This window comes from Faecalibacterium sp. OM04-11BH, from assembly GCF_003482185.1.
Classification (GTDB): Bacteria; Bacillota; Clostridia; order Oscillospirales; family Ruminococcaceae; genus Faecalibacterium; species Faecalibacterium tardum.
This window is the reverse complement of the sequence record NZ_QULS01000014.1, coordinates 1-55137: the sequence shown is the minus strand read 5'-3', so window position 1 is coordinate 55137 and position 55137 is coordinate 1. Positions and strand designations below refer to the sequence as shown.

Below are 55137 nucleotides of genomic sequence, written 5' to 3'. Positions count from 1 at the left end.
TGGACATAAAGGCGCTCTGCTCGGGGTCGGTGAACTCGGCATCCTTCACATACTTGTTCAGCACAGCTGCGGTGCGTACGGGGTCGGCAATGGTACCGGCACCGCCGATGCAGCCGCCGGGGCAGCCCATGCCTTCCAGCAGGTAGCCGTTGTACTTGCCGGCCTTGGCCAGCATCAGCAGCTTCTTGCAGTCGGCCAGACCCTGTGCGGAGGCAATCTTCACCTCCATGTCGGGACGCCATTCCTTGATCTTGTCGGCAACGGCCTTGGCAACGCCGCCGGACTGTGCAAAGCCGCGGCCTGCAGCAGAAGCGTAGCACAGATCCATCTCGGCGGGATCCACTTCCAAACTGTCCAGATCCAGATCCTTTGCCTCGATGATGCCGGCCAGCTCCTCAAAGGTCAGCACGAAGTCAACGTCAGAGCGGACAGTGCGGCGGGAGGCCTCCAGCTTCTTGGCGGCGCACGGTCCGATGAAGCACATACGGGCCTCGGGGTCGGCCTGCTTCATCATGCGGGCGGTGAACACCATGGGGGTCATGGTCATGGAGATGTTCTTGGCGAGGCCGGGGAAGGCAGTCTTTGCCATCATGCTCCATGCCGGGCAGCAGGAGGTAGCCATAAAGTCCAGCTTCTCGGGTACTTCCTCAAGGAAGTCGTGTGCCTCGTCCACGGTGCACAGGTCGGCACCGATGGCAACTTCCACCACATCGCAGAAGCCGATGGCCTTCAAGGCAGCCTTCAGCTTGCCGGTGGAAGCCAGAGAGGGGAACTGGTTGATAAAGGCGGGAGCGACCAGCGCATAGATGCGGTCGCCGCGGTTGAAGCCCTGGATCAGCTGATAGATCTGGCCCTTGTCGGCAATGGCGCCGAAGGGGCAGTTCACCAGACACTGACCGCAGGATACGCACTTGCTGTAATCGATCTCGGCACGGCCCAGCTCGTCAGAGTGGATAGCGCCCATGCCGCAGGCAGCGGCGCAGGGGCGCTCGGTCTTGACGATGGCATTGTAGGGGCAGACGGTGACGCAGCGGCCGCACTTGATGCACTTGTCCTGATCGATGGTGGAGCGGCCGCTCTCCCAAGTGATGGCCTTCTTGGGGCACACTTCCATACAGGGGTGTGCAAGGCAGCCCTGACACAGGTCAGACACCTTGACCAGTTTTTCGGGGCAGCGGTTGCAGGCAAACTTGATCACGTTGACCAGCGGGGGATCATAGTACTTATCGGCGATGGAAGCATCCTCCAGACCGGAGACCACGCTGTTGTGCTCGTCCATGCGGCGGGTGGGCAGACCCATAGCCAGACGCACGCGCTCCTCGACGATGGCGCGCTCCAGGAAGATATCCTTGCGCAGCTTGCCCTCCTCACCGGGGATGATGGTATAGGGGATCTTGCGCATCAGGTGGTTGGCCTGCTCGCCCTTGACGTTGGTGTAAGCCATGCGGGCGACCTCGGTAAACACCTGACGGCGGATCTGGATGACCGTAGTATTGATTCCTCTGAAACTCATTCCAATCTCTCCTTGCTCAGAAACAGCCAAAAAACGGAGCCGTCTGCCCTGCGTGCAGAACATAAAAACGGCGCTATACGGGCGCGGATGGTACCGTGCTGGTTGCTTACAGCACGCCGGACCCGATAAATCCATCTTCATTTTAACATAAAGACGTGCGTATGAAAAGGGCAAAACACAAAATTTGTTAAAAATTTATTGTATTCATTCGGATGCACAGAATGTATAAGTAAAATGAAAAAATTTCAGCAAAGTGCTGCACGCACCCGCTCGCCGTCGTAGCGGCCAAGTTTTACCCGCACGATCTGCCCGCTCTCGCACCCGGGGGCAGAGACCACCACCGGGATGTACAGCCGGGTGTAGCCGGTAAACAGCGTGCCGGACAGGGGAGTCTCCAGCAGCACCTCGTCCTCGGTGCCCTCAAAGGCGGCCAGCGTCTCGCAGCGCACCTGCTCGGCTGCGGCGTTCATGCGGCGGCTGCGCTCCTGCTTTTCCCGCTCGTGGATCTGATCCGGGAAATCATAAGCCGGGGTGCCGCTGCGGCGGGAGTAGGGGAACACATGCACTTTGAGGAAACCGATCTTTTTCAGAAATTCGCAGCTTTCCTCAAAGTCGTCTGCCGTCTCGCCGGGGAAGCCGCAGATGCAGTCGGTGGTAAAGCTGACCGGGCGGCTGCCGTAGGCGGCGCGGATCTGCTCCACCACCTGTGCGTACTCCTGCGCGGTGTACACCCGGCGCATCCGGCGCAAGGTGGCGGTGCAGCCGCTCTGCAAACTCAGGTGGAACTGGGGGCAAAGCTTGTCCACCGCTGCCAAGCGAGAGATGAACGCCGGGGTGAGCATATCGGGGTCAAGACTGCCCAGACGGATGCGCTCGATGCCCGGCACCTGTGCGCACTTTTCCACCAGCTCCACAAGGTTCGTGCCAGTGTCCAGCCCGTAGCTGGGCAGGGAGATGGCGCTGAGCACCACCTCGCGGTAGCCTGCAGCGGCCAGCTGGTGCAGCTCGGCCAGAATGCTCTCCTCGGCACGGCTGCGCACCGGCCCGCGGGCGCGGGGGATGACGCAGTAGGCGCACTGCCGGTTGCAGCCGTCCTCTACCTTGATAAAGGCGCGGGTGTGGGTCTCGAACCGCTCCACCGGCAGCTCCTCGAACTGCTCGCCGCGCTGGTGCGGGGCGATGGCCACAATGCGCTCGTGGCCGTCCAGCAGTTTTTGTACGTTCTCCAGAATGGCCTTGCGGTCGCCGTTGCCGCACACAAGGTCGGCTTCCATGAACTGTGCGGCCTCCTCCGGGAAAGCCTGCGGGTAGCAGCCGGTCAGCACCGTCACCGCACCCGGATTCTCGCGCTTTTTGCGGCGCAGCCACTTGCGGCTTTTCTGGTCGCCGAAGTTGGTCACGGTGCAGCTGTTCACAATGAACACGTCCGCTGCTTCGCCTTCCTGCGCAATGGTAAAGCCGTGGGCGCGGAACAGCTGTTCCAGCGCGCCGGTCTCGTTCAGGTTGACCTTGCAGCCCAAGGTATAAAAACAAACTCGCATGAGAGGGGTTCCTTTCCACAAAATGGGATAAAATAGGGTCTACTCTTCATTATATAACAAAACAACGGCAGCACGCAAGACCGGAATTGCACCGCCCGGCGGCAGCGGGTGGAAAAACGGCAGCAAAAAAGGGATGGACAAATGTCCATCCCCGGGAAAACCAGAATATCAGCCCTTGAGGGCAAGCAGCGCAATGGTAACCTTGCCATTTACGACGGTCAGGTTGTCGGTATAAGCCTTATCAATCTCAAGCTTAACTTGATTGTACGGCGGGTAGTTCAGCTTACTGTTGGCCAGCTCCAGTGCATCCTCTTCGGGAATCTTCGTCACGCCCTTGGGGAACTTCTGCTTGCCGGAGCTGACGCTCTTGCCGTTAACCAATACTTCGTAATCGACCTCGACCATGGCAAGCTTGACCGCGATGATCAGACTCTCCTTGCCGGTCTTTTCGTCTTTAATAAAGGTGAGAGAGTTCGGGTAGCTGCTGTCAACAGACACATCGGCACCGCGGTACTCCTCGGGACCATGTTTCTTGACCAGATCCAGAGCCAGATTGATGTTGCCCTTTACAAAGTTGACTGCAATGCGAGGCAGAGTCTCGTGGAAAACCTCGTTATAGGTTTTGCCATCATCAACGCTGCCCATGATCACCAGCTCAATATTATCAAACCAGGAGCAGCCAGTCAGCATAGAAGCACCGGCGGTGGCAACCGCAGTAGCGCCAGCCAGTTTCAGGAAAGAACGGCGAGAAATCGTGCTCATAAAAATCCCTCCAAAATAAAATCAATACATCCAAAGCACAGGAGATCTCCTGTTAAGCATAGCATACAGCAAAATAAAGTGTTTTGCAACGGACGTGTTCACACTTTGTATATAAACACAGAATTCATGCGCCAAAACTGAACAAAATGCCCAGCAGCATACCGGCGCGGGCGGCGGCATACACTGCAAAAAGAGAGTTTGCGCGGGGAGGTATGCGGAATGGAACGGAGAAATCTGGCGCTGTTGTGCGCGGGGGTGGTCTGCTTCTGGTTGTTTGCACTGGCTTTCGGCACGGCGCAGGGCAAGGGACTGCGCATCCAACCGGCGGTGCAAACGCAGGCGGAACCGGCAGTGCAGACCCTGACAGTCACCCCGCCGCAGCTTACCCTGCCTTGCCGCGCGGCGATCCTCATCGACCAGACCAGCGGCACGGTGCTTTACGAGATGAACGCCGACCAGACCATGCCCATCGCCTCCATTACCAAGGTGATGACCCTGCTGCTCACCTTTGAGGCGGTGCACGCCGGGCGGCTGACTATGGACACCGCCGTGCCGGTCAGCGAGCACGCCTACCACATGGGCGGCAGCCAAATCTGGCTGGAGCCCGGGGAGCAGTTCACGCTGGACGAGATGCTCAAGGCCATCTGTGTGTCCTCGGCCAATGACGCAGCGGTGGCGGTGGCCGAGCTGGTGGGCGGCAGCGAGCCCGCCTTTGTGCAGCAGATGAACGCCCGCGCCGCAGAGCTGGGCATGGAGCACACCACTTTCCGCAATGCCTGCGGGCTGGACACCGAGGGACATCTTTCCACCGCACGGGATGTGGCCATCATGAGCCGCACCATCCTGAACACCTGCCCGGAGGTGCTGCACTACACCGGCATCTGGACGGACACCCTGCGGGGCGGGCAGACCCAGCTGGTGAACACCAATAAGCTGCTGCGGCGTTACAACGGCATCACCGGGCTCAAGACCGGCACCACCGGCGGAGCGGGCGTGTGCATTACCGCCAGCGCCACCCGGGACGGGCTGAATCTCATCGCCGTGGTGCTGGGTGCACCTTCCAGTAAGGAACGGTTCGAAGCCGCCACCACCCTGCTGGACTACGGCTTTGCGGCTTACCGCGCCGCACCGGTGCCCCTGCCGGAGGAGCGTCCACTGCAATTAAAGGTAAAGGGCAGCACGGAGGAAACTGTTCCGCTGGATTACGCTGCTCTGCCCGCCACCGCTCTGCTGCCCGCCGAGAGCGCTGGACAGCTGACCGTGCAGCTGGAATTGCCCGACACGCTGGAAGCCCCGGTGACCCGGGGGCAGACGGTGGGCAAGGCACAGCTGCTGTGCGGCGAAGCAGTACAGGGGGAGTACCCGGTGTGCGCCGCCGCCGATGCGCCGTGCATGGATTTTGGCACCGCGTTGCAGCTGCTGTGGGACAGTCTGCGGGGAACAGCAGCCTGACCCTGTGCCGAAAAAGGCGCTTCAGCGCACAAAAGTGCGCCGGACGCCCGGCGGGGCTGTTGGATACCTGAACAAATCTGGATGAAGAAACAAAAAAACACTATTAAAATTGTATGAAATCTAAGGAATTTGACCTTGACTTTACCCGGAGGGAACGGTACACTTATACCAAGATATTTCCTCGCAGGGCAAAGGCCCGGCAGATCGTTTGGAGGTTTTAATAAAATGAGTGTCGCACTGAACACGAAACACCTCTCCAGCTTCATCAGCGAAGAGGAATATGCAGCCATCTACCCGCAGGTAGAAGCCGCCCACAAGCAGCTGGAAGCCAAGAACGGCCCCGGCAGCGATTTTCTGGGCTGGATGACCCTGCCCCGGGATTACGACAAGGAAGAGTTCGCCCGCATCAAGGCAGCTGCTGCCAAGATCCGCGAGGACTCCGATGTTCTGGTCGTGGCCGGTATCGGCGGCAGCTATCTGGGCGCACGCGCTGTTGTGGAGGCCGTTAAGGGCATGTACCACAATGAGCTGGAGGATGGTCTGAAGATCTACTTCTGCGGCAACAGCATCAGCCCCACCTACCTGAACAACATCATCAGCCTGTGCAAGGGCAAGCGCTTCTCCATCAACGTCATCTCCAAGTCCGGCACCACCACCGAGACCTCTCTGGCCTTCCGTGTGCTGCGCGAGCTGCTGGAAAAGGAGATGGGCGTGGAGGAAGCCAACAAGCGCATCTACGCCACTACCGACCGTGCCAAGGGCACCCTGAAGCAGCTGGCTGACGCACAGGGCTGGCCTACCTTTGTAGTTCCCGATGACGTGGGCGGTCGCTACTCCGTGCTGAGCGCCGTGGGTCTGCTGCCCATCGCCGCTGCCGGCATCGACATCGACGCTCTGATGCAGGGCGCTGCCGACGCTATGGAGCGCTTCTCCGTGCTGAGCCCCGACAATGACGCCTACAAGTACGCCGCTATCCGCAACATCCTGTACCGCAAGGGCAAGGCTGTGGAGATCCTGGAGTGCTACGAGCCGGACTTCACCCTGATGAACGAGTGGTACAAGCAGCTGTTCGGCGAGAGCGAGGGCAAGGACAACAAGGGTCTGTTCCCCGCAAGCTGCATCTTCTCTACCGACCTGCACTCCATGGGTCAGTTCATTCAGGAAGGTGCCCGCATCATGTTCGAGACCATCGTGGACGTGAAGAAGCCCGCACAGGATCTGTTCATCGACCCGCTGGAGGGCAATTTTGACGGCCTGAACTTCCTTGCAAACCAGAACATGAGCGTGGTCAACCGTAAGGCTATGGAAGGCACCATTCTGGCACACACCGACGGCGGCGTGCCCGAGGTGCTGATTGAGGTGGACGACCTGTCTGCTTATAATGTGGGCTACCTGATCTACTTCTTCTGGCGTGCCTGTGCCTGCAGCGGCTATCTGCTGAGCGTGAACCCCTTCAACCAGCCCGGTGTGGAAAGCTACAAGAAGAACATGTTCGCCCTGCTGGGCAAGCCCGGCTACGAGGGCCTGACCGCAGAGCTGGAAGCAAAGCTGAAGTAAAAGCTGAACGTAAAAAATGATCTCCCGCCGCAAGGCGTGGAAAATACAGGAGGACTGAACTATGATTAAACTGATTGTTGGTACCAAGGGCTCCGGCAAGACCAAGGCTATGATCGACCAGATCAACGACGCGGTCAAGACCTCCAAAGGCAACGTGGTCGTCGTGGAAAAGGGCATGAAGCTCACCTACGACATCGCTCCTGCAGCACGTCTGATCGATCTGGACGAGTACAAGATCTCCGGCGGCGAAATGCTGTACGGCTTTGTGGCCGGCCTGATGGCAAGCAACTACGACATCACCGACCTGTACATTGACGGCATCCTGAAGGTGCTGGATCACGATATCAACCGTCTGGGCGTTGTGCTGGACGAGATGGCAGCCATTGCCGGCGACAGCGTCAAGGTCACCGTGACCGTCAGCGCAGACGAGGCCGCACTGCCCCATGATGTGAAGAAGTACCTGTAATTTGATAAAAGAACAGGGCTAAAGGCTTTTCCAACAGGCAGAAGACCGGAGAAAAATAAATTTTTTCGGTTTTCTGCCTGTTTTGGTGTTGACAAAGGGTTGCTTTGGCGCTATACTAACAAAGCAGCCTTTTCAGAGGTGTACTATGCAATTTGACCTGAGAAAGTTTATCGCGACCGGTGTAAAACCGTACCATGCAGAGTTTCAGTGTGATTTATCTGCGTACGATTATGCCGGTGCAAGGATCCCGCAGCCGGTCACAGCCGTCTTTGACGCGCAGACCGATGGCGACGAGGTCCAGATAACGTTGCGGGCAAAGGCATCGGTGCACGGAGAGTGCGCCCGCTGTCTGGACCCGGTTACCCGGGAAGAGACAGTCGATACGGAGTGGATCGTCAAGGAGCGGGATCTGGATGACCCGGATTTCGATCTTCCGCTGGATGAAAAAGGACATTTGGACGTGGACGAATGGCTCAATCAGGAGTTTATGTTCCAGATCCCCACGGTGCTGCTTTGCAGCCCCGACTGCACAGGGCTTTGCCCGCAGTGCGGTAAGAAAAAGGCGGAATGCACCTGCCCACCGGCAGAGCAGACTGATGCCCCCGTAGACACTAGGCTCGCGATCCTTAAATCACTGCTGAACAGATAAACCCATCAAGGAGGTGCAAAAATATGGCAGTACCTAAGAGACATCTTTCCAAGGCCCGCCGCGACAAGCGTCGCAGCAATGTTTGGAAGCTGGAGGCCCCCGCACTGGTGAAGTGCAGCAACTGCGGCTCTCTGAAGCTCCCCCACCAGGCATGTGGCAACTGCGGTTACTACAAGGGCGAGGAAGTCATCAAGAAGGCCTAATTTGCGCGTAATTGGTGGCATAATGGTGTTATGTACAGAAGGGGAGGGCGCAAAGCCTTCCCCTTCTTGTGCTTTCAAGGAGGTGGATGCAGATGGCGATTCGGATCGAGCAGGTGGATGCCGGCAGCGAGGCCGAGGCTCTTGGCCTTGCCCCCGGTGACGAGCTGCTGAGCGTGGACGACAACGAGCTGAACGACACGCTGGATTACGATTTTTATACCGACAGCAGCAGCTTCCACCTGAAAGCCCGGGTAGCGGACGGCATCCGGGAGTGGGAGGTGCAGCGACCGCAGCGCGGCCCCTTTGGCTGCGGGTTCAAGACCTATCTGGGCGATGCGAAGCATTCCTGCTCCAACCACTGCATGTTCTGCTTCATCGACCAGCTGCCCCCGGGTATGCGCGAGAGCCTGTATTTTAAGGATGATGACGAACGGCTGAGCTTTTTGTTCGGCAACTACATCACCATGACCAATATGCAGGATCACGAGATCGACCGCATCATCAAGATGCACATCTCGCCGATCAACATCTCGGTGCACACCACCAACCCTCAGCTGCGGGTGCGGATGCTGGCCAATAAGCGCGGCGGCGAGGTGCTCAAGTACCTGCCCCGTCTGGTGGAGGGCGGCATTGCCGTCAACTGCCAGCTGGTGCTCTGCCGCGGCGTGAACGACGGCAACGAGCTGCGCCGCACCCTTGCCGACCTGCTGGAGCTGACCCCCATGGTGCAAAGCATTGCAGCCGTGCCCTGCGGCATTACGGATTACCGCAAAAATCTGTACCCGCAGGTGCCCTACGATGCAAAGACCAGTGCCGAGGTCATCGACATTATGGAAGAATTTGGCGATGAATGCAAGCGCCGCCACGGCAAGCGCATCATCTACCCCAGCGATGAATGGTACCTCAAGGCAGGCCGCCCCATCCCCGCAGCGGAGTTCTACGAGGACTACGACCAGCTGGAAAACGGCGTGGGTATGCTGCGCCTGTTCGAGGAAGAATTTCTGGCCGAGCTGGACAAGCCCCACCGCATCTATGGCACCAAGGAACTGGACGTGGTCACCGGCACCATGGCAGCGCCCCTTATTACCCGCATGATGGAGGAGCTGCACCGGCAGTACCCTATGATCACTGTGCACGTCCACATCATCCAGAACCGCTTTTTCGGCGGCAATGTGGGGGTGACCGGCCTGATCACTGCTACCGACATCATCGCCCAGTGCGCTGGCAAGCTTGCTACAAAAACGCTGGGCATCCCGGCTGTGATGCTGCGGGAGGAAAAGGATACCTTCCTTGACGATATCACGGTAGAGCAGCTGGGGGAGCGGCTGGGCGTAAAAGTGGAGGTGCTGCCCACGGCAGGCGGGGACGAAGCCCGCGCCTTGCTGCGCAGCGGCCTGCACATTGCCCGCAGAAGAAAGAGCGGCAGCTGATAGCGCCATTTTTATTGTATTTTACCCCTTTTAAGAAAGGAGGAGACCCCATGAGCAAACCGATCGTAGCAGTGGTGGGACGCCCCAACGTGGGCAAATCCACCCTGTTCAATAAGCTGTGCGGCCAGCGCCTTGCCATTGTGGAGGATACCCCGGGCATTACCCGCGACCGCATTTTTGCCAACTGCGAGTGGAACGGCCACGAGTTTTTGCTGGTGGATACCGGCGGCATTGAGCCCAAGGCCACCGAGGGCATTCTGGCTCACATGCGCGAGCAGGCGCAGATCGCTATTGACACCGCCGACTGCATCATCATGGTCACGGACGTGCGCAACGGCCTGACCGCAGCGGACGAGGACGTGGCACACATGCTGCGCCGCAGCCACAAGCCCATCATTCTGGCCGTGAACAAGTGCGACAAGGTGGGCGAGGCTCCCATGGAGCTGTACGAGTTCTACAACCTCGGCTTTGACGAGGTGATGCCCATTTCTTCCGTGCACGGTCACGGCACAGGCGACCTGCTGGATGCCGTGTGCGCCCATCTGGACTTCAGCGAGACCGTGGTGGAGGAGGATCGTATCCCTGTTGCCATCATCGGTCGCCCCAACGTGGGCAAGTCCAGCCTGACCAACCGCATTCTGGGCGAGAACCGCATGATCGTTGCCAACGAGGCCGGCACCACCCGTGATGCCATCGACACCCCGGTGGACAACGCCTACGGCAAGTTCATCTTTACCGATACCGCCGGTCTGCGCAAGCGCAGCAACATCAGCGATGGTCTGGAGCGCTACATGGTGGTGCGTGCACTGGCCGCTGTGGAGCGCAGCCGCGTGGCACTGATCCTTGTGGATGCCACCGTCGGCTTTACCGAGCAGGACAGCAAGGTGGCTGGCTACGCCCACGAGCAGGGCAAAGCCTGCATTATTGTGGTGAACAAGTGGGATGCCGTGGAAGGCAAGGAGACCAACACCATGGAGCTGCAGCGCCGCGGCTATGCCGAGTGCTTCAGCTTTATGGGCTACGCACCCATCATCTTCATCTCTGCCCAGACCGGCTACAACGTGAACAAACTGATGCAGCTGATCCGGGATGTGGACGCCGAGAACGGCGCCCGCGTGCCCACCGGCGTGCTGAACGAGATGCTGGCCCGCGCGACCGCCCGGATGCAGCCCCCCAGCGACAAGGGCCGCCGCCTGAAGATCTACTACTTGACGCAGGCCTCTACCCGTCCCCCCACGTTCGTGGCCTTCGTCAACGCAAAGCACCTGTTCCACTTCAGCTATCAGCGGTATCTCATCAACCAGATCCGCGAAAACTTTGGTCTGGAGCATACGCCCATCCGTCTGGTCGTGCGGGAGCGCGGCTCCGGCGAGGTGGGTGCCAAGGACGTATAACACGTCAGGAGGGCTCAGATGATGGAATCTGTTCTCATCGCTGCGGTGTCCGCCGTGCAGGCATACCTGCTGGGCAGCATCGACACCGGTATCCTCGTCAGCAAGTTTTTGTACCACGATGACGTGCGCAAGTACGGCAGCGGCGCTGCGGGCATGACCAATATGCTGCGCACCTTCGGCAAAAAGGCGGCAGCGCTTACCGCTTTCGGTGATGTGCTCAAGGGCGTGCTGGCGGTGTGCATCGGCCGCTGGCTGTTCACCCTGATGCCGGAGAGCACTACGCTCTCGCCTTATCTGGCAGTGTACCTTGCCGCTATCTTTGCCATTATCGGCCATTTGAAGCCCCTGTATTTCGGCTTCAAGGGCGGCAAGGGCGTGCTGGTGGCGGGCGGCACCATTCTGGCCATCCAGCCGGTGCTGATCCCCTTTCTGGCGGTCATCTTTCTGGCCTGCCTGCTGCCCACCGGCATGGTATCGCTGGGCAGCGTGACCATGGCAGCACTCTATCCGGTGCTCACCATCCTGTACGGCGTGTTCCGGGGCTACTCTGCCGCCGACCTTACCGTGTGCACCATCGGCTCGGTGATCATGGCCGCGATGGTCATTTACATGCACCGCTCCAACATCCAGCGCATCCGCGAGGGCAAGGAGTACCGTTTCGGTCGTCACGGCAAAAAACAGGATAAATAACACAAAAATAAAAACCACCCCGCAGCAGCCGTTTACCGGCCACTGCGGGGTGGTTTTTTTGTGTATGATTATTCCTTTGTCTCGGTCTCTTCCTCAGGCTTTGCTTCGGAATGCCGCCGACGGAACCAGTCGGCGGGAATGCCGCTCTGGGCGGGGGTAAGATCCGGCGCAGGATGACCGTCCGGCAGGTGCGCGCCAAAGGCCGGGACAAAGAAGAACTTGCGCACGATGAAGATCAGCGCGATGGCGCCCACGCTGAGCAGGTTCTCCACGGCGGAATCGTGTCCCACCACCAGATGGCGGGCAATGGCGTAAAGCAGCACCTCAAGGCTGCTGCCGGGGCTGTGCTTGGCCAGCATCTTGATGAACTCAATGCCGATCACAATGTCCAAGCTGCGCTCCAGAAAGGTGCGGATCTCTGCCTCGTTGCCATCGAACAGCAGGCCGGGCATCCAGCGGATCAGAGGCACAACGCTGAGCAGCAGACCAATCAGCACCAGCCCGGATAACAGCACTTCCAGTAGACTGGAAGCCTGAATAATGCGGTTGCGCAGGGAGGTACGCCAGTGGCTTTCTACCGGGTGAGAGGGATGTTCCATAGTAAGACCTTCCTTTCGGCATTCTGCTAAACAGGATTCGACAAACTTCTGGTTAGATTGTAGCAGAATGCGGGCGGGCTGTCAATTTCAATCCACGATGGTGACGGTGGTCTGCGGGCCGACGGCCACATAGCCGGACTTTTTGATGCAGTCCTGCCCGTCGGCGGTGTCCAGCCAGTCGTACAGGCGGCGCTCCGGGCTGTCGGCAGCGGCATCCGGGTGGATGACGGCGTAAAAATCGTTGCACAGGGGATAGCTGCCGTCGGCAAGGGTGTCGTTGCTGGGGGTCACACCGTCCACCGCCAGCAGCCGCAGCCCGGGCTTGGAATACATCTGGTCGATGTAGTAATATACGGAAAAACCGATGGCGTTGGCGCTATTGTTATAATCAGCAATGCTGTCCACCAGCTCACCCATGGCGGCAGGGGCCAGCTCAGAGGGCGGGGTCATCAGTTCGCCGCCCTGAATGAGCAGTTTTTTGAACAGGGTCTGACTGCCGGAGTCCTCGCCGCGCTGGAAGGCAACGATTTCCTGATCCTTGCCGCCCACATCCTTCCAGTTGGTGATCTTCCCGGCGTAGATGTCCCGCAGCTGCTGCCGGGTAAGTGCCTGCACGGGGTTGTCCTCGTTGACGATGAACACCAGCGCGTCCACCCCGATGGGCTTCTGCTCCAGCTCCACATTGGCCTCCTGCAGCTCTTCCTTTACATAGTCCGGCGCTTCGTACACCACCAGCATCCGGGTGGTGGTGTCGTACAGACCAAAGTTCTCCCATGCGTAGGCGGTGGTGCTCACCGTAATGCTGCTGCGGGCTTCCTCCAAGTCCATGCCAGTGGTATCGGCCAGCATCTGCGCCATCAGGGGGATGCAGGCGGTGCTGCCGTCCAGCGGGGGAAACTCCTCCACGGTCAAAAACGGCGCTGCCTGCTGCACAGTAGAGGAAGCAGCAGAGGATGCGGGCTGTTCTACCACAGAGGAAGCGGTGCTGCCGGAGGGAGCATCCGTGCCCTTGCAGGCGGTCAGTACCCCGGCAGCGGAGCAGGCAGCCAGCCCCAGCAGAAAGCTGCGGCGGGAAATTTTAGTGTTTTTCATAAAAAAGCCCTCCTAACTCAATAGCCGTAACTCGGTTCATCGTCCGCAGTGGCAGACGAGAAAATGCTCTGGCAGTACAGCCAGTTGCCGCTTGTGTCCATCCAGCCCACATAGAAGCCCCGTTGTGCAGCAAACACATGGTCGGGCAGGGCGTTCAGGCTGTTAGAATAGTACCCGGCGCAGCTGGCAAGCCCCTGTAATACTACCTTGCCGTCTGCGTCCAGCACATCGCATACGTTGCCGTAGGCGCTGCCCACAGCGCTGCGGCTGCCGTAGAACATGGGTCTGCCGTCGGGGTCGGTGGTCAGGTAGTTGACGTAACTGTATTTGCCCTGCAGGGCGGTCAGGTCGCTGACAAGCCCCTGCGGGCCGTACAGCCGGGTGGCGGTGGTCTCGTAGCGGTCGTTGTCCTGCAATTTCAGCCAGACGTAGCCGCTGCCGTAGTTGCTCATCCGTACCCGCTGCTGGTGCTCCACCGGTTCTACGGTGGTGTCGGTCAGCAGCTTTCCGTTGTCCGTGCTGTACACCCGCAGACTGCCATCCAGCGCGTAGACGGCTACGGTGTTGTCGGTGGCGTTCACATCGTACAGCGGGGTCTTGGTGCCGGTTTCCAGATCATAGAGCTCGTAGCCATGATCCTCGCCGCTGTGCCATGTTACCACATAGCCCGGGAAATATTGGCTGGGCTGCTCGTCAAAGGCGGCAATCAGTCCGCGGTCCTCTGTGGTCATATCCCGCAGTTCGTACCGGCCATCGCCGGTGGAAAAGCTGGCAAGACCGCCCGGGTAGACCTGCAAAAAGCCCGTGTACTGCTCGCCGGTCTGGGTGTTATACAAAATCTGGTCGGTGGTCTCGGCTCCGGTGGCAACGTCCAGCTCCACCCAGTCGCTCAGGGTATCGCTGTCGTAGAAAAGGCGGTATGCCGAGGCGGCATCGGCGCGGTAGACGGGGGTGCCGTCCTTTTCCTGCACAACTACCCAGCGGTTCTGTTGGTAATCCATATCCCAGTCGTAATCGTCCAGCCCTTCCGGGCGGGCGTAGCAGCTGAACACCAGCTTATCGCCGCATAGGGTGCAGCTGTATGCGCCCTCCGGCACCGGCAGCGCTGCGCCGGTGGCAAGGTCGATGACCTGACAGGTGCCGTAGCCGGACTCCGGGACGTATCCGCCATCGACAAGGCGGCTCTCCTGCAGCACCAGCAGGCCGTTTTGCAGGGTAGCGTTCTGCTCGCCCTCAAAGGACATCACCTCAGTGCCGGTCTTGTCGTACAGGGCGGTGCGGCGTCCGCCCCGGCCGGTGGGGTCGGACCAGCTGCGCAGCCAGTAGTCCGCGATGCCGGTGGCACTGTCCTCCACCAGCGAGACGTTCTCGCTGCGGGCAGCCTGATGCAGCGGGGTGCTGCCGCACAGGATGGTGGTGCTGCTCCCCGCGCGGTCATAGCAGTACAATACCCGCAGACGGCCATCGTTCAGCACGGCAGGATCGTACAGGGGCTTGCCGTTGTCGTCCGTGGGCACAGAAACGGCAGAGCTTGCAGCGCCCGGCACACCGGTGGCGGGCGGCAGCAGGGCGCAGCCGCAGCCTAAAGTAAGGGCAAGGGCTGCGCAGACCGCCCCGCAGCCGATACGCAAGACAACACGCTTCATAAAAACACTCCTTTGCAAAAAACAGGGAGGAAAATTTTTCCGTTCACTCAGAATACGAAACAGCCGCATTTTTCATTGCAGAGTTTGCAGAAAAATGCGGCTAAAAATGGTTACAATTGCATTACAGCTGTGCCGGGGCATGGGACGCTTCTGCCTTGTCCATCTGCTCCAGCTGCCGCAGAAAGGCCAGCAAAAAGGGCAGAGAAATGAAGCAGGTGAGAGCATCCGCAATGGGCTGGCAGAGCTCCACGCCCACAAGCCCCAGCACCCGGGGCAGTACAAGGATCAGCGGGATAAAGCACACGCCCTGTCGGCAGCAGGCCAGAAAGGTGGCGCGCCCGGCCTTGCCAACGCTTTGAAAGGTCATGTTGGCCACTACGATCACCGGCTGCAAAAGGACGGCAAAGCACTGGTAACGGAAGGCAGGCAGCGCCACGGCGGTGACTTCCGGGTCATCCCGGAACAGATGGATTAAAGCTTCATCCTTCCACCAGCACACCGCGATCAGCACCACCAGCAGCGCAAAGGCGGCTTTCAGGGTAAAAACGGCGGCCTGCCGTACCCGGTGGTATTTGCGTGCGCCGTAGTTGAAGGACGCCACCGGCTGCAAGCCCTGTCCCACGCCGATGGCCACCGAGAGGATGAACATAAAAATGCGGGACACGATGCTCATGCCCGCCACGGCGGCGTCGCCGTAGCTGCGGGCGGCAATGTTCAGCAGCATCCCGCCGATGCTGTTCAGCCCTTGTCGGCCAAAGCTGGGCGCGCCGCCTGCAAGGATCTGCAAAAACTCGCGCGGCTCCCGGGTGACGGCAGAAAGCCGGAACTGGCTGACCGTTTTGCCATGCAGGAACATATACAGCAGAATGCCAAAGCTGATGGTCTGGCTGAGGGCGGTGGCAATGCCGGCACCGGCAGTGCCCAGCCCTAAAGCGAACATGAACAGCGGGTCCAGCGCGATGTTCAGAAGTCCGCCGGTGACCAGCCCGACCATGGCAAGGTTTGCTTTGCCCTCATACCGCAGGATGTTGTTCATCACCAGACTGGAGATCATCAGCGGTGCGGCAAGCAGGATGGGGCGGGCGTAGGCGCAGGCGTGGGGCAGAATGGTCTCGGTGCTGCCCAGCAGCATCATGAAGTCCGGCAGGGTGGCAAGACCGACCACTGCCAGCACTACGCCAAAGGCCAGCGCCGTAAAAAAGCTGGTGGAAGCAAAGCGGGTGGCAGCGTGGGTATCCTGACTGCCCAAGCGGCGGCTGATGATGGTGCCGGAGCCGTGCCCCAGCATAAAGCCCAGCGCCTGTATGATAGCCATCAGGCTGGAAACGACACCCACCGCGCCGGAAGCACTGGTGGAGATGCGTCCCACAAAAAAGGTATCGGCCAGATTGTAGATGCTGGTAATCAGCATACTTAAAATCGTAGGGGCGGCCAGACTGAGGATCAGCCGGGGGATAGGGGTCTCGGTCATTTTGTGATACTGCACTGCAGTGCGGTCCTGCTGGGTCATGGGCAAATATCCTCCTTCAAAAACGAGAAAGCCGCCCCTTCCAGAGCGGCAGATAGTCCTGATAGAAACAGTATAACGCAGTTGCGGCAAAATGTCGAGAGGGGGAAAAACGGCCCTTTCTCCCCTGCGAAGGGGCGAAAAAGCAGGCGAAAACAGGATGCTTTCTATATAAAATGCTAAAGAATTGTCGAATTGCTTGTGAAAAATCACGATATGTGGTATTCTTTATAAGAAGGAATTGGAAAAATCTGTGCATTTTATGATTGGGAGGGATTTATACATGAAATCCGTAGCACAAACCGTGATCGAGGCCGACCGCTTTTATACCATTGCCGCTCACACTGGCAATGTCATTCAGGCAGTGGAGGGCAGCAAGGACGGTGGCACTGTCCGTCTGGGCAAGTACGACCACAAGCCTGAGCAGGAGTGGAGTTTTGTCCGCGAGGGCGATGGTGTGTACCGCATCCGCAACCGCGCCTCCGGCAAGTTACTGGATCTGACCATGACCGGCACTGCCAACGGCACTTGGCTGCACCTGTGGGAGGACGTGGGCGGCACGTCCCAGATGTGGAAGGTGGAACACACACCGGAGGGCAAGGTGCGTCTGCGCTCCTCCTGGGCAGGCGGCAAGTGCGTGGACACCGTGGGCATTGGTGCCGAGGTGGGCGCTGTGCTGCAGATCTGGCAGGAAGTACCCGGCGGTGGCGACCAGCTGTGGGTCATCTCTGAGGTAAAGGATCGCGTAAAGCGTGCTGCTAAGGTCGAGGAAGCACCCGCTGCTGAGACTACGGCAGCACCGGCCAAGGAAGCCGCTCCCGCCAAGAAGCCCGCAGCCCGCAAGCCCAGCACCACCAAGAAGGTGGAGGAGAAGCCCGCTGCAAAGAAGGCTGCTAAGGCAAAGGCTGAGCCTGCTGCTCCCGCAGTAGAGGTGAAGGCAGCTCCCGCCGTGGCAACCAAGGTCGAGCCTGTTACTAAGGCTGAATCGGCTGCCAAGGCAGCGACCGCTACGGAAGCCAAGACTGCCCCTGCCGTAGCAAAGCCCAAGGCAAAGCGTGCACCCTGTAAAAAGACCGTAAAGAAGTAAGAAATCATAAAACGCAAAAAAATCGGACAGACCGCAGTCTGTCCGATTTTTTTGCGTTTATAGAAGCTTTTTATGCAACAGGGGCGGCAGCATCGCTCTGGGCGGTGCTCTGCACGAACTGCACAATGCTCTCGATGGTCTTGCGCAGCTGCACAAGGCTTTCCACGTCAGAGTCCTGCATCCGGGAGGTGGGCGCGGTCACCTCGGTTTGGGCGGCAGTCACGGTGCCGGAAAGCTCCGCATGGATATGGTGGGCGGGCACATCCAGCAGGATGTGCACCTTGGGGGACTGGGTCTTGAGCAGACCCTGCTTTTCGATGCCCAGAATCAGCTGCGGCGCATCCTCACCGGCGGCGAGGTTCGGCAGCTGAAGGTAAAGGTAGCCTTCCTTGGCGTTGGCGGGCTGCACGGTTTTGAGCTGCTTGAGATCCAGCTGAAAGTCGTTTACCTGCTGCAAGCTGGTGGCAGTGGGGTCTACCCCCAGCAGGGTAGCCAGCTGGTCTTGGGAGATGTAGCTGCCCAGCGACCAGCCCGGCAGCAGCAGGCTTGCCAGCGGATACTCGGCTACAACCGTGCTGCGCAGCTTGTTGTACAGCTGTCCGGCGTCGTACAGGGTCTCTTCCTCGCTGATGTACATCCGGGTCAGAGGGGCATCGTTGACGGTGCTGGTGCCCGTTGGGTACAGCGCCAGCTGCACCGCCCGGGGGGTGTACTGGCCGGTCAGACTGCCGGTGGTGCCGCCGAACTTGTCCAGCAGGGCGTAAAGAGCAGGGGGGTCGGCCTCGGTGGAGGTGATGGTGTAGTCCAGCGCAAAGCTGGCACCGCTTTGGAATGCCTTGATCTTGCGGCTGACGAAGCTGTACAGCACTGCCGCAACCACCACGCACACCAAAACCAGACACAGCAGAACGATCAGCGCCGCACGCAGGCCGGTGCGCTTTTTGTGGGAAGATGCCATGGGAAACCTCTCCTTCCGGTAAACGTATTTGCTTCAGCATAACGGAACTGCACGCAAATGTCAAGCGCCGCAAACTGCGGACAAAACAAAAAACCTGAAACATTTCTGTTTCAGGTTTCTGGCGGAAAGATGGGGATTCGAACCCCAGAACGCTTTTGACACGTTACACGATTTCCAGTCGTGCGCCTTAGACCAACTCAGCCATCTTTCCACATCTTTTGTTCTGCCTTTGGGCGGGTGCCCTTGGCGCTCCACTATAATACCTGAAAGCAGGCTTTTTGTCAAGGATTTTTTTGAAAAAAATCAGACTTTTTTAAAAAAGACGAAAAAACGCGAAAAAACGTTCTGCTGCATGGATGGAAAGCACAAAAGGCCCTTGACGCACCTTTAAAATAGGTCTATATTGAGGGCAAAGAGCACTGCGGTGGGTCGTTTTGTGCCGCAGCGGCGGGAAATATAAGGAGGATACTTTTATGACTTATCCTGAAGTACTTGCCAATGCCCGTACCTGCATTGGTCAATACTGCAAGGCCTGCCCGGTGTGCAACGGCGTGGCCTGTAAAAACCAGATCCCCGGCCCGGGTGCCAAGGGCGTGGGCGATACCGCTATCCGCAATTATAATAAGTGGGCGGACATCCGGGTGAACATGGATACTCTGTGCCCCGGCGGTGCACCGGACACCACGCTGGAGCTGTTCGGCAAAAGCTTCCGCTATCCCTTCTTTGCAGGCCCTGTGGGCGCAGTGAACCTGCACTACTCCGATACCTACACCGACATGACCTATAACGATGTGCTAGTGCGCGCCTGTGCCGAAAATGGCATTGCGGCCTTTACCGGCGACGGCACCAACCCCACCGTGATGGAGATGGCTACCCGCGCCATCGGCGCTGCGGGCGGCTGCGGTGTGCCCACCATTAAGCCGTGGAACATCGACACCATCCGCGAGAAAATGGCGCAGGCCAAGGCCAGCGGCTGCTTTGCCGTGGCCATGGATGTGGACGCAGCGGGTCTGCCTTTCCTGAAGAATATGACCCCGCCCGCCGGCAGCAAGAGCGTGGAGGAGCTGGCCGAGATCGTGCAGTTGGCCGAGCGCCCCTTCATCGTCAAGGGCGTGATGACCGTTAAGGGCGCACTGAAGGCAAAGCAGGCCGGAGCTGCTGCCATTGTGGTGTCCAACCACGGCGGCCGCGTGTTGGATCAGTGCCCCGCCACTGCCGAGGTGCTGCCGGAGATCGCCGCAGCCCTCAAGGGCACCGGCGTGAAGGTGCTGGTGGACGGCGGCATCCGCACCGGTGTGGATGTGTTCAAGGCGCTGGCGCTGGGAGCAGACGGCGTTTTGATCTGCCGCCCCTTCGTGACTGCTGTCTACGGCGGCGGCGCAGAGGGCGTGAAGTGCTACATCGATAAGCTTGCCGGGGAACTGACCGACACCATGCAAATGTGCGGTGCCCATACGCTGGCGGAGATCACCCCGGATATGGTGCGGGTCTGAGCGTTCTATTGTAAGTAACAAAAAAGGAGATGCCCGGCAGGACATCTCCTTTTTTGTTACTTCAAGGTGCCGTCCAGCACCTGCTGGTAATACCACGGCTTCGGGGCGTGGAAGGTCTTGCCGCTGAGGAAGGCAAAGTCCGGCTGGGTGAAGCGGGGCATGGTCAGCTCCCATGCGCACAGCGCCTGATACTTCAGCTTCAGCTCGCGGTTGGCACTGTTGTTGCCGTACTTGCTGTCGCCAAGGATGGGGCAGCCGATGCTGGCCATGTGGGCGCGGATCTGGTGGGTGCGGCCGGTGATGAGCTGCACCTTCAGCAGGGCCAGACGGCCGGAGACGGCGATGGTCTCGTACCGGGTCTCTACCTCCTTGGCACCGGGCTGCTTGTCCTCCACGATCTTCACGATGCCGCGGTCGGCGTCCTTCAGCAGGTAGCCACCCAAGGTGGCATCCGGCGGCATGGGACGGCCAAAGGTGACGCAGAGGTAGGTCTTTTGCACCTCGCGGTTCTTGATGGCAGAAAGTAACAGCTCCTCAGCCTCCGGGGTCTTGGCAATGATCACAAGGCCGCTGGTGCCGGTGTCCAGCCGGTGGCACAAGGCGGGGGTGTACAGGTCGTTCTCCTTGTACTCGCCCTGTTTGTTCAGGTACAGCAGCGCACGGTTCAGCAGGGTGTCGTCCTCCGGGCCATCCACCGCAACACCGGCGGGCTTGTTCACAATCAAAATCTGCGGGCAGTCGTACACCACCTGTGCCGGGGTGCGGGCGTTCTTCCATGCGGGGCCTTCCACCCGGCGGTCGGCGTCCAGCACATCGTCCAGAATGAACAGCTTGATCTCATCGCCTGCCATCACGCGGGTGGAAAGCGGCTGCTTTTTGCCGTTCAGCTTGATCTTGTTCTCCCGCAGCGCCTTGTTCAGGCGGCCGGGGGTCAGGGCGGGGTACTGCTGGGTCAGATAATTGTCCAGCCGGGTAGGGGCAAGACACTTTACTTTTAAAATTTTCACGGGAAATTCCTCTCTATCTTAAAATCAGTTGCAATAGAATGGGTTCTTGATTCGTTTTTATTGTAGCGGAATAAATCTACCGCGTCAAGAAAGAAGGTATTTTTATGAACCTGAAATATAAGATTCTGGCTGTTCTGGCTGCGGGCATCGCATTGACGGCCTGCGGCAGCTCCGGCACCCCCGCCAGCACCCCCGCATCCAGTGCAGTGCCGGCCTCGTCCCATGTGGCAGAGGAAGGGGTCACGGAGCCCATCAACATGCTGACGTGGACGCTGGATGACCTTGATGACACGCAGACCACCACATTTGTTTCTGCCTCCATTACCTCCGGCGTACAGGACGGCAAATTGACTGCAAAGGTGTTTGGTTACGACATTTATAAGAAAGAGGATATTGAAAACCTTGCCGTTGGCGACAAGATCACCTTCCACGAAGAGGGTGCAGCATGGAATCAGGTCGTGAACGATGCGGTGACGAGCATCGAAAAAAATGACGAATACCATCTTGTAAGCATCAACGGCGGCATGGAGCAGCCCGGCGGGCTGGACTTGAAGCTGGAGGATGATGACACCTACCGGACGATGACCTTTGACGATTACCCGCTCTATTATGAGATGGGAGAAAAGACGATGCCGCTGGCAGAGGATGTAGTGCTGAAGGACAGTTCTGCCGACCCGCAGGCCGAAGCCGTGGAGACTACGGGCGCGGATGCAGTGGCAGCAGCGATCAATGCAGACCCCGATAACTGGACCACCTATAATACCACGCTGGTGGTGCAGGGCGGCAAGGTGCTGGAGGTGCGCCGCATCTGGGTGCCGTAAATTTTGCTCAAAACCGTTGACAAACGTTTTGCGTATGCTATAATTTAGCTGTACGCAAAGGGGCATTGTGCCTGCTTTGCGGAATGTAAAATTATGACAGATGGCAATGATGGGGTCAGGAATGCACACACCACCGTCCAGAGAGAGCGCCCACGGCTGTAAGGTGCTCCGGTCGGGATCATTTCGCGCCACCCCGGAGCTTCCGGCGAATGTAAACCGGACGCTGCGCAGCGTTAATGCGCCGAAAGCGGCAGGGGACAAGTGATCCTTTGCAATTTGGGTGGTACCACGGAGTTTGATGTACAAGCAGCCTTCGTCCCTTTTGGGATGAGGGCTGTTTTTTGTTTTTTCTCCGTGCCGCCCCTCTGCCATAACAGCATAAAAACGGCGCCTGAGCGCCAAAAACGATTGAGGAGAGAAAGATCTATGCAATGGACCGGTTTGAATGAACTGCGCGAAAAGTACCTGAGCTTCTTTGAAAGCAAGGGTCATCTGCGTCTGGACAGCTTCCCCCTGGTACCCAAGAACGACCCCAGCCTGCTGCTGATCAACAGCGGCATGGCCCCCATGAAGAAGTGGTTTCTGGCACAGGAGGAGCCGCCCCGTCATCGCGTGACCACCTGCCAGAAGTGCATCCGCACCCCGGATATCGAGCGCGTGGGCATCACTGCCCGCCACGGCACCTTCTTTGAGATGCTGGGCAACTTCTCCTTCCAGGATTACTTCAAGGACGAGGTCATTCCCTGGGCTTGGGAGTTCCTGACCAGCGACGAGTGGATGGCTATCCCCAAGGACCGTCTGCACATCTCTGTGTACGAGGAGGACGACGAGGCCTACGATATCTGGACCAAGAAGGTTGGCATTGCCCCGGACCACATGGTGCGTCTGGGCAAGGAGGACAACTTCTGGGAGCACGGCTCCGGCCCGTGCGGCCCCTGCTCCGAGATCTACTTTGACCGCGGCCCCGAGTACGGCTGCGGCAAGCCGACCTGCGGCGTGGGCTGCGACTGCGACCGCTATATGGAGATCTGGAACCTCGTGTTCAGCCAGTTTGACGCCGACGGCAAGGGCCACTACGAGCGTCTGGCACGCCCCAACATTGATACCGGCATGGGCTTGGAGCGTCTGGCCTGCGTGATGCAGAACGTGGGCAACCTGTTCGAGGTGGATACCGTGCAGAGCGTGCTGCATCATGTGGAGCACATTGCAGGCAAGACCTACAAGCAGGACCCCAAGAACGACATCTCCATCCGTGTCATCACCGACCATATCCGCAGCTGCACCTTTATGGTGTCTGACGGCATTCTGCCCTCCAACGAGGGCCGCGGCTATGTGCTGCGCCGTCTGCTGCGCCGCGCTGCCCGCCACGGCCGGATGCTGGGCATCGACCACCCCTTCCTCGTGGATCTGGTGGAGACCGTCATCCAGTCCAGCGAGTCCGCTTACCCCGAGCTGCGTGAGCATGACGCCTATATCAAGAAGGTCATCGGCACCGAGGAAGCAAACTTTGCCCGCACCATCGATGCCGGCATGAACATCCTGAACAACATGATCGACCGTCTGGAGAAGGCACACCAGAAGCTGCTGAGCGGCATGGACGCCTTCAAGCTGAACGATACCTTCGGCTTCCCGCTGGATCTGACCAAGGAGATCGCCGCCGAGCAGGGTCTGGAGATCGACGAGGACGGCTTCCACGCAGAGATGAAGAAGCAGAAGGAGCGCGCCCGCGCTGAGCGTCTGAAGAAGAACATCTCCGGCTGGAGCGAGGATCTGTTCGGCGCACTGGAAGCCGAGCCCACCGTCTTTACCGGCTACGACACCCTGACCGACAAGGGCACCGTTGTGGCGCTGAGCGATGAAGAGACCCTGACCGATGCCATTGCCACCGACGAGGAGGCAAAGGACGGCGTGCTGGTAGTGCTGGATAAGACCCCCTTCTACGCAGAGATGGGCGGTCAGGCTGCCGACCACGGCGTGCTGAACGGTGCCGAGTGCAGCCTGCGCGTGCTGGACGTGAAAAAGACCCCCAAGGGCTACTACGTCCACACCTGCGTGCTGGAAAGCGGCATTGTGAAGGTGGGCGATGTGCTGACCGCACAGGTGGACAAGGGCTACCGCATGGCCATTGCCCGCAACCACACCGCTACCCACCTGCTGCAGGCTGCCCTGCGTGAGGTTCTGGGCGACCATGTGCATCAGGCAGGTTCCTATCAGGATGCCTCCATCACCCACTTCGACTTTACCCACTTCAGCGCCGTGACCCCCGAGGAACTGGCACGGGTGCAGAAGATCGTCAATGATAAGATCTTTGACTCCATGAACGTCACCGTGCAGGAGATGCCGGTGGAGGAAGCCAAGAAGCTGGGCGCAATGGCTCTGTTTGGCGAAAAGTACGGCAAGGTGGTCCGCGTGGTGGATATCGAGGGCTGGTCTACCGAGTTCTGCGGCGGCACCCATGTCAAGAACACCGCCCAGATCGGCGGCTTCAAGATCGTCAGCGAGTCCTCTGTGGCTGCCGGCATCCGCCGTATCGAAGCCGTCACCGGTCGCAACCTGCTGATCCGTGCAAACCTGCAGGAGGCTATGCTGCATGATGTGGCCAACACCCTCAAGGCCAACAACGTGGCTGCTCTGCCCGCCCGCGCCGAGGCTGTGATGGCTGAGAACAAGGCCATGAGCCGCGAGCTGGAGGAGATGAAGGCCAAGATCGCCGCCTCCAAGGTGGACAGCCTGTTCGACAATGCCGAGGAAGCAGACGGCGTGAAGATCGCTTCTGCATACTTTACCGGTACCACCGGCGACACCCTGCGCGGCATGTGCGACAGCATCCGCGACAAGGCCGTGAACCCCGTGGTGGCTGTTCTGGTGGGCAAGGCCGAGGATAAGATCACCATGGCTGTTACCGTGAATAAGCTGGCACAGGAAAAGGGCCTCAAGGCCGGTGTGCTGGTCAAGGAACTGTCCGCTATTGCCGGCGGCAAGGGCGGCGGCAAGCCGGACTTTGCAATGGCCGGTCTGAAGGACGAGACCAAGATCGATGAGGCACTGGCTGCTGTGAGCGCTATTGTCAAGAAGGCTCTGGGCTAAAAAGGATCTATGTCCCGTGCCCCGGTGCCGGATGCGCGCCGGGGCGGCGGGCTTTTGTAGAAGCAGGAAGGAGTGTTCCCCCATGGAAGATTGTCTGTTTTGCATGATCGCAGAGGGCAAGATCCCCTCTAAAAAGCTGTACGAGGATGACCAGGTGGTGGCATTCTACGACATCAACCCGCAGGCAAAGGTGCATTTCCTTGTGGTTCCCCGCAAGCACATCTCCTCTGCCGCTGTGCTGACCGAGGAGGATGGTGCTCTGCTGGGCCACATCTTCGCCGTCATCGCAAAGCTGGCCAAGGAGCAGGGATTGGAAAACGGCTACCGCATCATCTCCAACGTGGGCGAGGACGCAGGCCAGACCGTGAAGCATCTGCATTTCCATGTTCTGGGCGGCGAAAAACTGCCTGTCTGATTCCAATACGAAAGGGAGATTTTGATTATGGCTGAAACTTATACCCTGCACGTTGCAGGCCTGACCCGTGAGCTGACCATCTGCAAGGTGAACGACCACATGGACATTGCCGCATTCATCATGCTGGGCGATGCCGAGCTGACCGTGGCCACTGCTGCGGAGCTGCTGAAAAAGTGCCCGGATTTTGATATCCTGCTCACCGCCGAGGCTAAGGGCATCCCGCTGGCACACGAGATGAGCCGCCAGAGCGGCAAGCCCTATATCTGCGCCCGCAAGGGTGTCAAGCTGTATATGCCGGACCCCGTGGTGGTGGAGGACCAGTCCATTACCACTGCCGGCAAGCAGAAGCTGGTCATCGACCGCAAGGAGCTGGAAAAGATGAACGGCAAGCGTGTGCTGGTGGTAGACGATGTCATCTCCACCGGCGGCTCTCTGAAGGCACTGGACGCGCTGGCAGAAAAGACCCAGTGCACCATCGTGGGTCAGGCCGCTGTTCTGGCCGAGGGCGACGCTTCTGAGCGCAAGGATATCATCTTCCTTGAGCCGCTGCCCCTGTTCTTCCACTAAGCTGGGATGCGCCGCCCGCTCTGCGCGTTCTGCGCCGGAATGATGGGCCTTAGTTTCCTGTGGACTTTTTTGCCGCAAACGGAGCTTTTTATGCCGTTTGCGGCATTTTTTGTTGCCTTTTTGCTGCTGCTTTGCATCCCGCGCCGCAGCCGTAAACTGGCGGTCTGCCTGCTGCTGGGCGCGCTGGTCGGGCTTTGTGCGGTGTACACTACAAACGCCCGGCTGGAGCGTACCCGGGCAAACTACGCCGGGCGCACCGTGCTGCTGACCGCCGAGGTGGAGCGCGCGGACAGCACCTATTTTTCGGACACAGTGGACGCGACCCTGTGGGTGGAAAGCGTGAACAACAGCCCGGCGGGCTTCCGCATCACCTGTGCAGAACTGCCCGCCTGTGCGGCAGGGCAGCGGGTGCAGGGCTGGTTCACGCTGCAACAACCGGACATGGAAGAACGGACGGCACAGTACGCGGACGGCATCGCCTTGCAGGCAGAGCCCTTGGCCGAAAAGCCGCAGCTCACCGTGCTGGGCGAGAGCGGAAGCTTCCGCGCCCGCACCCACCGCTTGCAGCAAAAACTGAGCGAGAACCTGCGCCGGGCGATGCACCGGGACACCGGCGGCGTGCTGGCTGCCATGACGGTGGGCGACCGCAGCGGGCTTTCGGCGCAGCTGCGCAGTGCCTACCGGGGCGCAGGGCTTTCCCATGTGCTGGTGGTCAGCGGCATGCACGTTTCCATCCTGTGCGGGGACATTTTTACTGCCCTGCACCCCCGCGGCTGGGAGCAGAGTTACCGCAGCCGCAGACGGCGCACAGTCTGGAAAAGCCTGCTGGCGCTGGTGCTGATGGGCGTGACCGGCTTTACGCCCTCGGTGCGCCGCGCCGCCGTGGCGGTGTGGGTCAGCGCCTTGGGCGTGTGGGTGTGGGGACCTCCGGACGCCCTCACCTCGCTGGCGGCGGCAGGCATTCTGATGACCGCCGTCAACAGCTATGCGGTGTGGGATATCGGCTTTGAACTCTCCTTTGCGGCAGTGGTGGGCACGGTGGCGGGTTCTGCCTGCATCCGCCGGATGCAGGACGCCCGGGACAGGCGCTTCTGGGTCAAAGCAGGGGAAAATCTGCAAAAGCCGGTCAGACGCCCGTGGTTCATCAGGTTGCCGGAACGGCTTCAGGGGCTTGCAGAGAGTGCCTGTATTGCCGCCTGTGCCTCGGCGGCTACCTTCCCGGTGCTGGTGCTGCGGGGCCTGAGTGTCAGCGCGTGGGCGGTGGTCTCCAGCATCGCGGTGCTGTGGATGGTGCAGCCGCTGCTTTTGCTGGGACTGGCAGTGGCTTTTGCGGGGCTGGTGCCATGGCTGGCACCGGTGCATGGGGTACTCTCCCGGGCGGCAGACCTGCTCACCGGGCTATTGAACGGCTGGGCGGTCTGGCTCAGCACAAAGCCCGGGGCAGCCATCTACTTTGATACTGCCTACGCAGCGCTGGTCTGTCTGCTGCTGTGCGGGCTTGGGGTGCTGGCTTTCCGTTGGCGGGTGCGTCTGCGGGTGGCAGTGCCGGGCATTCTGCTGGCAGCAGCGGTGGGCATCGGGCTGGGCAACGCCCTCAGCCGGGACGTGGTGCACATCGACCTTGTGGGCAGCGCACAGGCACCTGCGGTAGTGGTTGCCCAGAACGACCGGGCAGTGGTGCTGTTCCGGGGCGGCAGCGCCGCCCAGCGTGCGGTGGAAAACCAGCTGGCACGGCGGGGCGTGCGTACCGTAGAACTGGTGGCAGACCTGCGCATGAATGCAAAAAACGCCTGCACCCTGCCCGCGCAGCAGGGTATACGGGCAGAGCGTCTGCCGGTCAATGCCAGCCGTAAGCTGCGCTGCACCCCGGCGGCGGTGGAACTGCTGCGCACCCGGGAAGGATGTCTTGTGCGGCTGAGCATCGGCAACCGGCAGTTTGTGACCTTGAGCGGAAAGGCAGAGCTGGCGCAGCCGCTGCAAACGGAGTGGCTGGTGGCCTCGGCCAAAAAGCCGGAGGTGGTGCAGTACCAAAAGCTGCTGGCGCTGCGCAGCTACAGCTGGATGCCGCCGGAAACGCAGTACACTGCCTCCCTCAGTCTGCGCCGCACCGGCGGCGAAAGGCTGGGGTAGCGCTTTGCAATCCGGGCCGAGTGTGGTACAATACAAAGAGCAATTTATAACAGGAAAGGGGCATTTGCATGGCCACGGAAGCAAAACTCCGGCAGCTGGCCGACAAGGGCTGCCCGGTCTACTATTTTTATTCCAGCGAGCGGTATCTGGTGCGGCAGGCAGTGGCGGCGGCGGTGCGGGTGCTGTCGGCAGACAGCGACGAGGACGCTACCATCCTGGACGGTGCCGCCCCGGAGCTGGAACAGCTTATCATGGCAGCGGGCACCATCTCCTTTTTTGGCACCCGGCGCGTGGTGGTGCTGCCGGAAATAGACCCCGCTGCCTACGGCAGCAAGGATTTGGACGAGCTGTGCAGCACCCTTTCCAGCTTGGAAAACGCCGTGGCAGTGCTGGGCAGTGTGTTCCCGCTGGAGCGCAGCAAGCTCAAGCTGGGCAAGCAGGCGCAAAAGCTGCAAGCCCAGTGCAAAGCCATCGGCTACACGGAGGAGCTGGCAAAGCCCCGCCCCTTTGAACTGAAAAATCTGATGATGGAGCGCGCAAAGGCGCAGGGCGCAACCTTGCCGGACGGCGCAGCCACCGCATTGCTGGAGCGCTGCGGCGAGGACCCGTTTCTGCTGGAAAACGAGGTGGACAAGCTCTGTGCCCTGTCCGGCTACCAGACCGTGAGCGCCTCCATGGTGGCAGAGATGGGCACAGTGAGCCTTGAAGCGGATGTGTTCGAGATGATCCGTATGATCACAGCCAAAAACGCCACCGGAGCCTGCAAAAAGTTACAGACTCTGCTGCGGCTGCAGCAGGAACCCATCGCCATTACAGCGGCGATGATTGGCAGCTATGTGGACCTGTACCGGGTCAAGCTTGGGGCGGCAAAACGGAAAAATTACAGTGCAGTGCACAAGGATTTTGGCTATAAGGGCAGCGACTACCGGCTGAAGCGCTCGGCAGAGACTGCCACCCACTACACCCTGCCCCAGCTGGAGGCCTGCTTGCAGGTGCTGCTGGAGCTGGACCAGAGCCTGAAAAGCCAGCCTGTGGCGGCGCAGACACTGCTGGAAACAGCACTGTGCCGTCTGGCGCTGGCGGGGAACGGAAGATGATGCAAAGCGAGATGATCCATACCGACCGGGTGCTGATCGTGGAGGGCAAATACGATGCCGTCCGTCTGGCGCACCTGACCGATGCCATGATCCTGCTGACGGATGGTTTTGGCATTTATAAAGACAAACAGCGCCAGCAACTGTTCCGGGCGCTGGCGCAGAAAAACGGTCTGATCTTACTTACAGATTCGGACGCGGCAGGTTTCCGCATCCGCAACTACATCACCAACATGGTGGGTGCGCAGAACGTGGTGCAGGCTTATGTGCCCGCCATCCATGGCAAGGAAAAGCGCAAGGCGCAGCCCGGCAAGGAGGGTCTGCTGGGGGTAGAGGGCGTGGACGACGCCCTTGTGCGGCAGGCGCTGCTGGACGCCTTGGGCGCAGAAGCCGGAGCCGCGCCGGTGCGTCCGGTGGGGCGGCAGATCACCTATACCGACCTGTACGAGTGGGGGCTTTCCGGTAAGCCCGGCAGCGCCGAGCGCAAGGCTAGACTCTTGAATGCGCTGGGGCTGCCGCCGCGCCTTTCCAAAAAGGAACTGGTGGAAGCTTTCAACCGCCTGTACACTTTTGAACAACTGGACGAATTGCAGTTGAAAATTTTGCAGGAGTGAAAAAACTAACTGTTTTTGCCCCACGCCTGCCGCAGCAGTTCCAGCGCGTGGGTCTCCAGCCGGGAAACATAGCTGCGGCTGATGCCCAGCAGCCCGGCGGTCTCCAGCTGGGTCAGGGGCGGCTGCCCGGCCAGCCCGTACCGCAACAGTAAGATCTGCCTCTCCCGGGCAGGCAGAGTGTCCAGCAGCTGCCGAAGCCGTCGGACATCCTCCTGCCGCTCACAGCTGTCCTCCATGCAAAAGCCGTCCTGTATCACGTCTGCTAAGGTCAGCGCCGAGTCCCCGTCTGCCTCCAAAGCTTCCTGTAAGGAGACGGTCTGCCCGCTCTTGCGCTCCCGCCGGAACTGCATGCGGATCTCGTTTTCAATGCAGCGGCTTGCATAAGTGGAAAACCGCGCCTTGCGTGTGGCATCAAAGGTATCTACCGCTTTCATCAGCCCGATGGTGCCGATGGAAACAAGGTCCTCTTGGTCGCCCGGCAGGGCGCAATATTTTTTTACGATGTGCGCCACCAGCCGCAGATTGTGCCGGATCAGCTTTTCCCGGGCGGCGGCATCCCCGGCGCGCAGGGCGCTGAAGGCGGCAGCTTCTTCACGGGCTGTGAGCGGACGCGGAAAGCAGCCGCTTTCCAGATGGAGCGCCAGAAACAGAAATTTTGTGGCGAAAAATTGCAGTAAGGTCAGCAGCACACGATATCCCTCCCGGTACATAGTTGTTAGATTGTATGAGCTGGGGCGCGGATAGTTGCCGGAGAAGCCTTTTGTGCGCAGCAGCTTTTCTGCGAGGGAAAAGCGTGGTATATTGAGGGGGATAACTCGGAATTTGCGGAGGAACATCTGACCAATATGAATATATATGATTTTTGGAAAGTAGTGCTCGATCAAAATGAGAACGAAATCAGAAAGTATTTTCAGAACGATGCCTATATAAACTGGCATTGCACCAATGAGCGATTTAATGTTGATGAATTTATTATTGCTAATTGTGAATATCCTGGTGATTGGGAGGGTAGCGTTGAAAGAGTCGAAATGCTGAATGACCTAATCGTTACGGTTGTAAATGTATATCCCAAAGGCAGAAACTCTTCCTTTCATGTCACGTCTTTCATAAAAACCAAAGAGGATAAAATTGTTTCAATGGATGAGTATTGGGCAGACGACGGGAAGGCCCCACAGTGGAGATTAGACAAACATATCGGAAAAGCAATTAGATAAATTCCCATTTATCGAGTGACGAAAACAATACATCCTTCTGCGGACAACCCCAAAACGGTTGTCCGCTTTTTTATACGCTGAAATCTGAAAAAAGACAAAATGCCAAGCAAAACTGAAAAATATCTCATCCTTGCCCGTTACTTTTGGTATCAATCTTTGACGAGGGAGGTGCTGGCCGATGCCGAAAAGCAACGCAAACTTGGCGCTGAAAGGTCTCGATGAGATGTTTTCCACCGAAGAAGCCCGGCAGGAACAAAAACGGGAGCAAGTGCAGCAGATTCCCATCGAGGAGCTGTTTCCTTTCAAGGAGCATCCGTTCAAGGTGCTGGACGATGAGGCTATGCAGTGCACGGTGGAAAGCGTGGCACAGTACGGCGTACTGGCCCCGCTGATTGCCCGTCCTCGCCCGGACGGTGACGGCTATGATATCATCTCCGGGCATTGCCGCCAGTATGCGGCGAAACTTGCCGGGCTGGAAACGCTGCCGGTCATTGTGCGGCAGATGTCGGACGATGCTGCTGTGATATTGATGGTGGACAGCAATCTTCAGCGTGAATACATCCTGCCCAGCGAGAGGGCTTTTGCCTACAAAATGAAGCTGAAAGCACTAAAAAATCAAGGTGCTAGGTCGGATTTGACTTCCCGACAAGTTGTCGGGAAGTTGGAGGCGGCTGATTTGGTCGGAAAAGGAAACGAGGAAAGTGGCAAACAAGTCCAGCGCTTCATCCGCCTGACAAATCTTATTCCCGAATTGCTCGACCTTGTAGATGAAAAGAAAGTCTCCTTCAATCCCGCTGTGGAACTGTCCTATCTGGACGAGGCTCAACAGCGGGATTTTTTGCAGGCCATGGACGAGACCCAAAACGTGCCGTCCCTGTCGCAGGCGCAGCGAATGAAAAAGCTGGCGCAGGAAGGAAAGCTCACCTATGAGGCCGCCTTTGCCATTATGGGGGAAGCCAAAAAGGATGAACTGGACAAGGTGGTCATCAAAAACGATACCTTGAAAAAGTATTTTCCCCGCAGCTACACGCCCCGGCAGATGGAAGATGTCATCATCAAGCTGCTGGAACAGTGGCAGCGCAGACAACAGCGTCAGAACGAACGCTGACAAAATCGGAACCGGAAGACCCATGAGGTCTTTTCTTTTTTGCAAAATTTTGGAGGACAACGACTATGAATACCACGATTGATTTCAAGACCGCAAAGACCATTGAGAACATGAGCCGCAAAATCGACGGCATGGAGCGTGCCGTTTCCGGCTTCTTCAACAAGATGAGCGACATTGCGGAGCGCAAGTACGGTGACCCGCAGGTTTATCTGGCGGCAGTCGGCCCGGCGAGGGACCTGAGCGCCATTCTGCTGGAGGAAGCGCCCGGCATTCTGCCCTGCTTTGACGAGACGGATGACACCTTCGGCATTTCCAAGGAGCTGCCCGTGGCGGGCTGCTACAACCCCAAGCAGGTGCTGGAGCTGTCGGGCAAGCGCTACCTGACCGGCCCGGTCGTCTTCGTCCGCTTCAACATGGAAGGCGAGTATGTCTCCCTGACGATGGGCGACCTGCACTGCATTCAGGAGTATCTGGAACAGCACAGCGCGGCGCTTATGGCCGACGGAAAGAACCTGAACTGCATCTGTCTGGACTGAGGAGGCCGCAATGATGAGCTTTTTTGTGGGCTTTGCTTTCTTTGAACTGGGCGTTTTCTGCGGCTTTTTTGCCGCTTCCCTGATGCAGGCGGCACGAACCGGAGAAATTGTGATTACGGTAAAGGAGGATACGGATGGAACAGGAAAAGAATACCCTTTCGGTGCTGCAAATCGCACCGGGGCAGCATCCGAAGCCGATTGAGATTGACAATGACCTGAAAGCGCTGCAGCAGGCGGTCGGCGGCTCGATTGGTGCAAGCTATCCCTTTGAAGACCCGGTGGCCATCGTTTACAACGATGACGGCAAGCTCATGGGGCTGCCGCTGAACCGCACTCTGCGGGATGAAAGCGGTGAGGCCTATGATGTGGTTGCCGGAACGTTTCTGGCGGTGGGTCTGGGCGAGGAGGATTTTGCATCCCTCTCCCCGGAGCTGACGCAGAAATACGAGGAGCTCTTTCATCAGCCGGAAACTTTTATGCGCCTGGGCCGTCAAATGCTGGTGCTGCCTGTTCCGGACGAAAATGTGCGGACGGAAACGGCAAAAGCAAAGCCCCCGGCGGCGCACGAACGATGAGGAGATATTCCTGCAGAGGGGGTGGTATAAATGCAGGAGGAAGTTGAACACAAGACAGTCAACTTTGCCATTTCAACCACAAAGCTGACGGCCCGGACTTTCCTGAAAGGTGCGCAGTTTCTGCTGCGGCAGTACGACAAGAATGCTTCGCAGGGAAAACAGAGCATGAAGCGCCTGATTCGGCAGAACCGGGGTGTGACCAATGTGGAAATCGAGAAAACCGGCATCAAAGGCTTTGCGAAATATGCCAAGCGCTACCACATTGACTATGCGGTTCAAAAGGATATTTCCTGCACGCCGCCCCGCTATATGGTCTATTTCAAGGCACAGGACACGGATGCGTTGAGCGCGGCATTCAAAAAATATTCGGCTTCGGTTTTGAACAAAACCAAGCGACCTTCCGTGCTGGCAAAACTGCAGGAACTGGTGCAGGCGGTGGCGGCGATTCCAGATAAAGTCCGCAACAAAGATCAGAAGCTTGGCCTATGAAAAAGAATTTTTCCAAGCTGCTGGCTCTGTATCTGCCCTACCTTCTGCTGGGACTTGCGGCAACGAATTTCGGTGAGGCATGGCGGCTGGCTGAAGGCAAAGAGATGGGAGATAAGATTCTGTCTCTGATGAGCACGATTCCGGCCGCCTTTGCAAATCCGCTGCCGAGCCTTCATCCGCTGGACATTCTGGTGGGCATCTGCTGCGGTGCCGGGCTTCGGCTTGCAGTTTACCTGAAAAGCAAGAATGCAAAGAAATACCGGCATGGCATGGAGTATGGTTCAGCCCGGTGGGGCAATGCCAAGGACATTGAGCCGTTTCAGGCTCCGAAGTTCGAGGACAACATCATTCTGACGAAAACTGAACGTCTGATGATGAGCAACCGTCCGCCCGACCCCAAGAATGCGAGGAACAAAAATGTTCTGGTAGTGGGAGGTTCCGGCAGTGGTAAGACGAGATTTTTTATTAAGCCGAACCTGCTGCAATGTGATTCTAAGGCCTTTCCGGTTTCATTCGTGGTTACGGACCCGAAAGGAAGTCTCATTTACGAGTGCGGACATGCCCTTGCAAAGAAAGGGTACCTCATTAAGACGATGAACACCATCAATTTCCACAAGTCGATGCATTATAATCCCTTCGCTTATATCCACGAAGAAAAGGACATTTTGAAACTGGTTACAACCCTGATGGCCAATACAAAAGGGGAGGGGACCGGAGGCGACCCGTTCTGGGAAAAAAGCGAAAAATTGCTCTATACTGCGTTGATTGCGTATCTGCATTACGAGGCACCGGCGGAAGAACAAAACTTTGCAACGCTGCTGCAGCTGCTCAATGCCATGGAAGTCCGAGAGGACGATGAAGAGTATCAGAATCCCGTGGATTTGCTGTTTGAAGAGTTCAGTAAGCGGAAACCGAACTCCTTTGCCGTGCGGCAATACCGTCTTTTCCAGTTAGCTGCCGGCAAAACGATGAAATCGATCCTTATTTCCTGCGGTGCACGCCTTGCGCCCTTTGATATTCAGGAAATTCGGGATGCCACGATGTACGATGAACTGGAGCTGGACAAGCTTGGCGACCGGAAAACGGCGCTGTTTTTGATCATGAGCGATACGGACAGCACCTTCAATTTTCTGATTTCGATGATCTACACCCAACTGTTCAACCTGCTCTGCGACAAGGCTGATGACCAATATGGCGGTAAACTGCCGGTTCATGTGCGCTGTCTGATTGACGAGTGTGCCAACATCGGGCAGATTCCGCAGTTGGAAAAGCTGGTGGCTACCATCCGCAGCCGTGAGATTTCAGCCTGCCTTGTCTTGCAGACCCGCAGTCAGCTGAAAGCTATCTACAAAGATAATGCGGATACGATTGTGGGCAACATGGACTCGCAAATTTTTCTGGGCGGCAGCGAGCCGACTACCCTGAAAGAACTTTCCGAAGCGCTTGGCAAAGAGACCATCGACAGCTTCAACACATCGGATACCCGCGGTAACTCACCGTCTTATGGCACATCGTTTCAGAAGCTTGGCCATGAACTTATGAGCCGCGATGAGCTTGCTGTGCTGGATGGCGGAAAGTGCATCCTGCAGCTGCGCGGTGTGCGCCCCTTTTTGAGTGAAAAGTACGATTTAACCCAGCATCCAAACTATAAACTGACCGCCGACTACGACCCCAAAAATACGTTTGATATTGAAAAATATCTTCACCCGAAAATAAAAATCCACCCCAACGATGCGTTTGTTGTGGTGGATGCTGATTCTCTCCCGCCTGTCTGATTGGACAGACGGTTTTATTTTTATCAGGCCGGAGAGGTACACCGGTAAGCCAGCTCCCGCCGCAGTTTGCGGTTCCAGTACGCGGCTTCAGATGTGTACGGATGGTCTGCAAGGTTTTAATTATAAAGGAGAAACGACTATGGAATTCTTTAACTCTGCTGTGGAAGTTCTGCAGACTCTGGTGGTGGCTCTGGGTGCCGGTCTCGGTGTTTGGGGCGCAGTAAATCTGCTGGAAGGTTATGGCTCGGATAACCCCGGTGCCAAGAGCCAGGGCATGAAGCAGTTCATGGCTAATTAAAGGGAACAAAAAAGAAAGGAAAACCAATCCAGACGGTATCAGCGGCAGGATACAAGAATAAATTGTGATTTCACAAGATTGGTGCTATAATAAGAGAAAAGTTCCTGCCGGGGCAGCCGCCCCGGTGGTATGGATAGAAAGGCAGGAAAACAATATGCACATCAGCTATAAACCACTCTGGCACACACTGTTAGAGCGTGATATGAGGAAAGAGGATTTAAGGCTTGCTGCTGGTATGACAACAAATATGATTGCCAACATGAGCAAAGAGGGAAAGCACATCAGCATGGATACATTAGCCCGTATCTGCGAAACGCTGAATTGTGAGATTACCGATGTGATTGAGTTAGTACCAGACGAGCCTGCTTCCACAGGAGGTAAGGAACATGAGAGAATTGAAACCAAGAATAACGGAAAACGGAATTGATTATATCCTTGTCGGAGATTACTACATCCCGGACTTGAAACTGCCGGAGGAACACCGCCCTATCGGAAAGTACGGACGGATGCACCGGGAATATTTAAGGGAAGTCCACCCAGCCAGATTGAATACATTGATACTGACCGGAGAATTGTGGACATATCTTGCAGACCTGAACGAACAGGCACAGGAACGGTTAGACACTATCATGGAGCAGATGAAAGCCACCGAGGGCGTGACAGAGGAATTGAAGCGAACTCAACAAATGGAATGGGTGCAGCGTTGTAATAACATTCACAACCGGGCAGAAGAAATTGTTTTGCATGATATAATTTATTCATACGGGAGTAATTAAATCGGAGGTATATAAGATGATTGAAATTGTATTTGGTGAAAGTGCCTGTGGAAGTTTGAAAATTGCCCAAACTTACGGTAAGGGAAAGTATAGAGGAAGTGCAGTTTCGGTCTTTATGAGGCACGAAGATGGGAGTGTTCCATCTTCAGATGAAATGAAAGAAGCACAAATTCAAGCACAGGAACAAGAACATATTGCTTGGGAGAATGCTATTCCATTGGGAGGCAAGAGCAGTGATGTTTATTGTTTTGATATGGCTCTTAGTGTGGGAGATATTTCTGATAATGGAATTGGCGAACAGCGGAAAAATGTTCTCAAGAAAATGCTGTCTGTCTGGTTTGTAGAGGATTTAGACTATCAGGTTGAAGAAAAAATACAGAAAATTAAAACTACATTGTCTTCGGTTATTGAACGATATGTAGCTGGGGAAGAAGTTCGTATTTGGTATAGCTATAATCCGGATGAACTTTGCGGTATGTACTGGCTTATGAAACAACTTCGACCATTAAACTGTCAGACAACAATTTATTTGGTTAAGTTACCTGCCTGGGAATATGGAAAAGAAAATACTATGACATCCAAAATAGCATGGGGTGAGGTTTCTCCTGGCGAATGGGGAAAATATATAACTCTACAAGAAAAAGCTAAGCCTGTATTTCTTTCAGCTTGTGCTATGAAATGGAATCAACTTCAAAATGAAAATGCACCTTTGCGTGCAATGCTAAATGGTAAATTGCAAAGTGTTTCAGAAGATATATATGATAGTTTTATTCTTCGTGAAATTGCGGAACAGCCAGAGCAATTCAAAATGGCTATTGTTATAGGTAATGTTTTAGGAAAATATCAACTTGGAATTAGTGATGTATGGATTTCTAATCGCATTGATAAAATGCTTGAAGATGGTGTGTTGGAAATTATACAGGACGCACCAAAGGGAGAAACAAATTATCGCCGGATATTAAGAAAACGAATGAAATAATAACCACAGCAAGAACCGCTGCTACATGGAAGGCACCCCAACCATGCAACAGCGGTTTTTTTTACCGTTTTTTCCTCTGGCTGATAGGCGTTCCCATTTTCTTTGATTTTTTGAGAATCCGAATCAGCCAGCGAAATTCTTCGTCTGACAGATTTTTATAGTTGATACCGAGCTGCTTGCAGTAAAGGACAACCAGCTTTTCATCCCGGCTGCCCTTGAAATTTTCGACTGCTTCGAGATTTTCTTTCAATTCATCGGCAACGGTGGTCTGGGGCGCACTCTCACTGTCCTTTTTGTGGGCTTCCCGAATATCCCGGATAATCAGGTTGAGGTCATCCAGAACCATGTGACTGAAATACTCATCATCACTGATATGGGCGGCTTGCAGCACTTTCAAATGCGGGTCATCTTCGCCTGGGCGATACCGTTCAATGATTTCATGCCGGACGGTATCGACAAGTGCATTGAGGTTTTGAATCTGCATGGTAGCAATCCCGTCCACATAAATCTCAATGTCTGCAAGAAACTTGATAAAATCTTTATGTGTAGCAAGCTCACAGAGCAGACGGTTGTTAATCCGACCGCTTTTCAGCAGTGCCACCATCTCATCATTCAAATGCAACTCCGTCAATGGTGTGTTGATCTGCTCCCTGTTCTCTATCCGGCACAGTAGATAATCAACAGAGACCCCATAGAAGTCTGCCAGCGTGATAAGGTTGCCATGATTGATTTCCTTAAAATCCTCTTTTTCATAACTTCCAAGAGCTGATTTGGAAATGCCTGTCAGCTTTGATAGTTCTTCCAGATTTAAGCCTTTGTCCTTGCGGAGTTCCCAAAGGCGTTCCTGTATGCTTGTTGCTCCTTTCATGGGCGCACGCTCCTTTCCAATGGTTTCATTGCTGCCGCTTATCTGGATTATATCACACTTTCCGCAATCGTGGAAATTTCTGATTTTTACCCCTAATTCCTACTTTGTGGACATACGGCACAGGGCACAAAAATGTTCTATGATACAGGTAGTTCATCGATGGATTATTCCAATCGAATGACCAGCCTGTGTGGGATATGCTTCCCCGGCGATGTAGCGCCATGACTTTTGGCAGGGATGTGGAGGAACCCTGACCGAAACGAGCGTACCAAAGGGAGCGATACGCCGCTGTGAGATTCAGGGGAGGAACGACACCGGGGAGAACTGGCGAACTGACACCGAAATGATACCGAAACACGACAATCTGATAGGGGGATAGTCTACCCTATCGCTGATACTTCGGGAGATTTTAGGCGGCTCTATGGCTGTAATTTTTCCGAAAATCGCCCCGAAACCATACACAAAAACGGGAGGAAGCGCAATATGCCGAGAATGAGCAAAAAGAGGAAACAGGAGCTTTCCTTTTACCTCAATGACCGGGGGCGTGTCACTTACAACGAATTGTGCCGGAAATGCCAGCATGGGTGCAAGCAGAGCTTCCGGGTGGTTGTGATTGACTGCCCCCGTTATTTATCCAAACGAGCAAAGAAAAAGGAGGAACACACCGAATGAATTTTGAATTTATGACGATAGACACACCATTGCCGCCCTGTATGCCCTTTCCCAGAGCATTGACAGGATTTCCAGTCAGCAGCACCGCAAAGGTCATGTACTGCCGGATGCTGGACGCTATGCTGTCCAAAGGGCAGGAGGACGAGAACGGAATCCTGTTTGTCTGCTTCCCTGTCACAGCCATTGCCGCAGTCCTGTCCCGCAGTCCCATGACGGTCAAGCGTTCTCTGAATGAACTGGAAACCGCCGGACTTATCATGCGGGTGCGTCAGGGCGTTGGAGAACCAAACAGGATTTATGTGCTGATACCGGGAAAGGAGGACGCTGCCCTTGCCTGATACCTCAAAGCTGGAAAAGCTCAACAGGGAGCTGGAGAAAAGCGAAAAGAAGCTGCGGAAAGCCATTAATGATGAAAAGGTATTGCAGCACCAGTTGAAGCAGCTTACCCGAAAGGAACGGACGCACCGGCTCTGTACCCGTGGCGGTATGCTGGAAAGTTTTCTGCAAGAGCCGGAACGCCTGACAGATGATGATGTCATGATGTTGTTGAAACTCATTTTTCACAGGCAGGACACGCAGGAACTATTGAAAAAACTGCTGGAACGGAAGAAGCCGGAAACCCCTTAGTTTACTAAGGGCGCAATTATACACCACCCAGAGGTTGGTGCATTGCGTTCTCCGAAGGCTCCTCGCCGGAGGGCTGTGATTTTCCGCAGTCATGGTCTGCTCCAAATCATACAGGGGACGCTACGCTTCCCCTGCGCTGGCTGCCGCCAGCTACCCTTTTGTGGACTTGCCATCTGGGGACACCTTGCGTTGCAAGCTGTTCCCAGCCGACAAGTTTCATAAAATATGCTATCTTTTCGATAGCCAATGAAGTATAATGAAGATGACAACAAATCGGTAGTTGACAAGGAGTTTTGATAGCGTGAAAAAAATATTTCTTAAAATTGTGATAGGGGTTGTTCTTGCTTGTATTTTATTTGTTTGTTTTCTTTATACGAACAATGAGATCGGCGTGACTTCATCTAAGCTGGAGGCAGATATTCGTTCGTCGCAGAAGATTAAGGATGATTGGACGGTCGATGGAAGCGTTTCCAGCACGATGGCTGCATATATTTCTTACCCTCAGGATTTGAGTGACCATTCTTTTTCCGTCTATGTCAACCGTCCTGGTCTTTCCTTTGGATACTTTTTCCGTGGGGGTGGAAACCTTTCGGGGGTTCAAAGAGGAATTGCCGAGTACACCGTAGAAGGATATAATGAGCGAGCATTTATTTCTATGAATCAGCAACAGGTAACACAGCTTGAAATAGATGACGGCAACACAATTCAAGTGCTTGACATTGACAGCAATAAACCTTTTGCGATTGTTTTGCCTATAAGTGCGGGAACCATTACATTCTATGATGTGAATGGCAATACTGTGGAATACTGGAACAATTCTCTTTGACAACTTCCAGTTTGTCAGCTTCACATCGGGTCAACTTGCCCCGAACTTTTACAATTAAATACCCGCCGCCCACATAGCGGCACACCGAGCAGGAAATCTGAAAAAGGTCTCCTGCTTTTTTTCTGCCCAAAATGAGATGGTAAAACGCCACCCCGTCCACCAATTAGCGAAAAGAGGGACACGAAATGCCCTGTCCACACAACGAAATCACGATTGTTCAGCGCAGCCAGCGGCAGTCTGCGGTTGCCGCCGCTGCTTACCAGAGTGGCGAAAAGCTGTTCTGTGAATACGACCAGCAAGTGAAGCACTACCCGGAAAAGCGTGGTATCGTCCACAATGAGATCCTGCTTCCGGCAAACGCCCCACGGTCGTATGCAGACCGCAATACTCTATGGAACGCCGCCGAAGCGGTGGAGAAGCAATGGAACTCCCAGCTTGCAAGGCGGTGGGTGCTTACCATCCCCAGAGAGATACCGCCTGACCAGTACGCTGTCCTTGTCCGAGAGTTTTGCCAGCAGCAGTTTGTTTCCAAAGGCATGATCGTTGACTTTGCCATCCACGACCCCCATCCGCCGGGACACAATCCCCACGCCCATGTCTTGCTCACTATGAGGGCAATGGACGAACATGGAAAATGGCTTCCCAAGAGCCGCAAGGTTTATGACCTTGACGAAAACGGGGAACGGATAAAACTTCCGTCCGGCAGATGGAAAAGCCACAAGGAGGATACGGTGGATTGGAACGACCAGAAGTATTGCGAAATCTGGCGGCATGAATGGGAGGTCATCCAGAACCGCTATCTGGAAGCCAATGACCGTCCGGAGCGTGTGGACTTGCGTTCCTATGCCAGACAGGGGCTTGATATTGTCCCCACTGTCCATGAGGGGGCTGCTGTCCGGCAGATGGAAAAGCGTGGTATCCAGACGAATATCGGAAACCTGAACCGGGAAATCAGAGCCGCCAACAGTCTGATGAAGTCCATCCGGCAGCTTATCCAAAACCTCAAAGGCTGGATTACCGAGCTGGGCGAAAAACGGAAAGAGCTGCTTGCACAAAAAGCGGCGGAGGAAGCGACACTTCTTCCCAATCTGCTGATGAAGTATATGGCGATACGAAAGGAAGAACGGAAGGACTGGACGAGGGCTGGACAGAACCGGGGGACTTCACAGGACTTAAAGGCAGTCAGCGAAGCCCTGTCCTATCTCCGGCAAAAGGGGCTTTCCACTGTGGAGGACTTAGAAGCATTTCTGGAATCTTCCGGGAAATCAGCCGCAGATTACCGCAATCAGATGAAGCCAAAGGAAGCCCGCAGCAAAGTGATTGACGGGATTCTTGCCAGCCGGACAGACTGCAAGGAATGTAAGCCTGTCTATGAGAAGTACCAGAAGATATTTTTTAAGAAAACAAAGGAGAAATTCAAACAGGAACACCCGGAGGTTGCCCGGTATGAGAAAGCCGCCGCCTACCTTGCCAAGCACCCGGACGATAAGGACAGTACCCAAAAGGAGCTGCAAGAGGAGCAGGAAAAACTTCTCAGCGAAATCGCAGAGCTGAAAGAACCTTTGACCGAGGTACAGGCTGATTTGAAGAAGTTGCGGGACATCCGCTACTGGGTACGGAAAGCTACACCCGGCACAGAAGAAAGCAAAGAGCCGCCCAAGAAGCAGCCTATCAAGGAAGTCTTGCAGGATAAGGCTGACGAGAAAAAAGCACAAAGAACTGTCCCGGCACAGACGAAACACAAACAACAGGATATGGAACTTTAACAGGCACTTGCCATTTTCAATCAGAGAATGTCAGGTGCTTTTTTGTTTTCAAGGAGGGATAGATTTGAATGTATTTGAAGCTGTGAAGCAGTCCGTCACAACAAGACAGGCTGCGGAGCATTATGGAATCCATGTAGGTCGGAACGGGATGGCTTGCTGCCCGTTCCATAACGATAAAACCCCAAGCATGAAGCTGGATCGGCGTTACCACTGCTTCGGCTGCGGTGCTGATGGGGATGTGATTGATTTTACCGCCGCCCTGTATGGGCTGGGAAAGAAAGAAGCCGCCGTACAACTGGCACAGGACTTCGGGCTTTCCTATGAGGACTGGAAACCGCCGGGAAAGGCAAAAAAGCCCAAGCCCCAGCAGAAATCCCCGGAGGAACAGTTTCAGGAAGCAAAGAACCGCTGCTTCCGTATCCTTGCCGATTATCTCCACCTGCTTCGGGCATGGAGAACGGAATATGCCCCGCACTCCCCAGAGGAAGCCTTTCATCCCCGGTTTGTGGAAGCCTTACAAAAGCAAGCCCATGTGGAATATCTGCTGGATGTGCTGCTGTTCGGGGAGACAGAGGAAAAAGCGGCTTTGATTGCGGACTACGGAAAGGATGTGATACAGCTTGAACAGCGAATGGCAGAGCTTGCAGCCGCAGACGCAGCAAGAACTAAAAAACACCATGAACGCCATGCAGCCGCCCCAGAGCATTGAGGAAATCAAGGCGGGGCTGGAAACTACCGAGAAAGGCGCTGTCCGTCAGAGCATACGGAACTGCCTGACCGTATTCCAGCGTGACCCTCTGCTTTCCGGGGCTATCGCATACAACATCCTGACCGACCGCAAGGACATCATAAAGCCCATCGGTTTTCACAGAGAAAGCACCGCCCTGAACGATACGGACATGAAGTATCTGCTTCTTTATCTGGAAGAAACCTACGGGCTTACCAATGAGAAAAAGATTGATAATGCCATCGGGATTGTGGCGAATGAAAACAAGTACCATCCCATCCGGGACTATTTAAGTGACCTTGTTTGGGACGGGACAGAACGAATCCGTTTCTGCCTGCGGCACTTTCTGGGGGCTGACGCAGACGATTACACCTATGAAGCGTTGAAGCTGTTCCTGCTGGGTGCAATCTCACGAGCCTTTCAGCCGGGGTGCAAGTTTGAAATCATGCTTTGTCTGGTAGGCGGTCAGGGGGCTGGCAAGTCCACCTTCTTCCGTCTGCTGGCAATCCGGGACGAGTGGTTCTCCGACGATTTGCGGAAGCTGGACGATGACAATATGTACCGCAAGCTGCAAGGTCACTGGATTATCGAAATGTCGGAAATGATGGCAACCGCAAACGCCAAGAGCATCGAAGAAATCAAGTCATTTTTAAGCCGGCAGAAGGAGGTCTACAAGATACCCTATGAAACCCACCCGGCAGACCGCCCCCGCCAGTGCGTGTTTGGCGGCACTTCCAATGCTCTTGACTTCCTGCCCCTTGACCGTTCCGGCAACCGCCGCTTTATCCCCGTCATGGTGTACCCGGAGCAAGCCGAGGTTCACATTTTGGAGGACGAAGCTGCTTCCAGAGCCTATATCGAGCAGATGTGGGCGGAAGCGATGGAGATTTACCGAAGCGGCAGGTTCAAGCTGGCTTTCAGCCCCGCCATGCAGCGGTATCTCAAAGAACACCAGCGGGATTTTATGCCGGAGGACACCAAAGCCGGGATGATACAGGCGTATCTTGATAAGTACACTGGGAACATGGTCTGCTCTAAGCAGCTCTACAAGGAAGCCTTAAACCATGCCTTTGACGAGCCGAAGCAATGGGAAATCCGGGAAATCAACGAGATTATGAACCAGTGCATTTCCGGCTGGCGGTACTTCCCGAACCCAAGAATGTTTTCAGAATATGGCAGACAAAAGGGCTGGGAGCGTGAAAACCCGGCAACGGACTCCGGCAACCCGTCTGAAAAAACAATGGATGGTTTTGTGGAGGTCACAGAACAGATGGAGCTTCCATTCTGAAAATGACAGCCCGTTGCACCCCCTGTTGCTATCCCGTTGCCGAGCCGGTTGCCGGGGAAAATCCCGAAACTATCGGCTTTTCTCCCCTATAACAACCAAAACAACAGAAAAATAAAAGAAAAGTATAAATAGTAACCATCGCCAGATTGAGATTGTTTGCAAGGTCTTTTGAAGCCCGTTGCCGGACTTCGTTGCCGACACCCTCTGTCTGGCTATTTTCATGTATGGAGGATAACTGCCTATGGCCAAAAACAAAACAGAGATTCATGTTACAACGGTGTTTGACGGGGAACTGGACGCAACCGATGTGTTCGTCAGCCTGATTTCCCAGAAATACGGCAAGACAAATACAAAAGAATATCTTGCTAAAAAGAAAGATTTGAGGTATAATGAAGATGAGGTTCAAAAGAGCCAGATACCGTCTGGATTGTGTGGGTAAATGGCTATGATGAACGAAATGGAATACAGAACAATCGGTTCGGCACTTGCCGGAGGGTATCGTGCAGCGGTCTATTGCAGGCTGTCAAAGGACGATGACCTGCAAGGCGAAAGTGCCAGTATCGCAAACCAGCGTGATATGCTGGAAAAATACTGCGAAAAGCAGGGATGGGAGGTTGTGGCAGTCTATCAGGACGATGGCTTCACAGGTCTTAATATGGAGCGTCCTGATTTACAGAGAATGTTGAGAGCCATTGAGCGCAGGCAAATCAACCTTGTCATCACGAAAGACCTCAGCCGACTGGGGCGGAACTATCTGCAAACCGGGCATTTGATTGAGGACTTTTTCCCAAGAAACGGTGTCCGCTATATCGCCATGAATGACGGTATCGACACCCTGCGGGATAACAACGATATTGCCCCGTTCAAGAATATCCTGAACGAGATGTACAGCAAGGATATTTCCAAGAAAGTCCATTCCTCTTATCTTCTGAAAGCGCAGAAAGGACAGTTTACCGGGTGTCTTGCCCCGTTTGGGTATCGGAAAGACCCGGAGGACAAAAACCATCTGCTCATTGACGAGGAAACCGCCCCGATTGTGCGGCTGATTTTCGGATATGCCCTGAACGGTCATGGTCCGAACTATATCCGCAGACGGCTGGAGGAAGAAAAAATCCCCTGCCCCACATGGTGGAACCGGGAACGGGGGCTTCGCAATACCCGCACCAAATGGGAAAAGAAAGACCCGGAAAACGGGCGGTATATGTGGGACTTCTCCGTTATCAAAGACCTTTTGATGAATCCCGTCTACACCGGGGCGATTGCTTCCCAGAAAAAGGACTACCGTTTCAAAATCGGCACGATTGGGGAAAAGAAGCCGGAGGACTGGATTGTGGTGGAGGGACAGCATGAACCGCTGATTGACCGCATGAGCTTTGACATTGTGCAGAACAAGCTGAAATCCCGCCAGCGTCCGGGGCAGACCAATGAAATCAGCCTGTTTGCCGGACTGATAAAATGCGGCGAGTGTGGGAAGTCGCTGACGATACGCTACACAAACGCAAAACATCCCCAGCAGATTTATTCCTGCAAAACCTACAATGCCTTTGGAAAGAACCACTGCACCCAGCACCGGATTGATTATGACACCCTTTACAGCCATGTGCTGCGGAAAATCCGGGAATGTGCCAGAGCCGCCCTGATGGACGGGGAAGCGGTTGCCGACCGCTTGACCAATACCTGTGAAGCCGAGCAGCGGGAACAGCGGGAAGCAATGGAACGCTCCCTCACAAGGGACGAGGAACGGATTGAGGTTCTGGACAAAATGGTAATGCGGCTTTATGAGGATATGATTGCAGGGCGTATCAGTGAACAGAATTTCAACACCATGCTGGAAAAGACACAGACCGAGCAAGCGGAGCTTAAAGCAAAAGTGTCCGAGGGCAGAAAGCGGCTGTCCGATGAAGTCCAGCTTGCCAATGACGCAAAACAATGGGTGGAAGCCATTCAGGAATACGCCAATATCACAGAGCTGGACGCAGCCACCCTCAACCGCTTAATCAAAGAAATCGTCGTGCATGAGCGCATTGACGAAGATAAAACAAGACACATTTCTATCGAAATTCATTTTAATCTCAAACCCATCCCGGAGGTGGAACAGGTCACTGCCTGACCTGTCCCGCCGGGACGGTTCTCTTAACAACACCATATAGATTTTTTGTACGCCGCCGCCCGCCATCGAGCAGAGTTTTACACCTAATTGGGGATAAAACAGCTCATGGCTGGCGGCGGTGTCGCATTGGTCGGCATTACTCTGATTCCTCTGCTGTCTGGTCTGTTCGGCTAAGAGCCGCAGGCGGGTTCATCCCGCCTGTACATATCATTTCATCTGTCATTCATCAATCAAAGTTTTGAAAAATGATAGATGAAAATGAGGCCCTTGTTTTATGCAATCGAGTTGAGTATAAGCGGATAGCTCTCTGCGGTTGGCAGCTTTATGAATGTCCGTACCTCAAATCGTGTTTTTCGTTTATTCACCCATCAAGGAAAGGAAGTGCTTTTTATGCAGCTTTTGACGCACATTATTTTTGTCCTCAATCTGCCCAAGACCCTCATCAACCATTTCTTTTAAGGTGGTGGCTCTGAGTGGAAACAGTTCTCAAAGCAATCTCTGATTGGATCAAGTCGCTATTGACAGCGGCAATCATGTCCAATCTCTCCGGCCTGTTCGATGACGTGAATACCCAAGTGGGCAACATCGCACAGCAGGTAGGCACAAAGCCATCAGCCTTTGAGCCGCGAGTGTTCGCAATGATTGAAGCACTGTCCAGAAATGTGGTGCTGCCCATTGCAGGTATTATCTTGACCTTCATTGCCTGTTACGAACTGATTCAGATGATTACCGAACACAACAACATGGCGCAGTTTGAACCGGCACTGCTGATGAAGTGGATCTTCAAAACGGCGGTTTCGGTCTGGCTCATCAGTAACACATTCGAGATCATTATGGCAGTGTTCGATGTGACGCAGCAGGTCGTGGCAAATTCCAGCGGCATCATCTCCGGCAACACCCGTGTCAACGAGGTGGGGCTTTCAATGCTGGAAGCCAGCATGATGCAGATGGAAGTCGGCCCGCTGTTCGGACTGTTCCTGCAATCGTTCTTCATCGGCATTACCATGAGAATCTTGTCCATCGTCATTTTTGTCATTGTCTACGGCAGAATGATCGAGATTTATTGCATGGTGAGCCTTGCCCCCATTCCGATGGCAACCTGGGGCAACCATGAGCAGAGCCACATCGGGCAGAACTATCTGAAATCTCTGTTTGCACTGGGTTTTCAGGGCTTTCTGATCCTGATCTGTGTGGCCATCTACGCGGTATTGATTCAGAACGTTGCCATTTCCGGCGATGCAATCAACTCGATTTGGAGCATTGTGGGCTACACTGTTCTGCTCTGCTTCACCCTGTTCAAGACAAGCTCGGTAGCCAAAAGCATTCTGGGCGCACATTAAAAAGGAGGCGTTATGGCAGCTTATATTTCCGTGCCGCGTGATCTGGCAAACGTCAAAACGAAGGTGGCGTTCAACCTGACCAAGCGGCAGCTTATCTGTTTCGGTGCAGCGGCTCTCGTGGGAGTGCCGCTGTTTTTTGTTCTCCGGGATGTCGGCGGCAACACCGCGGCGACTCTTGGCATGATGATCGTCATGCTTCCGGCATTTTTTCTGGGCATGTACCAGAAAAACGGTCAGCCCGCCGAAAAACTGCTGCGGTATTATGTGCAGGCAAAGTTCCTGCGGCCGAAGGTACGCCCGTACAAAACCTGCAACTACTATTCGATTCTGACAAAGGAGGTGACGTTCCGTGATGAATCTTCGGAAAAAGACCGGTAAAAACAGCGCAAAACCGTCCCGGCAGAAAAGTGCAGTTCCCCGTACGGCACAGCAGTCCATCCCGATGCAGCGGATGTTCGAGGACGGAACCTGCCGCGTGAAAAACGGCTATTATACACGGACGGTGGAATTTCAGGACATCAATTATCAGCTGGCCCTGCCGGAGGACCGTACGGCGATTTATGAGGAATGGTGCTCGTTCCTCAACTTTTTCGACAGCTCCATCCACTTTGAACTGTCTTTTGTGAATACGGCGACGGACAGCACCGAGTTCGAGAAAAGCATCCGCATCCCGTTCCAGAAAGACGGCTTTGACGATGTGCGCGCCGAATATTCCCAGATGCTCCGGCAGCAGCTGTCCAAGGGCAACAATGGCCTGACCAAGCGCAAATACCTGACCTTTGGTGTGTCCGGCGAGAGCATGCAGCAGGTCAAAGCCCGTCTGGACCACATCCAGAATGACCTGCTCAATAACTTTCATCGTCTGGGCGTGCAGGCAAAGCCTCTGGACGGCAGGGAGCGGCTGAAGCTCATGCATGGCATTTTCAATCTGGATGGTGAATCGAAATTCTATTTTGACTGGAAGAAGCTGGCTGCCGGTGGGCTGACGGTGAAGGATGCCATTGCGCCGACAGCATTCGCCTTTCAGAACAGCCGCACCTTTCAGATGGGCGGCATTTTCGGGGCGGTAAGCTATCTGTCCATTACGGCATCCGACTTGAGCGACCAGCTGCTGAAGGACTTTCTGGATATGGATTCCAGCCAGATTGTCACGATGCATGTGCAGTCTGTGGACCAGAACAAAGCCATCAAAAATGTCAAACGTACGATCACGGAGCTGGACCGCAGTACCATTGAGGAACAGAAAAAGGCCATCCGTGCCGGTTACGACATGGAAATTCTGCCGTCCGACTTGAAAACCTACGGCAGGGATGCCAAAGCTCTGCTGAAGAAACTGCAGAGCCAGAACGAGCGAATGTTTCTCGTGACCATTCTGGTGCTGAACACGGGGCGCACGGAGCAGGAGCTGGAAACCAATGTGTTTCAGGCTTCCAGTATTGCGCAGAAACACAACTGCAACCTGTGCCGCCTTGATTTTCAGCAGGAACAGGGGCTGATGTCCTCGCTTCCGCTGGCAGATTGTCAGGTGGAGATTCAGCGCGGACTGACCACCAGCAGCACAGCCATTTTTGTGCCCTTTACCACCTAGGAACTTTATCAGTCCGGGCGGGAATCGCTGTACTATGGACTGAACGCCCTCTCCAACAACCTTATCATGGTAGACCGTAAGCGGCTCAAGAACCCCAATGGCCTGATTCTGGGTACGCCCGGTTCCGGCAAATCCTTCTCCGCAAAGCGTGAAATTACCAATGCTTTTCTCGTGACCGATGATGATATCATTGTCTGCGACCCGGAGGCAGAGTACGCACCCCTTGTGGAGCGTCTGCATGGGCAGGTCATCTGCATCAGTCCGGCAAGTACCCAGTATATCAACCCGCTGGACATCAACAGCAATTACAGCGAGGAAGATAATCCGCTTGCCTTGAAAGCGGACTTTATTCTTTCTTTGTGTGAGCTGGTGGTGGGTGGCAAAGAAGGCCTGCTGCCGGTAGAAAAAACAGTCATCGACCGCTGTGTACACCTCATCTACCGCAAGTATTTCGCTGACCCCGCGCCGGAAAATATGCCGCTGCTGGAAGACCTGTACAATGCCTTGCTGCAGCAGGATGAAAAAGAAGCCCATCATGTAGCTGCCGCACTGGAAATCTACGTCAAAGGCTCTCTGAATGTGTTCAACCATCGTACGAATGTGGACATCAACAACCGCATCGTCTGCTTTGACATCAAACAGCTCGGCAAACAGCTCAAAAAGCTGGGGATGCTCATCGTTCAGGATGCCGTGTGGGGCCGCGTGACAGCAAACCGCAGCGCGGGAAAATCCACGCGATACTATGTCGATGAATTCCACCTTTTGCTCAAGGAAGCTCAGACAGCGGCCTATTCCATTGAAATCTGGAAGCGCTTCCGCAAATGGGGCGGGTTGCCGACAGCCATTACCATGGCAATCTTCCGCCCGGAAAGCGTAGCGTTCCTCAACCGGAACTGTTGGAGCAGCTGTATCAGAAATTCAACTGTGCTCGGCCCATGGATTATCACGGCCACAGCCTGTCTGTCAGCGATGTTATCCTGCTGAATCAGGCCGGAAAAATATCGGCACATTACGTTGACAGCATCGGCTTCCGGGAATTATCTGGTTTTCAGGATAAGCAGGAACGATCTTCGGTGCTGAGCCAACTCAAGGCGAAATGCGATATGCCGGAATGCAATCCCACAAAGTGCCGGAAGGGGAGGGATGACCATGCAATTTAACCATGATGAGCTGATGCTGATGATGCTCTACAATACCGGCACCCGGCAGGGGCTGGTGCGGGAGCTGCGGCTGATGCAGTGCTACCTGATGCCCGATGAAACCGCTCTGCGGGAACTGTCAGAGCAGGTCATTGAAAAGCTGAAACGGCTAACGGATGCCGAGTTTGCAGGACTGGAATTTCCAATGAACTGATTTTTGCCGCCTGCGGGCGGCGTACATAAGGGCTTTTGCATCCTGCAAAGGTATGCTATACTGAAGCTGACAGCTTTCAGGTCGCAGATAAAAGATGAGAGGTGCTTTTTATGGCAGGTTTGAAGGGAAAGACCGGTATCGTGACCGGCGGCAGCAGCGGGATCGGTTTCCAGATCGCAAATGTGCTGGCTCAGGCCGGTGCGACAGTTTATGTCATCAGCCGCACCGGCAAGCCCAAAGAGGGTGTAGGCGAAAGTGCACCGGGCGTTGTCCATCTGCGGGGTGACATCGGCAATGCAGAAGCTATGAAAACACTGGTGGCGGAGCTGGCCGCAAAGCATAACGGCTGCCTGAATTTTCTGGTAAACAATGCAGGCGTCAGCTATAAATGCCGGGCCGAGGACTTTCCCATGGAGCAGTTTGACAATATCATGAATGTGAATGTCAAATATCTGTTCCAGATGAGTGTGATTTGTTACCCCTATCTGAAGAAAAGTGCGGACAAGGGTCGCATCATCAACATCACCAGCATGAGCGCCCATCTGGGTTTCAGCGAGGTGGTGCCGTACTGTGCCAGTAAGGGCGCTGTGCTGGCGATGACCCGCGCTCTGGCCGTGGAGTGGGCGCAGGACAACATCACCGTCAACGGCATTGCGCCGGGGTGGTTCCGCAGCAAAATGAACGAGCAGGTAGTGGACGCAGCCCGGGAGCAGAAAATTCTGAACCGGATGCCGCTGCACGCCTACGGTGACACCCGCGATTTGGGCAAGATGGCTGAGTTCCTGGTGGGCGATGGTGCCGCTTACATCACCGGACAGGATTTTGCCGTGGATGGCGGCGCACTGGCTTTCGGTTATTGAGAGGAGCTTCTCTGCAATTTTTCGGCAGCTTCGCTCGTATTCCAGATAAAGGAACCGAATTTCGTTGGCATAACGGAGGAACCATTATGGCAATCTTTGAAAAGACCATCCGAAACAAGAATTTTGACAAACTGCTTCGGAAACTGGAACAGGAAATTCCGGACAGCAGCTGGTCGGCCAATCTGGAAGCGGGCAGCGACTTCAAAGAGGGCGATGCCCGGTGCAGCGTTCGTGTGTTTGAACGGTATAGTATGATGGGCGGCAACCGCCTGAGCCTGACGTTGACCATGTTCCAGAATGGGGACAGTCCCATCCGGCTGTCTGCGATTACGGCGGGCGGCAGTCAGGCAGTGTTTTTCAAAGTGAATACCGTCGGAGAAGAATCCTTTCTGGAGGACGTAAAGAACCTGCTGGAAGAAATTTTGGAGGAGTAAAATGTTTTTTGGATGGTTTGACGCTATATTCAGCTTCATTTTCCCAATCCTGTTCCTGCTTTTTATTGGAATGTTTTTCTTTGCTCTAATTTCAAATCTCCGCACATGGAACAAAAACAACCACTCGCCGCGGCTTACCGTTCCGGCAACAGTGGTAGCAAAGCGCACCGATGTTTCGCATTCCAGCAGTGCCAATGCCGGAGATATGTCCGGTGCGCACGGATACGACACTAGCACATTTACATCGTACTATGTGACTTTTCAGGTGGAGAGCGGCGACCGCATGGAATTTACCGTAAGTGGTTCGGACTACGGAATGCTTGTGGAGGGTGACATCGGTAAGCTGAGTTTTCAGGGTACCCGTTATCTTGGATTCGAGCGGAACTGAACATCCCTGTTCAAATTGATAGCTCGGAATTTGACAAAGGAGTGTGATTATATGGGTAAAGCGATTTTGGCAGCAATCGTTACATTGATTGTTGGTTATTTAGGTATGGTCGTAGGACTTGAACTTTTAGGTAATTGGGTTGAGTTTGGATTGCTCATTGCTATTGCAGTAATGGGTGCTTTTATCATCTACTTCAATGACAAGAAGTAAGACAATTCCAGTTTGGAGAATTGAAAAAACGGAATTTACCTATTAAGACATATAAACTCTTGACAATAAAACTCCTATATAGTATGTTTTTAATAAACTACTATATAGGAGTTTTTGCATGGAAATGAATGGAGGATTTCTTGTCACCAAAATAAAACAGCTTGGAGACCGGATTTTCGAGAAGATTCTCAGTGAAAAGAATATTGATGCGTTTAATGGAGCCCAAGGGCGTATTCTTTATGTGCTGTGGCAGGAGGATGGTATCTCAATCAGGTCACTCTCGGTCAAATGCGGATTAGCGATAACATCTCTTACTACGATGCTGGAAAGAATGGAAAATCAAGGGCTGATAAGCCGTGTTCAGTCTGAAACGGACAAAAGGAAAACGCTCCTGTTTCTGACTGAGAAAGCACATGCCTTAAAGGGCGAGTACGATTCTGTATCTGATGAGATGGGCAGTATTTACTACAAAGGTTTTTCAGAGGAAGAAATCACCCGGTTTGAGGAATGCCTCGACCGTATCAGAAAGAATCTTGAGGGTTGGCAGGAATCATGAGTATTTGTATCAAAGATCAGATTCAGAACATGAATATCGTCATCGGCTGCACAGTGGGGTGTGCATATTGCTATGCCCACAATAATGTGAAACGCTGGCATATGATTGATGACTTCGCTGACCCTGAATTCTTTCCGGGTAAGCTCAAGATGATGGAAAAGAAACGTCCGCAGAACTTTCTTCTTACCGGCATGAGCGATCTCTCCGGATGGAAGCCGGAATGGAGAGACGAGGTATTTGCAAAGATCCGTGAAAATCCACAGCATCAGTTTCTGTTTCTGACCAAGCGACCTGATTTGCTGGATTTTGATACCGATCTGGAAAACGCATGGTTTGGCGTTACGGTGACGAGGAAAGCAGAACTGTGGCGTATCGACGCCCTTCGGAAAAACGTCAGAGCAAAACATTACCATGTTACCTTTGAGCCGTTATTCGACGATCCCGGCACAGTTGACCTTTCCGGAATCAACTGGATCGTTGTGGGCACCATGACCGGAGCTCAGAGCAGGAAGATTCATACGGAGCTGGAATGGGCATGGTCTCTGGCGGACCAGGCAGATAAGCTCGGCATTCCGGTGTTTATGAAGGAAGACCTTGTCCCTATCATAGGGGATGAAAATATGATTCAGGAAATGCCGGAAGAATTTAATAAAGTGTTAGAGGTACAGAAATCATGGAGGAAGTAATAAACGGAATCCTCATTCGTGAGGTGGAAACAAAGAACATCATGACTAAGTCTAGTCTGCCAGTAGGCGGTTACTCGGTCAATCCCTATGTGGGCTGTACACATGCCTGCAAGTATTGCTATGCTTCTTTTATGAAGCGCTTTACCGGGCACACGGAAGAATGGGGCACTTTTCTTGATGTGAAGCATTGGCCGAAAATTAAAAATCCGAAGAAATATGCCGGACAGCGGGTGGTCATCGGTTCTGTGACAGATGGCTACAATCCACAGGAGGAGCAATTCGGGAATACCAGAAAACTTCTGGAGCAGCTGATCGGCAGTGACGCAGATATTCTGATCTGCACAAAGTCGGATCTTGTGGTACGGGATATTGATCTGCTGAAGAAGCTTGGACGTGTAACCGTTTCATGGTCGATCAACACACTGGATGAAAATTTCAAGAACGATATGGACTCTGCTTCGAGCATTGAGCGGCGTATCGCTGCTATGAAGCAGGTATATGAAGCAGGTATCCGTACAGTCTGTTTCGTATCCCCGGTATTTCCCGGTATCACGGATTTTGAAGCAATCTTTGAGCGGGTAAAGGATCAGTGCGATCTGTTCTGGCTCGAAAATCTCAATCTTCGAGGCGGTTTCAAAAAGACAATTATGGATTATATCGCCGAAAAACATCCTGATCTTGTACCACTTTACGACGAGATCTATAACAAGCATAACCGCAGCTACTTTGAAGCACTTGAAGTAAAAGCTGCGGAAATGGCTAAGAAGTATGATTGTCCCTTTGTGGATAATGAAATGCCTTATGGAAGAGTCCCGCAGGGACATCCGGTAATCGTGGATTATTTCTATCATGAGGAAATCCGAGGGACAGAGAATACCGGAAAAAGAAATCGCTAACTTCCAGTTTATCAAATAAGTAAATCATTCCATACCTCTGCGGGCAGCGATGAAACGGCTGCCCGCTCTTTTTCATATAGAAAACCACAAGCTATGCTTGTGGAAGAATAGAGCCGTAGCGTTGAAACGGTAGAAAAAGAACCTCCTTTTGCTATAATTAGAAGCGGGTAACGCCAACCGCATACTAAAGCAAAAGGAGGTTCATCCATATGGACGAGAAAAGTTTATCACATACGAGCTGGAATTGCAAATATCACATAGTGCTAGTACCGAAATATCGCAGGAAAGTGATATACGGAAAGCTAAGAAAAGATATTGGAAAAATACTAAGGACACTATGCGATTACAAGCATGTAGAGATAATAGAAGCACACGCGATGCCAGACCATATCCATATGCTTGTGTCGATACCGCCCAA

At 55.0% G+C, this 55137-nt stretch carries 59 protein-coding genes, 1 tRNA gene and 2 pseudogenes (1 of these 62 only partly in view); 50 read left to right on the top strand and 12 right to left on the bottom strand.

The genetic code is table 11. The annotated features are described in order from the left end of the window. The 3 genes from DXB44_RS11575 to DXB44_RS11565 form a co-directional block, all read right to left on the bottom strand. Positions 1 to 1513, bottom strand: partial view of a 4Fe-4S dicluster domain-containing protein gene (locus tag DXB44_RS11575; RefSeq protein WP_118658826.1) — the 5' portion only. It extends 41 nt beyond the left edge of the window; only the first 1513 of its 1554 coding nucleotides appear in the window; the start codon lies at positions 1511 to 1513; its stop codon lies off the left edge, out of view. Between the two features lie 245 nt (positions 1514 to 1758). Then, on the bottom strand, positions 1759 to 3054 hold the full coding sequence (gene mtaB / locus DXB44_RS11570) for a tRNA (N(6)-L-threonylcarbamoyladenosine(37)-C(2))-methylthiotransferase MtaB (RefSeq protein ID WP_118658825.1): 1296 nt from the start codon (positions 3052 to 3054) through the stop codon (positions 1759 to 1761). A 168-nt stretch (positions 3055 to 3222) separates the two neighbouring features. Further along, positions 3223 to 3816 carry a twin-arginine translocation signal domain-containing protein gene (locus DXB44_RS11565; protein ID WP_118658824.1) on the bottom strand — a complete coding sequence of 198 codons (594 nt, stop codon included), beginning with the start codon at positions 3814 to 3816 and terminating at the stop codon, positions 3223 to 3225. A gap of 219 nt (positions 3817 to 4035) precedes the next feature. Here DXB44_RS11565 and DXB44_RS11560 point away from each other — a divergent pair, with 219 nt between their 5' ends. The 8 genes from DXB44_RS11560 (at position 4036) to plsY (ending at position 11657) form a co-directional block, all read left to right on the top strand. Next, positions 4036 to 5268, top strand: a complete 1233-nt coding sequence (locus DXB44_RS11560; RefSeq protein WP_118658823.1) for a D-alanyl-D-alanine carboxypeptidase family protein — start codon at positions 4036 to 4038, stop codon at positions 5266 to 5268. Positions 5269 to 5493: 225 nt separating this feature from the next. Further along, complete coding sequence (locus DXB44_RS11555; RefSeq protein ID WP_005920256.1) at positions 5494 to 6825, top strand: glucose-6-phosphate isomerase; 1332 nt, start codon at positions 5494 to 5496, stop codon at positions 6823 to 6825. 61 nt (positions 6826 to 6886) lie between these two features. Next, positions 6887 to 7291 (top strand): hypothetical protein, encoded by a 405-nt coding sequence (locus DXB44_RS11550; RefSeq protein WP_005944262.1) that lies wholly within the window; start codon positions 6887 to 6889, stop codon positions 7289 to 7291. A gap of 145 nt (positions 7292 to 7436) precedes the next feature. Then, on the top strand, positions 7437 to 7940 hold the full coding sequence (locus tag DXB44_RS11545; protein ID WP_118658822.1) for a YceD family protein: 504 nt from the start codon (positions 7437 to 7439) through the stop codon (positions 7938 to 7940). 23 nt (positions 7941 to 7963) lie between these two features. After that, positions 7964 to 8143: a 50S ribosomal protein L32 gene (gene rpmF / locus DXB44_RS11540; RefSeq protein WP_005920250.1), complete on the top strand. Its 180-nt coding sequence runs from the start codon at positions 7964 to 7966 to the stop codon at positions 8141 to 8143. A gap of 92 nt (positions 8144 to 8235) precedes the next feature. Continuing rightward, positions 8236 to 9573, top strand: coding sequence for a DUF512 domain-containing protein (locus DXB44_RS11535; protein WP_118658821.1), 1338 nt, complete (start codon positions 8236 to 8238; stop codon positions 9571 to 9573). 50 nt (positions 9574 to 9623) lie between these two features. Continuing rightward, positions 9624 to 10967, top strand: a complete 1344-nt coding sequence (gene der, locus DXB44_RS11530; protein WP_005920245.1) for a ribosome biogenesis GTPase Der — start codon at positions 9624 to 9626, stop codon at positions 10965 to 10967. Between the two features lie 18 nt (positions 10968 to 10985). After that, a complete protein-coding gene (gene plsY, locus DXB44_RS11525) occupies positions 10986 to 11657 on the top strand; it encodes a glycerol-3-phosphate 1-O-acyltransferase PlsY (protein ID WP_118658820.1) in 672 nt (223 codons plus the stop codon). A 68-nt stretch (positions 11658 to 11725) separates the two neighbouring features. On the opposite strand, the gene DXB44_RS11520 is transcribed toward plsY, so the two are convergent. The 4 genes from DXB44_RS11520 to DXB44_RS11505 all read right to left on the bottom strand — a co-directional run bounded on the left by DXB44_RS11520 (position 11726) and on the right by DXB44_RS11505 (position 16504). Next, on the bottom strand, positions 11726 to 12256 hold the full coding sequence (locus DXB44_RS11520; protein ID WP_005920240.1) for a hypothetical protein: 531 nt from the start codon (positions 12254 to 12256) through the stop codon (positions 11726 to 11728). A gap of 87 nt (positions 12257 to 12343) precedes the next feature. Then, positions 12344 to 13348: a substrate-binding domain-containing protein gene (locus DXB44_RS11515; RefSeq protein WP_118658819.1), complete on the bottom strand. Its 1005-nt coding sequence runs from the start codon at positions 13346 to 13348 to the stop codon at positions 12344 to 12346. A gap of 17 nt (positions 13349 to 13365) precedes the next feature. Beyond that, on the bottom strand, positions 13366 to 14994 hold the full coding sequence (locus tag DXB44_RS11510; protein WP_118658818.1) for a DUF5046 domain-containing protein: 1629 nt from the start codon (positions 14992 to 14994) through the stop codon (positions 13366 to 13368). A gap of 121 nt (positions 14995 to 15115) precedes the next feature. Continuing rightward, positions 15116 to 16504: an MATE family efflux transporter gene (locus DXB44_RS11505; RefSeq protein WP_118658817.1), complete on the bottom strand. Its 1389-nt coding sequence runs from the start codon at positions 16502 to 16504 to the stop codon at positions 15116 to 15118. Between the two features lie 280 nt (positions 16505 to 16784). Here DXB44_RS11505 and DXB44_RS11500 point away from each other — a divergent pair, with 280 nt between their 5' ends. Beyond that, positions 16785 to 17588, top strand: a complete 804-nt coding sequence (locus tag DXB44_RS11500) for an RICIN domain-containing protein (protein ID WP_118658816.1) — start codon at positions 16785 to 16787, stop codon at positions 17586 to 17588. Positions 17589 to 17658: 70 nt separating this feature from the next. Here the strand turns inward: DXB44_RS11500 and DXB44_RS11495 are convergent, their stop codons facing one another. Together DXB44_RS11495 and DXB44_RS11490 are read right to left on the bottom strand one after the other, a co-directional pair. Beyond that, positions 17659 to 18546: a hypothetical protein gene (locus DXB44_RS11495; protein WP_118658815.1), complete on the bottom strand. Its 888-nt coding sequence runs from the start codon at positions 18544 to 18546 to the stop codon at positions 17659 to 17661. A gap of 119 nt (positions 18547 to 18665) precedes the next feature. Beyond that, positions 18666 to 18757, bottom strand: a tRNA-Ser gene (locus DXB44_RS11490). Between the two features lie 262 nt (positions 18758 to 19019). Between DXB44_RS11490 and DXB44_RS11485 the strand changes: the two genes are divergently transcribed. Beyond that, positions 19020 to 20039 carry an alpha-hydroxy-acid oxidizing protein gene (locus tag DXB44_RS11485; RefSeq protein WP_118658814.1) on the top strand — a complete coding sequence of 340 codons (1020 nt, stop codon included), beginning with the start codon at positions 19020 to 19022 and terminating at the stop codon, positions 20037 to 20039. Positions 20040 to 20095: 56 nt separating this feature from the next. Here the strand turns inward: DXB44_RS11485 and DXB44_RS11480 are convergent, their stop codons facing one another. Beyond that, entirely contained in the window at positions 20096 to 21046 is a 951-nt protein-coding gene (locus tag DXB44_RS11480) for an RluA family pseudouridine synthase (RefSeq protein ID WP_118658813.1), read from the bottom strand. A gap of 104 nt (positions 21047 to 21150) precedes the next feature. Between DXB44_RS11480 and DXB44_RS11475 the strand changes: the two genes are divergently transcribed. The 7 genes from DXB44_RS11475 to DXB44_RS11440 all read left to right on the top strand — a co-directional run bounded on the left by DXB44_RS11475 (position 21151) and on the right by DXB44_RS11440 (position 29774). Further along, positions 21151 to 21867, top strand: coding sequence for a hypothetical protein (locus DXB44_RS11475; protein ID WP_055186526.1), 717 nt, complete (start codon positions 21151 to 21153; stop codon positions 21865 to 21867). A 426-nt stretch (positions 21868 to 22293) separates the two neighbouring features. Beyond that, a complete protein-coding gene (gene alaS, locus DXB44_RS11465; protein WP_118658812.1) occupies positions 22294 to 24954 on the top strand; it encodes an alanine--tRNA ligase in 2661 nt (886 codons plus the stop codon). Between the two features lie 82 nt (positions 24955 to 25036). After that, positions 25037 to 25369: a histidine triad nucleotide-binding protein gene (locus DXB44_RS11460; RefSeq protein WP_055186528.1), complete on the top strand. Its 333-nt coding sequence runs from the start codon at positions 25037 to 25039 to the stop codon at positions 25367 to 25369. 27 nt (positions 25370 to 25396) lie between these two features. Continuing rightward, positions 25397 to 25936: a phosphoribosyltransferase family protein gene (locus DXB44_RS11455; RefSeq protein ID WP_118658811.1), complete on the top strand. Its 540-nt coding sequence runs from the start codon at positions 25397 to 25399 to the stop codon at positions 25934 to 25936. 90 nt (positions 25937 to 26026) lie between these two features. Continuing rightward, a complete protein-coding gene (locus DXB44_RS11450) occupies positions 26027 to 28066 on the top strand; it encodes a ComEC/Rec2 family competence protein (RefSeq protein ID WP_243111135.1) in 2040 nt (679 codons plus the stop codon). A 68-nt stretch (positions 28067 to 28134) separates the two neighbouring features. Next, positions 28135 to 29163: a DNA polymerase III subunit delta gene (gene holA, locus DXB44_RS11445; RefSeq protein WP_118658809.1), complete on the top strand. Its 1029-nt coding sequence runs from the start codon at positions 28135 to 28137 to the stop codon at positions 29161 to 29163. Continuing rightward, positions 29160 to 29774 (top strand): DUF4093 domain-containing protein, encoded by a 615-nt coding sequence (locus tag DXB44_RS11440; RefSeq protein ID WP_118658808.1) that lies wholly within the window; start codon positions 29160 to 29162, stop codon positions 29772 to 29774. Before holA ends, DXB44_RS11440 begins: the two co-directional genes overlap by 4 nt. A gap of 5 nt (positions 29775 to 29779) precedes the next feature. On the opposite strand, the gene DXB44_RS11435 is transcribed toward DXB44_RS11440, so the two are convergent. Then, positions 29780 to 30463 (bottom strand): sigma-70 family RNA polymerase sigma factor, encoded by a 684-nt coding sequence (locus tag DXB44_RS11435; protein WP_243111133.1) that lies wholly within the window; start codon positions 30461 to 30463, stop codon positions 29780 to 29782. 156 nt (positions 30464 to 30619) lie between these two features. Between DXB44_RS11435 and DXB44_RS11430 the strand changes: the two genes are divergently transcribed. The 10 genes from DXB44_RS11430 to DXB44_RS11380 all read left to right on the top strand — a co-directional run bounded on the left by DXB44_RS11430 (position 30620) and on the right by DXB44_RS11380 (position 37524). Further along, complete coding sequence (locus DXB44_RS11430; RefSeq protein ID WP_118658806.1) at positions 30620 to 30988, top strand: nuclear transport factor 2 family protein; 369 nt, start codon at positions 30620 to 30622, stop codon at positions 30986 to 30988. Positions 30989 to 31166: 178 nt separating this feature from the next. Then, positions 31167 to 32096, top strand: coding sequence for a ParB/RepB/Spo0J family partition protein (locus DXB44_RS11425; protein ID WP_118658805.1), 930 nt, complete (start codon positions 31167 to 31169; stop codon positions 32094 to 32096). Positions 32097 to 32161: 65 nt separating this feature from the next. Further along, on the top strand, positions 32162 to 32632 hold the full coding sequence (locus tag DXB44_RS11420) for a hypothetical protein (protein ID WP_118658804.1): 471 nt from the start codon (positions 32162 to 32164) through the stop codon (positions 32630 to 32632). A gap of 134 nt (positions 32633 to 32766) precedes the next feature. Then, positions 32767 to 33207 (top strand): DUF3846 domain-containing protein, encoded by a 441-nt coding sequence (locus DXB44_RS11410; RefSeq protein WP_118658802.1) that lies wholly within the window; start codon positions 32767 to 32769, stop codon positions 33205 to 33207. A 30-nt stretch (positions 33208 to 33237) separates the two neighbouring features. After that, positions 33238 to 33696, top strand: a complete 459-nt coding sequence (locus tag DXB44_RS11405) for a PcfB family protein (protein ID WP_118658801.1) — start codon at positions 33238 to 33240, stop codon at positions 33694 to 33696. Beyond that, positions 33693 to 35471 (top strand): VirD4-like conjugal transfer protein, CD1115 family, encoded by a 1779-nt coding sequence (locus DXB44_RS11400; RefSeq protein WP_118658800.1) that lies wholly within the window; start codon positions 33693 to 33695, stop codon positions 35469 to 35471. Before DXB44_RS11405 ends, DXB44_RS11400 begins: the two co-directional genes overlap by 4 nt. 139 nt (positions 35472 to 35610) lie before the next feature. After that, complete coding sequence (locus DXB44_RS11395) at positions 35611 to 35769, top strand: Maff2 family mobile element protein (RefSeq protein ID WP_118658799.1); 159 nt, start codon at positions 35611 to 35613, stop codon at positions 35767 to 35769. Between the two features lie 154 nt (positions 35770 to 35923). Continuing rightward, positions 35924 to 36196 carry a helix-turn-helix domain-containing protein gene (locus DXB44_RS11390; protein ID WP_002593556.1) on the top strand — a complete coding sequence of 91 codons (273 nt, stop codon included), beginning with the start codon at positions 35924 to 35926 and terminating at the stop codon, positions 36194 to 36196. Then, entirely contained in the window at positions 36156 to 36545 is a 390-nt protein-coding gene (locus DXB44_RS11385) for a TnpV protein (RefSeq protein ID WP_009296082.1), read from the top strand. Before DXB44_RS11390 ends, DXB44_RS11385 begins: the two co-directional genes overlap by 41 nt. A gap of 16 nt (positions 36546 to 36561) precedes the next feature. Beyond that, a complete protein-coding gene (locus DXB44_RS11380; RefSeq protein WP_014078537.1) occupies positions 36562 to 37524 on the top strand; it encodes a DUF3658 domain-containing protein in 963 nt (320 codons plus the stop codon). A 61-nt stretch (positions 37525 to 37585) separates the two neighbouring features. Here DXB44_RS11380 and DXB44_RS11375 read toward each other — a convergent pair whose 3' ends face one another. Beyond that, positions 37586 to 38392 (bottom strand): helix-turn-helix domain-containing protein, encoded by an 807-nt coding sequence (locus DXB44_RS11375; RefSeq protein ID WP_006873172.1) that lies wholly within the window; start codon positions 38390 to 38392, stop codon positions 37586 to 37588. A gap of 483 nt (positions 38393 to 38875) precedes the next feature. Between DXB44_RS11375 and DXB44_RS11365 the strand changes: the two genes are divergently transcribed. The 23 genes and pseudogenes from DXB44_RS11365 to tnpA all read left to right on the top strand — a co-directional run. After that, positions 38876 to 39064 (top strand): hypothetical protein, encoded by a 189-nt coding sequence (locus tag DXB44_RS11365; protein WP_118591910.1) that lies wholly within the window; start codon positions 38876 to 38878, stop codon positions 39062 to 39064. Next, positions 39061 to 39402, top strand: coding sequence for a DeoR family transcriptional regulator (locus DXB44_RS11360; RefSeq protein ID WP_003020305.1), 342 nt, complete (start codon positions 39061 to 39063; stop codon positions 39400 to 39402). The genes DXB44_RS11365 and DXB44_RS11360 overlap by 4 nt, the downstream gene beginning before the upstream one ends. Next, positions 39395 to 39691, top strand: coding sequence for a DUF3847 domain-containing protein (locus DXB44_RS11355; protein WP_118658798.1), 297 nt, complete (start codon positions 39395 to 39397; stop codon positions 39689 to 39691). The genes DXB44_RS11360 and DXB44_RS11355 overlap by 8 nt, the downstream gene beginning before the upstream one ends. A gap of 301 nt (positions 39692 to 39992) precedes the next feature. Continuing rightward, positions 39993 to 40517: a hypothetical protein gene (locus DXB44_RS11350; RefSeq protein ID WP_002569224.1), complete on the top strand. Its 525-nt coding sequence runs from the start codon at positions 39993 to 39995 to the stop codon at positions 40515 to 40517. Between the two features lie 185 nt (positions 40518 to 40702). Further along, complete coding sequence (gene mobQ, locus DXB44_RS11345; RefSeq protein WP_118658797.1) at positions 40703 to 42283, top strand: MobQ family relaxase; 1581 nt, start codon at positions 40703 to 40705, stop codon at positions 42281 to 42283. A gap of 64 nt (positions 42284 to 42347) precedes the next feature. Next, the gene (locus tag DXB44_RS11340; RefSeq protein ID WP_118658796.1) at positions 42348 to 42992 is read left to right on the top strand and encodes a CHC2 zinc finger domain-containing protein; all 645 of its coding nucleotides are present in this window, start codon (positions 42348 to 42350) and stop codon (positions 42990 to 42992) included. Next, on the top strand, positions 42961 to 44298 hold the full coding sequence (locus DXB44_RS11335) for a virulence-associated E family protein (RefSeq protein ID WP_118658795.1): 1338 nt from the start codon (positions 42961 to 42963) through the stop codon (positions 44296 to 44298). Before DXB44_RS11340 ends, DXB44_RS11335 begins: the two co-directional genes overlap by 32 nt. 241 nt (positions 44299 to 44539) lie before the next feature. Further along, positions 44540 to 44737 (top strand): hypothetical protein, encoded by a 198-nt coding sequence (locus DXB44_RS11325; RefSeq protein WP_118658794.1) that lies wholly within the window; start codon positions 44540 to 44542, stop codon positions 44735 to 44737. Then, complete coding sequence (locus DXB44_RS11320) at positions 44738 to 46408, top strand: recombinase family protein (RefSeq protein WP_006060475.1); 1671 nt, start codon at positions 44738 to 44740, stop codon at positions 46406 to 46408. It abuts the gene before it with no gap. A gap of 90 nt (positions 46409 to 46498) precedes the next feature. Next, positions 46499 to 46582, top strand: a pseudogene (locus tag DXB44_RS11315) (Maff2 family protein); the annotation flags it as partial. A 299-nt stretch (positions 46583 to 46881) separates the two neighbouring features. Continuing rightward, positions 46882 to 47748, top strand: coding sequence for a VirB6/TrbL-like conjugal transfer protein, CD1112 family (locus DXB44_RS11310; RefSeq protein ID WP_118658793.1), 867 nt, complete (start codon positions 46882 to 46884; stop codon positions 47746 to 47748). 12 nt (positions 47749 to 47760) lie between these two features. Continuing rightward, positions 47761 to 48126 (top strand): PrgI family protein, encoded by a 366-nt coding sequence (locus tag DXB44_RS11305; RefSeq protein WP_118658792.1) that lies wholly within the window; start codon positions 47761 to 47763, stop codon positions 48124 to 48126. After that, positions 48101 to 50185, top strand: a pseudogene (locus DXB44_RS11300) (conjugal transfer protein TraE); the annotation flags it as partial. The gene DXB44_RS11305 and the pseudogene DXB44_RS11300, both read left to right, overlap by 26 nt. Continuing rightward, positions 50158 to 50496: a YodL domain-containing protein gene (locus DXB44_RS14805; RefSeq protein ID WP_347561827.1), complete on the top strand. Its 339-nt coding sequence runs from the start codon at positions 50158 to 50160 to the stop codon at positions 50494 to 50496. The pseudogene DXB44_RS11300 and the gene DXB44_RS14805, both read left to right, overlap by 28 nt. Further along, entirely contained in the window at positions 50486 to 50689 is a 204-nt protein-coding gene (locus DXB44_RS11290; RefSeq protein WP_118658790.1) for a transposon-transfer assisting family protein, read from the top strand. Before DXB44_RS14805 ends, DXB44_RS11290 begins: the two co-directional genes overlap by 11 nt. Positions 50690 to 50799: 110 nt before the next feature. Beyond that, the gene (locus tag DXB44_RS11285) at positions 50800 to 51549 is read left to right on the top strand and encodes an SDR family oxidoreductase (RefSeq protein WP_118658789.1); all 750 of its coding nucleotides are present in this window, start codon (positions 50800 to 50802) and stop codon (positions 51547 to 51549) included. An 86-nt stretch (positions 51550 to 51635) separates the two neighbouring features. After that, positions 51636 to 51983 (top strand): DUF6054 family protein, encoded by a 348-nt coding sequence (locus DXB44_RS11280; protein WP_118658788.1) that lies wholly within the window; start codon positions 51636 to 51638, stop codon positions 51981 to 51983. A 1-nt stretch (position 51984) separates the two neighbouring features. Next, positions 51985 to 52371, top strand: a complete 387-nt coding sequence (locus DXB44_RS11275; RefSeq protein ID WP_118658787.1) for a DUF2500 domain-containing protein — start codon at positions 51985 to 51987, stop codon at positions 52369 to 52371. 51 nt (positions 52372 to 52422) lie between these two features. Then, positions 52423 to 52581 (top strand): hypothetical protein, encoded by a 159-nt coding sequence (locus DXB44_RS11270; RefSeq protein WP_055186498.1) that lies wholly within the window; start codon positions 52423 to 52425, stop codon positions 52579 to 52581. Between the two features lie 118 nt (positions 52582 to 52699). Then, on the top strand, positions 52700 to 53137 hold the full coding sequence (locus DXB44_RS11265) for a radical SAM mobile pair system MarR family transcriptional regulator (protein ID WP_118658786.1): 438 nt from the start codon (positions 52700 to 52702) through the stop codon (positions 53135 to 53137). After that, positions 53134 to 53823: a radical SAM mobile pair protein A gene (locus DXB44_RS11260; protein WP_118658785.1), complete on the top strand. Its 690-nt coding sequence runs from the start codon at positions 53134 to 53136 to the stop codon at positions 53821 to 53823. Before DXB44_RS11265 ends, DXB44_RS11260 begins: the two co-directional genes overlap by 4 nt. Then, a complete protein-coding gene (locus tag DXB44_RS11255) occupies positions 53811 to 54719 on the top strand; it encodes a radical SAM mobile pair protein B (RefSeq protein ID WP_118658784.1) in 909 nt (302 codons plus the stop codon). The genes DXB44_RS11260 and DXB44_RS11255 overlap by 13 nt, the downstream gene beginning before the upstream one ends. A gap of 209 nt (positions 54720 to 54928) precedes the next feature. Next, the coding region (gene tnpA / locus DXB44_RS11250) for an IS200/IS605 family transposase (protein ID WP_118658783.1) at positions 54929 to 55137 on the top strand (209 nt) is incomplete at its 3' end.

What these genes read in the sequence shown, in the direction of transcription:
- mtaB (WP_118658825.1), bottom strand. Translation starts at nt 3,054, where the DNA reads ATGCGAGTTTGTTTTTATACCTTGGGCTGCAAGGTCAACCTGAACGAG.
- DXB44_RS11565 (WP_118658824.1), bottom strand. Translation starts at nt 3,816, where the DNA reads ATGAGCACGATTTCTCGCCGTTCTTTCCTGAAACTGGCTGGCGCTACT.
- DXB44_RS11560 (WP_118658823.1), top strand. Translation starts at nt 4,036, where the DNA reads ATGGAACGGAGAAATCTGGCGCTGTTGTGCGCGGGGGTGGTCTGCTTC.
- DXB44_RS11555 (WP_005920256.1), top strand. Translation starts at nt 5,494, where the DNA reads ATGAGTGTCGCACTGAACACGAAACACCTCTCCAGCTTCATCAGCGAA.
- DXB44_RS11550 (WP_005944262.1), top strand. Translation starts at nt 6,887, where the DNA reads ATGATTAAACTGATTGTTGGTACCAAGGGCTCCGGCAAGACCAAGGCT.
- DXB44_RS11545 (WP_118658822.1), top strand. Translation starts at nt 7,437, where the DNA reads ATGCAATTTGACCTGAGAAAGTTTATCGCGACCGGTGTAAAACCGTAC.
- rpmF (WP_005920250.1), top strand. Translation starts at nt 7,964, where the DNA reads ATGGCAGTACCTAAGAGACATCTTTCCAAGGCCCGCCGCGACAAGCGT.
- DXB44_RS11535 (WP_118658821.1), top strand. Translation starts at nt 8,236, where the DNA reads ATGGCGATTCGGATCGAGCAGGTGGATGCCGGCAGCGAGGCCGAGGCT.
- der (WP_005920245.1), top strand. Translation starts at nt 9,624, where the DNA reads ATGAGCAAACCGATCGTAGCAGTGGTGGGACGCCCCAACGTGGGCAAA.
- plsY (WP_118658820.1), top strand. Translation starts at nt 10,986, where the DNA reads ATGATGGAATCTGTTCTCATCGCTGCGGTGTCCGCCGTGCAGGCATAC.
- DXB44_RS11520 (WP_005920240.1), bottom strand. Translation starts at nt 12,256, where the DNA reads ATGGAACATCCCTCTCACCCGGTAGAAAGCCACTGGCGTACCTCCCTG.
- DXB44_RS11515 (WP_118658819.1), bottom strand. Translation starts at nt 13,348, where the DNA reads ATGAAAAACACTAAAATTTCCCGCCGCAGCTTTCTGCTGGGGCTGGCT.
- DXB44_RS11510 (WP_118658818.1), bottom strand. Translation starts at nt 14,994, where the DNA reads ATGAAGCGTGTTGTCTTGCGTATCGGCTGCGGGGCGGTCTGCGCAGCC.
- DXB44_RS11505 (WP_118658817.1), bottom strand. Translation starts at nt 16,504, where the DNA reads ATGACCCAGCAGGACCGCACTGCAGTGCAGTATCACAAAATGACCGAG.
- DXB44_RS11500 (WP_118658816.1), top strand. Translation starts at nt 16,785, where the DNA reads ATGAAATCCGTAGCACAAACCGTGATCGAGGCCGACCGCTTTTATACC.
- DXB44_RS11495 (WP_118658815.1), bottom strand. Translation starts at nt 18,546, where the DNA reads ATGGCATCTTCCCACAAAAAGCGCACCGGCCTGCGTGCGGCGCTGATC.
- DXB44_RS11485 (WP_118658814.1), top strand. Translation starts at nt 19,020, where the DNA reads ATGACTTATCCTGAAGTACTTGCCAATGCCCGTACCTGCATTGGTCAA.
- DXB44_RS11475 (WP_055186526.1), top strand. Translation starts at nt 21,151, where the DNA reads ATGAACCTGAAATATAAGATTCTGGCTGTTCTGGCTGCGGGCATCGCA.
- alaS (WP_118658812.1), top strand. Translation starts at nt 22,294, where the DNA reads ATGCAATGGACCGGTTTGAATGAACTGCGCGAAAAGTACCTGAGCTTC.
- DXB44_RS11460 (WP_055186528.1), top strand. Translation starts at nt 25,037, where the DNA reads ATGGAAGATTGTCTGTTTTGCATGATCGCAGAGGGCAAGATCCCCTCT.
- DXB44_RS11455 (WP_118658811.1), top strand. Translation starts at nt 25,397, where the DNA reads ATGGCTGAAACTTATACCCTGCACGTTGCAGGCCTGACCCGTGAGCTG.
- DXB44_RS11450 (WP_243111135.1), top strand. Translation starts at nt 26,027, where the DNA reads ATGCCGTTTGCGGCATTTTTTGTTGCCTTTTTGCTGCTGCTTTGCATC.
- holA (WP_118658809.1), top strand. Translation starts at nt 28,135, where the DNA reads ATGGCCACGGAAGCAAAACTCCGGCAGCTGGCCGACAAGGGCTGCCCG.
- DXB44_RS11440 (WP_118658808.1), top strand. Translation starts at nt 29,160, where the DNA reads ATGATGCAAAGCGAGATGATCCATACCGACCGGGTGCTGATCGTGGAG.
- DXB44_RS11430 (WP_118658806.1), top strand. Translation starts at nt 30,620, where the DNA reads ATGAATATATATGATTTTTGGAAAGTAGTGCTCGATCAAAATGAGAAC.
- DXB44_RS11425 (WP_118658805.1), top strand. Translation starts at nt 31,167, where the DNA reads ATGCCGAAAAGCAACGCAAACTTGGCGCTGAAAGGTCTCGATGAGATG.
- DXB44_RS11420 (WP_118658804.1), top strand. Translation starts at nt 32,162, where the DNA reads ATGAATACCACGATTGATTTCAAGACCGCAAAGACCATTGAGAACATG.
- DXB44_RS11410 (WP_118658802.1), top strand. Translation starts at nt 32,767, where the DNA reads ATGGAACAGGAAAAGAATACCCTTTCGGTGCTGCAAATCGCACCGGGG.
- DXB44_RS11405 (WP_118658801.1), top strand. Translation starts at nt 33,238, where the DNA reads ATGCAGGAGGAAGTTGAACACAAGACAGTCAACTTTGCCATTTCAACC.
- DXB44_RS11400 (WP_118658800.1), top strand. Translation starts at nt 33,693, where the DNA reads ATGAAAAAGAATTTTTCCAAGCTGCTGGCTCTGTATCTGCCCTACCTT.
- DXB44_RS11395 (WP_118658799.1), top strand. Translation starts at nt 35,611, where the DNA reads ATGGAATTCTTTAACTCTGCTGTGGAAGTTCTGCAGACTCTGGTGGTG.
- DXB44_RS11390 (WP_002593556.1), top strand. Translation starts at nt 35,924, where the DNA reads ATGCACATCAGCTATAAACCACTCTGGCACACACTGTTAGAGCGTGAT.
- DXB44_RS11385 (WP_009296082.1), top strand. Translation starts at nt 36,156, where the DNA reads ATGAGAGAATTGAAACCAAGAATAACGGAAAACGGAATTGATTATATC.
- DXB44_RS11380 (WP_014078537.1), top strand. Translation starts at nt 36,562, where the DNA reads ATGATTGAAATTGTATTTGGTGAAAGTGCCTGTGGAAGTTTGAAAATT.
- DXB44_RS11375 (WP_006873172.1), bottom strand. Translation starts at nt 38,392, where the DNA reads ATGAAAGGAGCAACAAGCATACAGGAACGCCTTTGGGAACTCCGCAAG.
- DXB44_RS11365 (WP_118591910.1), top strand. Translation starts at nt 38,876, where the DNA reads ATGCCGAGAATGAGCAAAAAGAGGAAACAGGAGCTTTCCTTTTACCTC.
- DXB44_RS11360 (WP_003020305.1), top strand. Translation starts at nt 39,061, where the DNA reads ATGAATTTTGAATTTATGACGATAGACACACCATTGCCGCCCTGTATG.
- mobQ (WP_118658797.1), top strand. Translation starts at nt 40,703, where the DNA reads ATGCCCTGTCCACACAACGAAATCACGATTGTTCAGCGCAGCCAGCGG.
- DXB44_RS11335 (WP_118658795.1), top strand. Translation starts at nt 42,961, where the DNA reads ATGAACGCCATGCAGCCGCCCCAGAGCATTGAGGAAATCAAGGCGGGG.
- DXB44_RS11325 (WP_118658794.1), top strand. Translation starts at nt 44,540, where the DNA reads ATGGCCAAAAACAAAACAGAGATTCATGTTACAACGGTGTTTGACGGG.
- DXB44_RS11320 (WP_006060475.1), top strand. Translation starts at nt 44,738, where the DNA reads ATGGCTATGATGAACGAAATGGAATACAGAACAATCGGTTCGGCACTT.
- DXB44_RS11305 (WP_118658792.1), top strand. Translation starts at nt 47,761, where the DNA reads ATGGCAGCTTATATTTCCGTGCCGCGTGATCTGGCAAACGTCAAAACG.
- DXB44_RS14805 (WP_347561827.1), top strand. Translation starts at nt 50,158, where the DNA reads ATGGGGCGGGTTGCCGACAGCCATTACCATGGCAATCTTCCGCCCGGA.
- DXB44_RS11290 (WP_118658790.1), top strand. Translation starts at nt 50,486, where the DNA reads ATGCAATTTAACCATGATGAGCTGATGCTGATGATGCTCTACAATACC.
- DXB44_RS11285 (WP_118658789.1), top strand. Translation starts at nt 50,800, where the DNA reads ATGGCAGGTTTGAAGGGAAAGACCGGTATCGTGACCGGCGGCAGCAGC.
- DXB44_RS11280 (WP_118658788.1), top strand. Translation starts at nt 51,636, where the DNA reads ATGGCAATCTTTGAAAAGACCATCCGAAACAAGAATTTTGACAAACTG.
- DXB44_RS11275 (WP_118658787.1), top strand. Translation starts at nt 51,985, where the DNA reads ATGTTTTTTGGATGGTTTGACGCTATATTCAGCTTCATTTTCCCAATC.
- DXB44_RS11270 (WP_055186498.1), top strand. Translation starts at nt 52,423, where the DNA reads ATGGGTAAAGCGATTTTGGCAGCAATCGTTACATTGATTGTTGGTTAT.
- DXB44_RS11265 (WP_118658786.1), top strand. Translation starts at nt 52,700, where the DNA reads ATGGAAATGAATGGAGGATTTCTTGTCACCAAAATAAAACAGCTTGGA.
- DXB44_RS11260 (WP_118658785.1), top strand. Translation starts at nt 53,134, where the DNA reads ATGAGTATTTGTATCAAAGATCAGATTCAGAACATGAATATCGTCATC.
- DXB44_RS11255 (WP_118658784.1), top strand. Translation starts at nt 53,811, where the DNA reads ATGGAGGAAGTAATAAACGGAATCCTCATTCGTGAGGTGGAAACAAAG.